We start from the raw sequence: 52832 nt of genomic DNA on the forward strand, positions 1-52832 counted from the left end.
CCGCCATATCTTGCCCGTCGATCAGCAACGCGCCTGTGCTGGGTGTTTCGAAGCCCGCGATGATGCGCAGCAGCGTGGTCTTGCCGCAGCCCGACGGCCCAAGCAGCGAGAAAAACTCGCCCTCGCCGATTTCGGCTTCGATGCCCTTGAGCACTTCGACATCGCCGAAGCTCTTGGTGAGGCCCGAAAGGCTGATGAGTGGTTTCATGTCAGAGGAATCCCCCGGTGTCCTTGGCCCCTGCCCGCTTCAGCCCGCGCCGCCGCATGAGTTCGGCCAGCGTCAGCAGCACGACCGATGCCGCCACCAGAATGGTGCCAAGGGCCATGATGATGGGCAGCTTTTGCGGAAAGCGGAGTTGCGACCAGATGTAAACCGGCAGCGTGGGCTCCGCGCCGGTGAGGAAGAAGGCGATTATGAACTCGTCGAGCGAGATGGTGAAAGAAATCAGCAGCGAGGCGATTATGCCGGGCATGATCAGCGGCAGCGTGACAAGCCGAAAGGTGCTGGCGGGCGTTTCGCCAAGGTCGATTGCGGCCTCTTCCAGCGAGGTGTCGAGCGATTGATAGCTGGCGTTGAGGATGGCCACGGCGAAGGGGGTGCAGATGAGCGTGTGGCCGAGGATCACCGTCCAGCTGGAGAGCGGCGCGCCGAGGATCGAGACGATCACCACCAGCAGCGAGACACCGACGATGATCTCGGGCAGCACCAGTGGCACCATGATCAGCCCCATGATTGTGCCCTTGCCAGGGAAGCGATAGCGCACCCCGGCCCGCGCCGCGCAGAGGCCAAGCAGCGTGGCCAGCACCGAGGAGGTGACGGCGATGATGAGCGAGGTTTTGACCGAGCCTGTCAGCGCCGGCACGCCGGTGAGGCCCTTGAACCACTCAGTGGTGAAGCCCTGCAGCGGGAAGGCGATGACTGAGCTTTCATTGAAGGCGAAGAGCGGCAACAGGAAGATCGGCGCGTAGAGAAACACCAGATAGGCCACTGCATAGAGCCAGAGCCACCCGCCGCGTTTTGCCAGCCAGCCACTCATTTGCCCCCCTTCACCCAGCGCATCGTGGCCAGCACGATACCGAGCGAAATGAGCGAGACAGAGAGCATGGCGATCACCGCCAGCGCGGCCCCCATCGGCGCGTTGTTGAGCTTGAGAAACTGGGTTTGGATCATGTTGGCAATCATCAGCCCGTCCGGCCCGCCAACCAGCCGGGGGGTGACGTAATCTCCGATGGTCGGGATGAAGACGATGAGGATGGCCGCGACCACCCCGGGCATCGCCAGTGGGAGGGTGACACGGGTGAAGGTGCGAAACATCCCTTCGCCAAGATCGCGGGAGGCCTCGAGCAGGGAGCGGTCTATCTTTTCCAGCGCCACGAAGATCGGCAGGATCGCGAAGGGCGCGAAGGCATGGGCCAGTGTGATCACCACGGCGTTGGCGTTGTAGAGGATGAAGGTGAGCGGTTCGTCAATGATCCCAATCCCTTGGAGCGAGGAGTTGAGCACGCCGTTGTATCCGAGGATCACCTTCCAGAGGAACACCCGGATCAGGTAGCTGGTCCAGAACGGGATGGTGATCAGGAAGATCCAGAGCGATTTGCGCTCGGGCCGAACGTAAAAGGACACGAAATAGGCGATGGGGAAGGCCAGCACCACGGTGGCAAGGGTGACGGCCCCCGAGATCAGCAGCGATCGGCCGAGCAGCAGCATGTAGAGCGGCTCGGTGAAGGCCTCGCGGTAGTTCTTGAGAGTGAAGGTCCGGTCGAGCGTCAAAAAATCCTGCGACCAGAACGACAGGAGCAAAACGGCCCCAAGTGGGACGGCCAGGAGCAAAACGGCATATAGCCCGGGCGGGGCCGCCAGCAGCAACCCCTTCTTCGCGTCGCTCAGACCATGGCCTGCGCTCAATCCTTCATCCCCCGAGAGCATTACCGTCGTTCGCATGAGGTTATGCGAAACACAGGCATGCTCAAGGGCTGATTTGCGGCGGTGCAGCAGAGGGTGGGGGAGGAATCAAATGGGGCGTGCTTCCAATGAAACACGCCCCAGGAGATCGTGAATAGATATAGGTCAGGAATGCAGCCCTGTCAAGGGATCGTCATGTGACGCAGCGTCAGGAACATGCTTGGAGTGGGGCCTCCGTTTGTGCTCTGGCTCCCGCTAGGGTGCGAAAGGGTTGTGAGCGCAGTAAATCAATATACCAATGCAGAGCAACGATTTACCCGGGGGTTATACCATGCAGCGCAACACCGCTTTCTCTTTGTTTCTTACTGCGGCGGTCGCCGTGCTGGCTGGCCCGGCGCTGGCGCACACCGGCGAGGGCTTGGCGGGCGGCCTGCTTTCGGGCTTCCTCCATCCGATCCTCGGCTGGGATCACGTTGTGGCCATGGTGGCGGTTGGACTTTGGGGCGCGGTGCTGGGTGCGCCCGCGATGTGGGTTTTACCAGTTGTGTTTCCGCTCGTGATGGCCTTCGGTGGGGCGCTTGGCGTGATGGGTGTGCCGATTCCGGCGATTGAAACCGGCATCGCGCTGTCGGGCGTGGTGCTGGGGCTTTTGGTGGCCTTCTTCGTGAAAGCGCCGCTTTGGGTGGCGGCGGTGATCGTGGGGGCCTTTGCCATCTTCCACGGGCATGCCCATGGCACCGAATTGCCAGAAGCCGCCAACCCGCTGGCCTATGGCGTAGGCTTCGTGGTGGGCACCGGGCTGCTTCATGCCGTTGGCATCGGGCTGGGCCTCTTCACCGGCCATTCCGCGGGCCGGATGGTGGTGCGGGCCGCTGGTGTGGTGATTGCTGCCGTGGGCGGGTTGTTTTTGGCCGGTCTGGCCTGAGCGTGAGGCCTTTTGGAGCTTGCGCTGCCGGTGCGGCGGCCTGCCTTGCCACGCTGATCTTCGCCGCACCTGCGTGGGCGCATGAGTTCACCGCCGGGGCGGATCAATATGCCAGCTTTGTCGAGGGGGCCTCGGTGCCGCTGTCATGGCCCCCTGCCCTCGTATGCCTGATATCCTTGGGCATTCTGGCCGGGATTTGGCACAGGCTGGGCGCGCGGCCTGTCTTTGCGGGCTTGCTGGCGGGCATTGCCGTGGGCGTGGCACTCTCCATACTTCAGCCGGGGTTTGCCGCCCTCGCCCCGCATGTCGCCGGGCTTTGCGTGGCCTTGCTGGCCGCCTCGGGGCTTCGCCCGCACAAGGCGCTTGGCAGTGCGGCGGGGTTTGTTGTGGGCGGGAGCGTGCTGCTGGGCGCGCTGGATGAGCACCCTTTCGGCACGCTGCCGGTTTCGATCTACGCCGGGATCTGCTTTGCCACCCTGCTTATGGCCGTCGCCATCACCGCCCTTGCCAGAATGAGCTTTGACCGCTGGGGCGAGGCCAAGTGGCTCGCGCTCACATGGCGCACCGGCGCGTCGTGGTGCGCCGCGATGCTGCTGCTTGCACTGGCTTTCGAACTGCGACCGCCCGTCTGAGCGCTCAATTGGCCTGCAACGCCATGGCCTCCAGCGCGTAGACGCTGTTGGCGTTCAGCGGCCATGCGGACTCGGCCTTGAACCTGTCAGCAAACTCCCCGATCCAGAAGGCGAGAAAGTCGCAGGTCTTGGCGTTGCCATAGAGACAATCGGCCACGAGATTATCCAACATGGTCTGGCTGAAGCGAATGCGCTTGTCTCCGCGCTCGGCCCGCCAGCACAGATCTGGCTCACCGCTGATGTCGCAGCCGCGCTGAAACAGCCGTTGCCCCTCGGCGTTTTGGTCCTTGGCATATGCGAAGGCCCCACCGTTGCGGCAGCCGAGGGCTGCGCCCGCATCGCAGGCCCGCGCGTAGTAGTGCAGCGCGTCCGGGTCTTCGGGGCGGCGGGCCATGCCGTTTTCCGCCACCAGGATGCAACCCCAGGCCTGGCCTTCGTCACAAGCGGACCGCAGGGCCTCGCCAGCGGCCAAGGCATCGCTGTAGATCACCCGCTTGCCCTCCACCACGAGGCAGGCGATGGCCTCTCCGGCGGTGCAGGCGGTGTCCATCCGGTCCAGCCGGGAGCTGTCAGACACGGCGGAGAGCAAGGTGTTGCAGGTGAAAGCGTCACCCGCCTTGCAGCCCTTTAGGATCAGGGCGAGATCATCGGGTGAAGCCGTAAGCGGTGGGCGGATGGAGGCGTCAAAAGCGCCGCCGAACTGGCGACAACCGATGGCATCGCCCAGCTCGCAGGCACGTCGTTCCAGTGCCAGTTCATCCCCCTTGATCCGGCCACGGTTGACCCACCATGCCAGAAGACGGCAGGCGCTGCCGTCGCCATAGAGCTCGCAACCTCGGGTGAGCGCCTTGGCGGATGCGGCAAAGCCGGGCTCTTTCACAAGCAGCAAGTGAGCCGAAAAGGTGATGCGGCAGGCCTCCGCGCTTTCGCAAGCGTCCGGGTCTCCGGGCACATCGGGCTGGCCGGTGACGCCTGGCGCACCCGCTACGTCCGGCTCAGGCCAGGACACACCGAAAGCCAGAAGCAAAGTCAGGGCCACGCCCCCCACGATCCAGCCCCATCGCATGTGACACACCTTTCAACCCAAGTCGGGCGGAACCTAACCCTCGGCCCAGAAAGAGAAAAGGCCCACCGAATGGCAGGCCCTTTCCAGAAATTCTTGAAACCAGACTCAGCGCTTGGAGAACTGGAAGCTCTTGCGGGCCTTCGGCTTACCGTACTTCTTACGCTCGACGACGCGGCTGTCGCGGGTGAGGAAGCCGGCGGCTTTGAGGGCGCCACGCAGCGAGGGTTCATAAAGCTGCAGGGCCTTGGAGATGCCGTGCTTCACCGCGCCGGCCTGGCCGGTGAGGCCGCCGCCTTTGACGGTGGCCATCACGTCGAACTCGCCTTCAACGCCAGCAACCTGGAAGGGCTGGCGCAGGATGAGTTGCAGCACGGGACGGGCAAAGTACTTGTCCTGGTCCTTGCCGTTGACGATGACCTTGCCGGAGCCCGGCTTGATCCAGACACGGGCGACTGCATCTTTCCGCTTGCCGGTGGCGTAGGCACGGCCCAGCTCGTCGCGCTGGGGCTCGCGGTTGATGATTTCTTCAGCGACGGGGGCCGAACCTTCGGCGACCGTGCCCAGCTCTTCGAGCGAATTCACTTGGTCAGCCATTTATCAGACCCTCGTGTTCTTTTTGTTCATGGATTTTACGTCCAGCACTTCGGGGCTCTGGGCCTCGTGCGGGTGCTCGGCGCCGGCGTAGACACGCAGGTTGGTCATCTGCACGCGGCTCAGCTTGTTGCCGGGCAGCATGCGCTTGACGGCCTGCATCACCACGCGCTCGGGGTACTTGCCCTCGAGGATCTGGCCGGTCGTGCGGGACTTGATGCCGCCCGGGTAGCCAGTGTGCCAGTAGTTCGGCTTTTCACGCTTGTTGCCGGTCAGCTGGATCTTGTCGGCATTGATGATGATCACGTTGTCGCCCATGTCTTGCGACGGGGTGAAGGTGGCTTTGTGCTTGCCGCGGAGGCGGTTGGCGACGATCGAGGCGAGGCGACCCAGAACCACGCCTTCGGCGTCGATCAGGATCCACTTCTTGTCGATGTCTGCCGGGGTGGCAGTAAAGGTTTTCATGTGTCGGTCCTCTTGCGCCGCACGAGCGGGTGCGGCTGTAGCATTCGATTGGGCCGTTCTAAGCATTCGGGGCGGCCAGTCAAGAGGCGCAAGGTGGAATAAATAGAGCTATTTCAGAGTCTTATAATTAAGGTATTATTTTACCCCACATTTGGAGCCGGTTTTGGCGGGATCGCGTAGGTCAGGCTGGCGCGGGCAACCACCGCCGCCTGCCCTTCGGAGCGAATATGGCACTCGCCCACGGCGAGCGAGCGGCCCAGTTTCAGCAGGCGCGTGGTGCAGATCAGGTCGCGCCCGGCTTCGGGTTTGCGCATGAAGTCGATCGCGCAATTGGTTGTGACGGTCAGGGCGACCGGGCCGATGCGCGACAGAACGGCGAAATACATGCCCACATCCGCAAGGCCAAACATGGAAGGCCCCGAGATGGTGCCGCCGGGCCGCAGGTGCTTGTCTTGCGTCAGCAGCCGAACCACCACGCCATCGGCGGTGACCTCCTCCACCGAGAAGTCGCCGATCACCTGTGTAAACTCGGTTTCGACGAAGCGCTCCAGCGCGGCCTTGTCCATTACCGTCTTGTCCAGCATTCCGCTCCCCTTGCGCTTTTCCGGGCTGCGGCCCAGAGTTTCTGCCAATGGGGAGAATGGCAAGATGAGTGAGCCTGTGCTGACCCGGGTTGACCGGGGAAACGTTGCGGAACTGACACTGAACCGGCCGGGCGCGCTCAATGCGCTTTCTGACGGGCTACTTGCGGCGCTGACAGAGGAGATCGCCGCCTTAGGAGAGGATGGCCGCATTCGGGTGGTGATCCTGCGGGGTGCGGGCAAGGTGTTTTGCGCGGGCCATGACTTAAAGGAGATGCAGGCCGGGCGGCAGGCAGAGGACCGTGGCCGGGCGTATTTTGAGGATCTCTTCGCCCGCTGCTCCGCCGTGATGATGGGGCTGCAGGCCCTGCCCCAGCCGGTGATTGCGCAGGTGCATGGCATCGCCACCGCCGCCGGGTGCCAGTTGGTGGCTAGTTGTGACATGGCGGTGTCGGCGGAGGGCACGCGGTTTGGGGTGAATGGCGTCAACATCGGCCTGTTCTGTTCCACCCCCATGGTGGCGCTGTCGCGCAATGTGGCACCGAAGGTGGCCTTTGAGATGCTCACCACAGGCGAGTTCATCGACGCGGCGCGTGCCCGCGAGGTGGGGCTGGTAAACCGCGTGGTGCCCGAAGCCGCGCTTGAGGGCGAGACCCGCAGCCTCGCCGAGACCGTCGCGGGCAAGCTCACCGCCGCCGTGAAGATCGGCAAGCGGGCGTTTTATGACCAACTCCCGATGACAACCGCCGAGGCCTATGCCCATGCCTCAGCGGTGATGGTCGAGAACATACTTTGGCGCGACACCGACGAGGGGATCAAAGCCTTCATCCAGAAGCGCCCGCCCGATTGGCAGGGGTGAGAATGGCGTAAAGGGTTTACGAAGCGTTTGAGCGGGCGGGCTGGACGTGTACCGTCTCGCCAGCAAACTCCCCTGCCCCACGCAAGCCGTGCAGCGCCGTCCCGTGGGGGTGGCGCTCGCAACGGCGGTTCGTGCCACTTTATGGTTGGGTGGTCATCTCACGTCAGGGGTAGGCGCTGACTTGGACGAAGCGCCGCCCCGGGGGACGGGACGGCGCTGCACGGCGCCTTTGGCTTGATTCCGTGCGGGGTCATTGCTCAACCCTTGGCTGGCACCGCCCGCACTCTTGGCGCAATGCCCCGGTCACAGCTTGTAGATCTCCCCGAACTTCTCTTCGAGGTAATCCAGCAGCGGCGCTTCAGACGGCTCGAAGCCGCAGGCGTGGGAGATGGTTTCGCGCGGGGGGCGCAGCCCGCCGTGCTGTTGCAGGTTTTCGCGCAGCCATGTGGTGGCCGGGGTGGCATCACCCGAGGCCAGCGCGGCATCGATGCCCGGCACGGCCTCGCGCAGCGCCTTCATCAGGCAACCGGCGTAGACATTGCCGAGGCTGTAAGTCGGGAAGTAGCCGAAGAGGCCGACGGACCAGTGCACATCTTGCAGGCAGCCGTTGGAGGGCTTGTCGACCGGGTAGCCGAAGTCGCGCTCGAAGCGGGCGTTCCATGCTTCTTCGAGGCCTGCCGCTTCCAGCTTGCCTGCCACGAGGTCGCGCTCAAGGTCGAAGCGCAGGAGGACGTGGAGGTTGTATTGCACCTCGTCGGCCTCGGTGCGGATGTAGCCGGGCTTCACCTTGTTGACGGTGGCATAGAAAGCATCGGCATCAAGACCGAGCGGGCCGAAGGCCTCTTCCATCTGGCTGTGCAGCCAGCCGGTGAAGGCGCAGGAGCGGCCCATTTGGTTTTCATAGATGCGGCTCTGGCTTTCATGCACGCCCATTGAGACCCCCTGCCCCATCGGGGTGAGCAGGTAGTCTTGCGAGATGTTCTGCTCGTAGCAGGCGTGGCCGACCTCGTGGATGGTGGAGTAGAAGCAGTTGAACGGGTCATCCTCGGCGACGCGGGTGGTGATGCGCACGTCGTTGCCGGAGCCGGAGCTGAAGGGATGCACGGCCTTGTCGATCCGGCCACGAGTGAAGTCGTAGCCGAAGGCCTCGGCCAGCTTGTTGGAGAGCGCAAGCTGCGCGGCCTCGGGGTAGCTGCCGGTCAGCTCGGCGGGCTGGTGATCGGAGCCGAGGACGGCCTCGCGCAGGCCGACGAGGCGTGGGCGGAGCGCGCCGAACATCGCCTCAAGGTCAGCGGCCTTGGCGCCGGGCTCATAGTCATCCAGCAGCGCGTCGTAGAGATCGCCGCCATCGGCCAGCGCGGCGGCCTCCTCGCGCTTGAGCTTGAGCACCTCGTCCAGCACGGGAACGAAGGCCGCCACATCTTCGGCGGCGCGGGCCTCGGCCCATTTGCCTTGGGCGATTGAGGTTGTTTTGGCCAGCGCGGCGGCGAGTTTGGAGGGCAGTTTGGTGGTGCGTTCGAAGCTGCGGCGGATCAGGCGGAGGGCCGCCTCACCGGCCGCGTCGGGGGCTTCGGCAGCCGCCAGCCAGTCGCCCAGGCGGGGGTCGATCTTGCGGGCGTGCAGCACACCGGAGAGTGCCGCGATCTCGTCGCCACGCTGCTCGGCGGAGCCGCGGGGCATCATGGTTTCCTGATCCCAGCCAAGGCGGCCCATGACTTGGCCAAGGGCCTCGGTCTCGCGGCTGTGGGCCATGAGGTCTTCAAATGCGGTCATGTCAGAGTCCTTCGCGGAGCGTTCCGGCCTTGGGGTAGCCCGCAAGGAAGCGGGCACGGATGATAACGACCCAAAGCGCGACGCCGAGCGCCTGATGGGTGATGGCGATGTGCCAGGGGGCGGAGTGCATCACGGTGACGATGCCGAGCACCACCTGCCCGAAGAGCAGCACCAGCGCCCAATCAAACGCGCGGCGGGTGGCGGCATAGGCGGAGCGGCGCGACCTGATCCAGGCGAAGATGGCGAAGGCGAAGAGCGCGTAGGCCACCATGCGGTGGATGAATTGCACGGTGCCGTCATTTTCAAAGAGGTTGCGCCAGAGCGGCTCGATCTCCCACATGCCGGGGGGCGTGAAGCCGCCCGCCATCAGCGGCCAGTCGATGTAATTGCGGCCCGCGTCGATGCCCGCCACCAGCGCACCGATGAGGATCTGCAGAAAAGCGAAGTGCATCAGCCCTGTGCCCAGCCCCCAGACCCGGCGCTCACGGGCGCGGCGGGCCTGCATGATCTCGCGCTCGGGGCGCGACAGAAGCAGGATATACCACGCCAGCAGGCCAAGGATGGCGAAGGCGAGGCCGAGATGGGTGGCGAGGCGGTAGGAGGCAACGTCGGTCATCTCGCCGGAAAGGCCGGAGTAGACCATCCACCAGCCGATAGAGCCCTGAATGCCGCCGAGCACGCCGGGGATCAGCAGGCGGAGCTTCCAGCCGGTGGGGATTTGGCCGCGCAGCAGGAACCAGAGGTAGCCGACCGCCCAGACTAGCCCGATCAGGCGGCCAAGCTGGCGGTGCCCCCATTCCCACCAATAGATGGTTTTGAACTCGGCAAGGCTCATCCCCTTGTTTTGCAACTCATACTCGGGGATCGTCTTGTACTTGTCGAAGGCGATGGCCCAATCGGCCTCGTTCAGCGGCGGGATGGCGCCCTTGATCACGTTCCACTCGGTGATCGAAAGGCCGGAGTCGGTGAGCCGGGTGAGGCCGCCGACGATGATCATCACCACCACGAGGGCGAAGAGCAGCATCAGCCAGCCCCGGATGGCAAGGCGTGCGCCGCCCCGGCTGCCCTTGTCGATCAGCCCGGTTTCGCGGGGCGTTGTGCGCGGGGTCTCGCCCTCGCTGACCTCTTCGAAGATGCTGCGTTTTCCGGCCATGGTGGGTCCTATGCTCGGGGCCTCTTTCGCGCTCTCAGGTAGCGCGGGGAGGCCGCGGCCTCAAGAGCCGCCGCCGGACGACTTGCCGCGCAGCAGCTGGCGCAGGGCACCGTGGAGCATTTGCACATCCGGGCGGGTGAGCATGAGACGGGGCCACATGTTGCGCAGGACCAGCTTCATCCCGGCAGCTTTCTCGGCGGGAAAGAAAAACCCGGCCTCCTCCAGCCGTTCCTCCCAGTGATCGCCGAGCTTTTCGACCTCTACCGCAGAGGCGGGCTCGGCGGGGGCCTCGGTGCCGCGCGGAAGCGTGTGGCGGCCATATTCATAAGCCATCAGCAGCACGGCCTGGCCTAGGTTGAGCGAGAAGAACTCGGGGTTCACCGGCACGGTAATGATGGCGCTGGCGCGGGCGACATCCTCGTTTTCCAACCCGGCGCGCTCGGGGCCGAAGAGCACCGCTACCTTCTGGCCAGCAGCGGCGCGGCGGCGGGCGTCAACCATGGCTTCTTCTGGGGTCAGAACCGGCTTGGTGAGGCCCCGCCCCCGGGCCGTGGTGGCATAGACCATGCGGCAATCGGCCACCGCGTCGGCCACGCTTTCATGCAGGTCTGCGCCGTCGAGCACCCGCCCTGCGCCGCTGGCGAGCGCTGCCGCACGCGGGTTTGGCCAACCGTCACGCGGAGAGACGAGGCGCATTCTGTCGAGGCCGAAGTTCCACATTGCGCGGGCTGCCGCGCCGATGTTTTCGCCCATCTGCGGGCGCACGAGCACAAATACCGGGTCTGCCATTTGCTGCGCCTTTCTTGCCTCGCACCACGGCGCGGGTGATACGATGGGACGCAGGGCCAGACAAGCGGTGCTTTGGAAGGGAGCGACAATGGCGTGGGACGAGGAGGTGGCCGAGCGGCTGCGCGAGGGGCTCATGGGCGTGCCGGAGGTGAGCGAGCGCAGGATGTTTGGCGGGATTTGCTTTATGATCCGGGGCAATATGGCCTGCGTCGCCTCGGGGCGCGGCGGTGCGTTCTTTCGGGTGGGCAAGGCACGCGAGGCCGAGGCGCTGGCGCTGCCGGGGACGGCGCGGATGGTGATGGGAGGGGCCGAGAAGCCCGGGTTTGTTCATGTCGACCGGGGCACTCTGGAGGAGGAAGATATTTTCGATGGGCTGATGCGGCTTTGCCTGAGTTTCGTGGAACCGATGCCGGCGAAGTAGCCAAGCCCGCAAAACCCCGATATAGGGCCTGAAACCGAAGATAATGGAGCCGAAAATGGCCGATGCGCCCGATGTGCCGCAGATCTACCTGATCACCCCGCCGACGCTGGAATTGTCGAGCTTTCCCGCCAAGTTGGCCGGAGTTCTTGATGCCGTAGACGTGGCCTGCGTGCGGCTGGCTTTGGCGACGACGGATGAGCGCGAGGTGGCACAGGCGGCCGACAGCCTGCGTGAAGTGGCCCATGCCCGGGATGTGGCGCTGGTGATCGAGGCGCATGTGCAGATGGTCGAGCGACTGGGGCTGGACGGTGTGCACCTGACGGATGGGGCGCGCAGCGTGCGGGCCGCGCGCAAGGCGCTGGGCGAAGATGCCATCGTTGGCGCCTTCTGCGGCGCATCGCGGCATGACGGGATGAGCGCCGGTGAAGCGGGCGCGGATTACGTAAGTTTTGGCCCGGTTTCAATGACTTCGCTGGGAGACGGCACCCAGGCGGAAGACGAGCTTTTTCAGTGGTGGAGCCAGGTGATCGAGGTGCCCGTGGTGGCCGAGGGCGGCCTGAGCGCGGGGCGCGTTGCGGCGCTTGCAAGCATGACGGACTTCTTTGGAATCGGCCCGGAGATCTGGGCCGAGGACGATCCGGCCGCCGCGTTGAAGAGCCTGATGGCCGGCGCGCTCTGATCTGTGCATTTTTGCAGGTTTCCTGCTCAAAAGGGCGTTGACCGCAAATTTATCACAGGCACACCCTATGCACATACGATGCACATCCTGTGCATCCGCGATTTTCGCACAACGCCGATTTCCTAACCCGGCGCACGCATCTGGCTGCCGCCCTGTTCCGGCCCGCCCTCGCCGCCCCTCCTTGCCTGAATTTTCCTAAAGTGATCATTTTTCGACCATCTGGTCAAAAACTTTGCCCTGCGGCCCAAAACGAGCCGGAAAATCGTTGACTTTGAATCGGTGCCTGATGACGTTTTTGTTGACTCAAAGATGTTAGGGGACGCCGTGCAGACCACACTCGCAACACGCTTTACCGGCCTTGATTTCGTCAATCCTTTCGTGCTGGCTTCGGCCCCGCCGACGGAGAGCAAGCAAAAGATCATGCGGGCTTTCGAGGCGGGCTGGGGCGGCGTTGTTACCAAGACCATAGGGTTGCACCCGGTCGAAAACGTTGCCGGACCCAAAACGATCTATCAGCGCACCAGCGAGCAGAAGCCCTATGTCTCGCGGATGAAGCGGCCCGACACGGTATCGCACTCGTCGTGGAACTGGGAACTGATCTCGGACCAGCCGCTGGAGCAATGGCTACCCGATCTTGAAGAGATCAAGACCACCTACCCCGACCGCATGGTGATTGCCTCGATCATGGCCGGATGCGGCAATGAGGAGGAGATGGAAGCCTGGCGCAAGCTGGCCCGCTCGGTGGTTAACGTGGGCTGCGATGCGCTGGAGCTGAACCTCTCCTGCCCGCATATGGACCGCAAGGACATGGGCGCGAACATCGCGAACGACGAGGACATCATCCGCGCCATCCTGAATGCGGTGAAGAGCGCGGTGGATGTGCCCGTTTGGGTCAAGCTGACGCCCGCGACCTCGACCCTCGTGGATGCCGCCGGGGCGGCCTATGAGGCGGGCGCGGCCTCGATCTCGCTGTGCAACACCTTCCCGTCGTTGCCGCTGATGGACCCGGAGACGCTGAAGTTCGAGGTGGAGGTCGATGGCCTTGTCACCTCCGGCGGGCTGGGCGGGCTGGCGATTTTGCATCAGGCGTTGCAGCGGGTTTCGGACATCTCGCGCGCCTATCCCGATCAGTCGATCTCGGGGATCGGCGGGATCAAAGGCTTCCGCGAGGCCTTCAACTTTATCGTCCATGGCGCGGGCAACCTGCAGGTTTGCACGGCGGCGATGGAGGAAAAGGGCAGCGGCGGCGTGGGCGTGAAGCTGATCCAGGAGTTGAAGGACGATTTGAGCGACTACATGGAGCGCATGGGCCATTGCTCGATCGAGGATTTCCGCGGGATCGCGCGGGAGCGGATCGTGGAACACGCGCAGGTGCGCCGGAAAAGCGAAGAATACAACGGCGGCTACGCCCAGTCGGCGTGACCGTTTAAAGGTTAACGGCCCGTCAGCCCTCCGGTGCAGAACGACGCTTTTCCAGCCCTTCACGCACCGCTGCTTCGCAGGCCGCCGCCAGTGCCTTGCGGCTCCCTGCCCCGGCGACCGAGATTGGCGCGTGAAAGACGATCTCGACCGCGCCCTGACGCCGCGCGCCGAGCACGCGAAGCAGGCCGGAGCCGAAGTCCATGTCTCCCCACCAGCCATAGAAGCGCGGGTCTTCTCCCGGCGGCGCTTGGTAGGCGACTGTGACGGGCTGGATGTGCAGGATCTCGGGCATGTCGTGGGTGTAGAAAGCCTGAAACAGCGTGGGCTTGAAGGGCAGCACCCGGAGCCCGTCGGTTGAGGTGCCCTCGGGGAAGAAGAGCAGACGGTGGTTCATCCGCAGCCGCTCTTCGAACACCGCTTGCTGGGCCTTGGCCTCGCGCCGGTCGCGCCGGATGAAGACGGTGCCGGTGGCCCGCGCCAGCCAGCCGATGCCGGGCCAGCCTGCAACCTCGGCTTTGGCGACGTAATAGATGCGCTGGGGCGCGTTGAGGGCGTAGATGTCGAGCCAGCTTGCGTGATTGGCGACGATCGCGCCGCGATGGCGCATGGGGGTGCCGTGGGTGCGGTGCTTCATGCCAAGGCAGAGGAACGCCGCCTTGCAGACGAACTGCGTGATGAAGGGCGTGACCGGGCGGTGGTGGCCGCAGAGCGGACGCTCGACAAGGCGGACCAGCAGGAGCAGCGCGAGGCAGCCGAAGGTGATGAGGCCAAGGGGCAGACCGCGCAGTATGACCCGCGCCCAACCGAGCGGACCGAGACGCGGAGGCGGCAGCGGGGATGCGCCTTGCCAGAGCGGACCCTGGCTGGGGCTTTGCTCGGTGTGGTGCTGGTTCAAGGGGCGCGGTCTTTGCGGTAGATCGCCACTTGGCGCGGGCTGACCTGCGTGGCGTCGAGCACGAGGCAAACATCGGTGGTGTTGAAGGCGTGATCGAGAAAGGCCCCCTGCCCGACCCAGCCGCCGAGACGCAGGTAGGCCTTGATCAGCGCGGGCACGGCGCGCATGGCCTCGGGGCGGTTGAGCTGGGCTTCGGGCAGGATGTTCATGGCGCGGCCATTGGGGGGCAGCACCTCGGGGCGGAGCGCGGCGGGGGCGAGGTGGCTGTGGTGGAGCAGGGAGAGCGGTGCGGCGAGGGCTTGCAGATCGGTGCCGTGGAAGGAGGCGGTGCCAAAGAGCACCTCGATGCCGCGCGCCTCGACGTAATCCCACAGGGCGCCCCAGAGGTGGAACATCGCCATGCCGCCACGATACTCGGGTGCGAGGCAGGAGCGGCCAAGCTCCAGCAGATTGCGGCCGGAGGTTTTGAGCGGGGTGAGGTCGTATTCGCCTTCGGTGTAAAAGCCGCCTGCGGCTTCGGCCCGGGTGCCGGGCAGCAGGCGATAGACGCCTACGACCTTGCCTTCGCCCTTACCCTCGCCACCGCCGTTCCCTTCGCCATCGCCCGCACCTTCGCCCGCGTGGTCGATCAGCAGCAGGTGGTCGCAATGGGCATCGAAGGGGTCGGCCTCTAGACGGGCGTCATGATCAACCATCTCGCCATCGCCACCAAGCTCGGCCACGAAAACCTCGTAGCGCAGGCTTTGGGCGGCGCGCAGGTCGGCCTCGTCAGCCGCCAGTCGCAGCTCGAATTTCGGCGCTTCGGCGTCCATCCTGCGTGCCCTTCGGCCCTCCATTGCCGCCCGTCTCCGGGCTTTTAGGCAGCCCGCCGCGACGGCGCAACCCGGGTGGGCTCTGGCTGGCACGGGGGTCGCATTAATGTCATGTTAACCAAGACCCGCGTAGGTCATCGGTTAAAGACGATTTCCAGGAGGATGCGCTTGCCGTCGATTGTCACTTTGCCTGCGTGCTCGAAATTCACGGTGATGCGCCCGCCGATGTTTGATTGCACCTGTCCCAGCCCCCAATCGGGCTCATCAGGGTGGCGCACCAACATGCCCGGTTCGAGGATTGCGTTGAGATCTGAGGCCATTGGGCTTTCTCCGGAGGGCGACCATGGACGATGACTTCGACCTGGCGGCGCGGTTGGCGTCGCGGATCTGCCACGACCTGATCAGCCCGGTTGGGGCCATCGGCAACGGGGTGGAATTGCTGGCGATGGCAGGGCTGCAAAACAGCCCGGAGCTGGCACTTGTAGATGACAGCGTGAAGAATGCGCAGGGCAGGATCAAGTTTTTCCGCATCGCCTTTGGCCGCGCCGAAGAGGGACAGGCGGTGAGCGAGGCGGAGATACTGGCCACGCTTGCAGAATATCTTGGCGGCGGACGTGTGCAGGTGGATTGGCCGGTGCCCGGAACGGTGGGCCGGGCGGAGCTGCGGGCGATATTTCTGGCGATCAACTGCCTTGAGATCGAGCTGGCCTATGGCGGCGTGATCGAAGTGCGGCCCGGTTGGGAGGTGGTGGCGCGCGCGCCGCGAATGCGCAATGAGGCCGCTGCATGGGAGGCGTTGGAGCGCGGAGATGGCGCGGGGCTGAGCCCGGCACAGCTGCAATTTGCGATGTTGCCCAAGGCGCTGGCGGCCTTGGGGCGCGCGGCTGAGGTTGCGCGGCTTGAGGAGGAGGTTGCGATCCGGTTTTGAGCCGGAGATTGCGCGGCGGGGGATGACCCCCGCGCGCTGTGATACCTTGGGCAAGACCGCCCGTGGGTTACGGCCGCGTGGTGCCGTTGCCGGTGACGAGATATTTGAAGCTGGTCAGCTGGGTTGCCCCCACCGGGCCACGGGCGTGCATCTTGCCGGTGGCGATGCCGATCTCTGCGCCCATGCCAAACTCGCCACCATCCGCGAATTGGGTGGAGGCGTTGTGCATCAGGATGGCGCTATCGACCCGCTGGAAAAAGCGCGTGGCAGCGGCCTCGTCTTCGGTCAGGATCGCCTCGGTGTGCTGCGAGCCGTAGGTGCGGATGTGGGCGATGGCCTCGTCAATGTTATCAACCACTTTCGCGGCGATCTTCATGTCGAGGAACTCCTTGCCGAAATCCTCCTCGGTGGCCGGGCGGGTGCCGTTCAGCCCTTGGGCGTAGACCTCTACCCCGGCCTCCATCAGCGCATCGACAAGTTTCTGACCGAGGTCAGTTTGGCTTGCATGCACCAGCAGACATTCGGCGGAGCCACAGATGCCGGTGCGGCGGGTCTTGGCGTTGAGCACGACCTTCATCGCCTTTTCGGCATCGGCGGCGGCATCGACATAGACGTGGCAGATGCCCTCAAGGTGGGCGAAGACCGGCACGCGGGCCTCGCGCTGAACGAGGCCGACGAGGCCCTTGCCGCCGCGCGGCACGATCACGTCGATATAGGCGGTGGCGCGAAGCATCTCGGCCACGGCCTCGCGGTCGCGGGTGGGCATGAGCTGGATCGCGTCTTCGGGCAACCCGGCCTCGCGCAGCCCGGCTTGCAGGGCGGCGTGGATGGCGCGGGCGCTGTGATAGCTCTCGGAGCCGCCGCGCAGGATCACCGCGTTGCCGGATTTGAGGCAGAGGGCCCCGGCATCGGCGGTGACGTTGGGGCGGCTTTCGTAGATCACGCCGATGACGCCGAGCGGGGTGCGCACGCGGCGGATGTGCAGGCCGGAGGGGCGATCCCACTCGTCGATCACCTCGCCGAGCGGGTCGGGCTGGGCGGCGATGGCGGTGAGCCCGTCGACCATGCCCTGAATGCGGGCCTCGTCGAGCATGAGGCGGTCCATCATCGCATCGGTCAGGCCCTTTTCGCGGCCGTAGTCCAGATCGCGGGCGTTGGCTTCGAGGATCTCGGCTTGCGAGGCCAAAAGCGCGGCACCGGCGGCTTTGAGCGCGGCGTTGCGGGTCTCTGGCGGCGAGAAAGACAGCTCCGCAGCAGCGGCGCGCGCGCGCTCACCCATCTCGGTGACGAGGGCGGGGATGTTGTGGCTAAGGTCTTTCATCGCGTTGGCTCCTTTGGTGAGAGGGATGTAGCGCGATGGGGGGCGCGGCTCAATGGGGTTTGCGGTGCGGGCGGATTGCTGGTCTGGTGGCGGGGCGCATCAGCGGGAGGGACAAGATGGCAGCGGCAGAAGAAGATCAAAGGGTTGGCGTGGCCTTGCTGGGGGCCGGGATGATCGCCAAGAGCCATGTGGCGGCACTTTCGGCGGCGGGGGACAGGCTGCGGCTGGAGGCGGTGGTTTCACGCCATCCGGAGCGGGCGGACTACCTTGGAGCGCTCTATGACGGGCCGGGGCCGAGGTTTATCTCTCAGATTGGCGAGGTCATCGACGACCCGACGATCCAGATGGTGATTGTGGCCACACCGCCGAGCGTGCGGGCCGAGGTAATTGCGCCACTGGCGGAAGCGGGCAAACACATTTTGCTGGAGAAGCCGGTTGGGCGGACGCTGGGCGAAGCCGAGGAGGTTGTGGCGATCTGCGAGCGGGCGGGCGTGGCCCTTGGCGTGGTGTTCCAGCACCGGGTGCGCGCCTCATCGCGGGCGGCGGCGGAGTTGATTGCCAGCGGCGCCCTCGGAGCGCTGGGCGTGGTGGAAATCGCCGTGCCGGCGTGGCGCGAGCAGAGCTACTATGACGAGTTGGGGCGCGGCACCTATGCGCGGGACGGTGGCGGGGTGGTGATAACCAACGCGATCCATTCGATTGACCTTGCACTTAGCCTGACCGGGCCGGTGACGCAGGTGCAGGCGATGATGGCCACATCGAAGCTGCACCGTATGGAAGCCGAAGATTTTGCCGTGGTAGGCCTGCGGTTTGCCAACGGTGCGGTGGGATCGCTGGTGGCCAGCACGGCGATGTTTCCGCAGCGAAGCGAGACGGTTGCGCTGCATTTCGAGCAGGCGTCGTTGCGGATTGGCCGTGACGGGGTGGTGGTGAACTGGCGTGACGGACGTGAGGAGGCGCTGGGGGCCGAGGAGGTGGAAAAGCACGATTGGCACCAGAGGGTGATTGAGGATTTTGCCGCCGCGATCCGCGAACAACGCGCGCCGCTGGTGACAGGGCGCGAGGCCTTGGCGGCGCATCGGCTAATTGAGGCGATTGAGGCCTCTTCTCGTGACGGCAAGTCGGTGGAACTGTCTGGCTGATCTGGGACACGCTTTACCGTTAGCGGGGATCGTGTGTGCGCCCCGCGAGGTTGCTTTTTTGGGCGTTTCTCAGCCCGGCCCCTCTTGTTCTGAAATGGCATCGGCCACGATCTTGTTGACCGTGGCCAGATCCACACCGGCGTGGTCGGCGGCCTGTTGGCTTGAATAGCCGCGTGCATAACACTCCAGCACGCGGGCAGTGACTTCCTTTGCGGGCGGCTGGGCTTGGTTGGTGCTGCTGCTGTGGGCGGACTGGGCCACCGGCTTGTCGTGCGTCATTGAAATCCCCTGCCCTTATGCGTCAATCGCTGCGCTGTTGTTGCATGTTAGGCCATTGAGTGCGGCGGTGCCGCAATGAAAAAGGCCCGCCCATTTCTGGGCGAGCCAATCTTGTCACTGATAACGAGGGATATCGGATCAGTTGAAGCTGTAGACCAGCGACACGCCGAAGGTGTTGTCGGTGTTGTCGTCACCCGGCAGCGGATCGGTGTGATATTCGGTGGCGATGGACGTGCGCAGCGCCAGGGCGTCTGTCATCGAGACGTTCACGCCGAGGTCGTTGTAGATCACGTTGTCGGACTCCGAAAAGATGAAGTCGGTGTCGTTGGTCAGGTAGACCGTTTCGGTGAGCTTGGTCGAGAAGTTGGAGCCGATGGAGGCGGCTTCTTCTTCGATCTCGGTGCCATCAGACAGCTCGGCCCAGCGGTAGCCGGGGCCTGCCGACACATACCAAGTGGAGCGGGCGTTTTCGACGACCTTATAGCCCACACCGAAGCCCGCGAAGGTATCGCGGCGGTAGGAGGCGAAATCGTCTTGGCTGCCTTGGATCTGGCCGTAGGCATACCAGCGGTCGCCGAAGTCACGGGTGTAATCGAGGCCATAGAGCAGGCTTTCGGTGTCTTTCACATCGTTGCTCTCGCCGTAATCGTAGACGATGTTGAACTCGACGCCGTTGGTGCCGTCATACCAGCCGAGGTTGGCACCGAGGCCCACGTCGAAGCTTTCGGTGTTGCCGGATTGGGCGGTAGAGCGGAGCGAAACCGAGCCATCAAAACCGAGCTTGCGGCCGCTGTTGCCGAAGGCGTCGACGTCACGATCGTAATCGTCGGTGATGTCTTCCTGCAGATCTTCGAGACGCTCTTCGGCGGCGTCGCGGTTGTCGAACGTCGTGGTCTGCGCCAGCGCGGCCCCGGCGGAAAAGCTTGCAACGGTGCCGAGCGCGAAGGCGGCGAACGTGGTGGTGTTTTTCATTGTCTCCTAATCCTTCTCAGAGGGTTTGACCGCAACCACGAGGGCTGCGGGACGGCTGGAAAGTAAGAGGGTTGGAGAGAGTTATAAGGACCCGGGGCGGACACGAAATTGTGCTTGGGCACCGCGTTGTATCAATAGCACATCGGCGGAGAGTTGCCGGGTGTTTTTTACTTCATTATCAACGGGTTCCACATGTCGTCGCGTAAGCTCACGGCACATTTCACGGCGACATGATGGGGCAATGTCTTGGCACTATTGAAGGCGAGTGCGGGGCCGCAGGATCTTTCAGCTTCCGGGCAGGAACGGCAGGTCTGTGATGCCGGGATCGAGGCCGATGGAGGTCAGCATGGCGTGGACCTGCCCACGGTGGTGGGTTTGGTGGTTGAAGAGCTGGGTGACGCAGATTGCCATCGGTTTGCGGTAGTCGGCGTTATAGGTAGGCGAGTGCCATGTGAGATCGCCGACGAGATCAAGCTCGCGCAGACTGGCGGCCCAGACCTTGATGCGCCCGTCGAGTTGGAAGCGCGCCGCCTCCCATGCGCCGATGGTGAGGCAGTAGCGGGTGTTTTCTTCCACCGGCACCTCGGGGCCCGGCCCGCCATCGAACCGGCTCATCCACGACGTATCGGCCCAGACCATGTGGTTTAGGGTGGCGAGGATGGAACCGAAGAAGGCACCACGGTCCTTTGTCAGCTCATCGGGCGGGAGGTGGCGCACGCAGCTCATTACCTGCTCGTTCTGCCAGGCGTTGTAGCGGGCCATCATCCGCACCCATTCGACACCGATCATGTTGCGAAATCTCCTCAATTTTGTGCAAGTTTTGCCGGGGCTTGTGCTTGTGTCAATCAACGCGCCCCCGCCCCTGCCCCGCCGAGGCCTTTCCTCGTATTTTCCCTTGTGGGCAAGGCGTGGCGCGGCTAGCGTTTCTATCCGAAAGCCCACCGCCAACCAAAGGACCACCACATCATGGCGCGATATTTCTCTGCTGCTGCGGCGCTACTTCTTTCGACGGCCTTCACTGCTCATGCGGCGGATGAAGAGCTGTTGATCTTCGACTGGTCGGGGTTTGAAGAGCCCGGCTTCTTTGGCGAATACATCGAGAAGTACGGCGACAATCCGAGCTTCACCTTTTTCGGGGAAGAGGAAGAGGCGTTTCAGAAGCTGCGCTCTGGCTTCAAGGCCGATATCGCCCACCCCTGCTCGCAGTCGGTGGACAAGTGGCGGCAGGCCGGGCTGATCGAGCCGTGGGATATCAGCAAGATCCCGCGCTATGAGACTGTGGCGGAGAGCTACAAGACCGACCCGATCTTTACTGATGGTGATGATGTCTACTTCATCCCCGCCGACAATGGCTCGACCGCGATTGCCTTCAACGCCGATGAGCTGAGCGCCGAGGATGTGGGCAGCTTGCAGGTGTTCAAGGATCCGCAATATGCGGGCCGGATTTCGCTGCCCGACAACGTGGATGACATCTATGCGCTCGCCTATCTGGCCACCGGCGTGAGCGACTGGACGAAGGCGACGCAGGAAGATTTTGAAGCCGCCAGCGCATGGCTGCGCGAGGTGCATCCCAATGTGCGGGCCTATTGGGCCGATGGTGCGGAGCTGGCGCAGCTGATGAGCACGGGTGAGGTGCTGTTTTCATGGGCGTGGAGCGAAACGCCCGCCTCGATGCGCGGCGATGGCCACAACATCGGCTTTCAGCGCGAGGCCGAGGGCGGGTCTTCGGTGTGGTTCTGCGGCTATGTGAACCTCGTCGACGGGCCGGGCAGCGAAGACAAGGCGCATGATTTCGTCAACGCGTGGCTCTCCCCCTCTTCGGTGGAATACATCGTGAACGAGTGGGGTTATGGCAACTCCAACACCGAGGAGATGGCCAAGATCTCGAGCGAGACGCTTGACGAGGTGGGCCTTGGCGAGGTCAGCGCCCCGGTTCTGGCGCAGCTGCCGATGGACAACGCGCTGCGCGAGCAGATGATTGCCGAGTTCGAGAAGATCAAGGCCGGGTTCTGACCGCCGCCGGATATTGAATGGGGAAACGGCGGCTTGCGGGCCGCCGTTTTCATTTTGCGGTCAGGGGTGCGGGGCTTCCATCGGCAGGATGCGGCCCCATTTGGTGTCACGCGGGGCACCGGCCACCTCGAACCCCGCCTTGCGGTAGGCGGCGATGGCGCGGGCGTTGTCGGGGTGCGGATCGGTGCAGATGACCGGGGCACCGGCGGCGTAGAGCGTGGCCATGTGCTGGCGGATGAATGCGGGGCCGTGCCCCCGCCCCAGCAGAGCGCGCAGGCCGATGAACTGGTCGATCCCGCGGGCGCCGGGCGGCAGGTGGCGGAAGGGATGATCGGGCCAGCCGTGCACATCATAGTCCTGTATGTAGGCGAAGGGCGTGCCAGATAGGGCAATGATGCGGGGCACAACGCGGGTGCCTTGCAGATCGGCCGCATCGAAGGGGTCATCCTGCCCCCACCAGAGCCGCACCTCGGGCACCGCCAGCCAGCCGCGCAGGAGCGGCAGGTCTGCGAGCGTGGCGCGGCGGAAACTGTAGGCGGCATCTGGCATGAGCGCAGCGTAGCCTGCGCGCCGCGCGCCCGGAAGCAGCATGCCATCTTGAACCTGCGCGGCCTCGCCCCCATAACGTGTAGGTCATGACACAACCCCGGCTTACCCCTTGATCGACACCGCATTCTGGCTGACCGCTGGCGGCATTGCGCTGCTCCTGGTCTGCTCCGCCTTCTTTTCCGGCTCCGAAACGGCGCTGACCGCTGCGTCACGCGGCAAGCTGCGGGCGCGCGCCGACAAGGGCGAGCGCGGCTCTGAGGTTGCGCTTGAGGTGACGGAGGACAACGAGCGGCTGATCGGCGCTGTCCTGTTGGGCAACAACGTGGTCAACATTCTTGCGGCCAGCCTCGCCACCGCGCTTTTCACCCGGCTTTTCGGCGAGGGCGGCGTGGCGCTGGCGACATTGGTGATGACGCTGCTTGTGCTGATTTTCGCCGAGGTGCTGCCCAAGACCTACGCGATATCCAATGCCGAAACCGCCGCCTCCCGCGTGGCCCGACCGATCAGCCTGCTGGTGCGAATACTTGCGCCGGTGGTGCAGACCATTCAGGCGCTGGTTCGGCTCATCCTGCGGCTCTTCGGGGTGCAGACCGACCCCGACAGCCAGCTTTTCAGCGTGCATGAAGAGATCGCCGGGGCGCTGGCGCTGGGCCATTCGGAAGGCGTGGTGCTGAAAGAAGACCGCGACAGGTTGCTGGGCGCGCTCGATCTTGGTGACCGGACGGTGGAAGAGATCATGCTTCACCGCTCGCAGATCGAGATGATCGACGTGGATGCCCCGCCCGACGAGGTGCTGGCGCAGGCGCTGGAGAGCCGCCACACCCGGTTGCCGCTGTATAAGGACGACAAGGAAAACATCGTTGGCGTGATCCACGCAAAAGACCTGCTGCGCGCCATCCACCGGGCTGCGCTTGCCTCGGGCGGTGCACCGGAGGCGCTGAGCAGCCTTGATGTGCTGGATGTGGCGATGGAGCCCTATTTTGTGCCAGAGACCACGACGCTGGATGACCAGATGCGTCAGTTTTTGCGGCGCAACACCCATTTTGCGCTGGTGGTGGACGAATACGGCACGCTGCAGGGGCTGATCACGCTGGAGGATATCCTTGAGGAGATCGTTGGCGAAATCACCGATGAGTTCGACATCGACGAGGACCACCCGCTGCGCAAGACAGATACGGATGACTGGATCGTGGACGGGGCGATGACGATCCGCGATTTGAACCGTGCCAATGACTGGAGCCTGCCCGACGATGAGGCCAACACGGTGGCGGGGCTGGTGATTCATGAGGCTCAGGCGATTCCGACCGTGGGGCAGGTGTTTTCGTTTCACGGCTTCCGGTTCGAGGTGATTGCGCGCAAGGACAATCGCCTGACGCGGCTGAAGATGCGCCCGCTTGCCACGCGGGCGGGCTAGGCCCCGGCTTCGGCAATGGCTGCCGGGGTTTGCTGGTGGCTCATCAGCCGCCATCCGTCGCCATCATCCACATAGGTTGAGGCACAGAGCGCCACGAAGGTTTCGTCTCCCTCTCGCTCGGCATGGGCCTTGTAGGCCAGCACGGCCACCGGGCCCTGATGGGTGAAGCTGCGATCGTGGAAGGTGACAGAGCGCCAGGGCGCGGCGCCGTCGAGCCCTTTCATCGAGGCTTCGGCGTTGAGGATGCCCGCCGGGTAGGGAAAGACGAACACCGCGTCATCACGGGTGACGCTGCGGGCGTAATCACTGCCGCCGGTCCAGTACTGCTCTTCCATTTTCCAGAATTCCGCTTCGGTCATCTTGGGCCTCCTTTGCTTGCTTAACGGGCGGGCTGCCGCCGAGGTTCCGGATGACGGGAACGTGAGGCGGCGCATCGGCGGCATAGTGCTAGCGTTTTGGCGGGATGACGCGGACCTTCGTGAACAGGGAGACACCGACATGAACAAGCCAGAACGCCGGATGACGGCGGAAGACTTTCACCCCAAGCTGCTCGAAATGTACGACGGCTACGTGCACGGCAAGATGAGCAAGCGCGACTTTCTGGCCGGTGCGGGCAAGTATGTGGCTGCTGGTGTGACGGCGGCGGCAGTGCTGGAGAGCCTGCAGCCGAATTATGCGCTGGCCCAGCAGGTGGCGCCGGATGACCCCGACATCGAGGCCGAGTGGGTGGAATATGAAAGCCCCGAGGGGCATGGCACCATCAGGGGCCTGATGGCGAAGCCCGCCGGCGTGGAGGGCAAGCTGCCTGCGGTGTTGGTGATCCACGAGAACCGGGGGCTGAACCCCTATATCGAGGATGTGGTGCGCCGCACCGCCAAGGCCGGGTTTCTGGCGCTGGGCCCAGATGGGCTGACCCCGGCGGGCGGCTATCCGGGCAATGACGACGATGGGCGCACGATGCAGCGCGAGCTCGACGGGGCGAAGTTGATGAACGACTTCTTTGCCGGGTTCGAGCATTTGATGAACCACGAGGGCAGCACCGGCAAGGTGGGCGCGATGGGCTTTTGCTATGGCGGGGGCGTGTGCAATGCGCTGGCGGTCGCCTATCCGGAGATGGGGGCGAGCGTGCCGTTTTATGGCCGGCAGGCGGCGGTGGAGGATGTGCCGAAGATCCAGGCGCCACTGTTGTTGCATTACGGCGAGCTGGACGAGCGGATCAACGCGGGTTGGCCGGAGTATGAGGCGGCGTTGAAGGAGCATGGCAAGACCTATGAGGGGCATATCTATGCCGGGGCGAACCATGGCTTTCATAACGACACGACGCCGCGCTACGACGAGGATGCCGCGACGCTGGCTTGGGAGCGGACCGTGGAGTGGTTTACCAGGTATCTAACGTAGGGAGTAGGCTGACTCCACCCTACGGTATTCCGCGAGTGCGATATCGGTGAGGGAATGGCCCCGCCCGGTGCGCGCCGTAAGGCGCCGGGCAGCGCCGTCCCGCCCCCCGGGGCGGCGCTTGGGTGAGGTCAGTCGCGACCTCTGAGGGAAGACGACTGCTGCGCCATAAAGTGCCATCGCCCACCGGTGGGAGCGCCACCCCGCGGAACGGCGCTGCCCGGCTTGCGGTGCGCGTTGGGCGAGTGGTGGGTTGACACCCACCCTACGGCATGTTCACGGCGCGCATCGGGCAGGGCCACTTTTTAACGGTGTGTCAGAGGCATCGGGAGAAGTCCCGCCCTATCGCCCCGAAAACAGCGTGCCGAAGATGCCCCGCACCAGCGCCTTGCCGGAGCGGGTGCCGAGCTGGCGGGCGAAGCTTTTGGCGAAGGTCTGGCCTACCGTATCGGAGCGCGATGATCGTTTGCGGGTGGGCTTGGAAGTGGAGCGCGAGACGCGGCTGCCTGAGTAGCGGCGGGCGGCCTTGAACTCGCGTTCGGCCATCTCGGCCTCTTCCTCTTGCTCCTCGGCCGCTTCGGCCTCTTTGGCTGCCGCCTCGGCCCGTTTAGCGAGCATCTCATAGGCGCTTTCGCGGTCTACGGCGGTGTCATATTTGCCGGCCACGGGGGAGGCGTCGATGACCCCACCACGCTCGGCGGTGGAGATCGGGCCGAGTTGCGAGCTGGGCGGACGGATCAGCGTGCGCTCGACCACGCCGGGGGCGCCCTTGCGGATGAGGAAAGAGGTGACGGCCTCGCCAGTGCCGACCTCGCGGATGGCGTCTTCGGTGGAGAAGCGGGGGTTGTCGCGGTAGGTTTCGGCGGCCTGCTTCAGCTCGCGGCGGTCTTTGGCAGTGAAGGCGCGCAGGGCGTGCTGCACCCGGTTGCCGAGTTGCCCGAGGATATCCTCGGGCACATCCGCCGGGTTCTGGGTGCAGAAGTAGACGCCGACGCCCTTGGAGCGAATGAGCCGCGCCACCTGCTCGACCTTGTCGACCAGCGCCTTGGGGGCATCGTCGAACAGCAGGTGCGCCTCATCGAAGAAGAACACCAGCTTGGGCTTGTCGGGGTCGCCGACCTCGGGGAGCATCTCGAAGAGTTCGGAGAGCATCCAGAGCAGGAAGGTGGCGTAGAGCCGGGGTGCGCCCATCAGCTTGTCGGCGGCGAGGATGTTGATGCGGCCCCTGCCCTGCTCATCGGTCAGGAAGAGATCATCGAGCGAGAGCGCGGGCTCGCCGAAGAATTGCGTGGCGCCCTGATTTTCGAGAACCAAAAGGCGGCGCTGGATGGCACCGATGGAGGCGGTGGAGACATTGCCGTAGCGCAGGGAAAGCTCGCTCCGGTTTTCACCGACCCAGACGAGGAGTGATTGCAGATCCTTGAGGTCAAGCAGCGGCAGCCCCTGTTCGTCGGCCACGCGAAAGGCGATGTTGAGAATCCCTTCCTGCGCTTCGGAGAGTTCCAGCAGGCGGGACAGCAAGAGCGGGCCCATTTCTGCAACGGTGGTGCGCACCGGGTGGCCCTGCTCGCCGTACATGTCCCAGAAGGTGACGGGAAAGGCGGCGTAGCTGTAATCGGTGAAGCCGATCTTGGCGGCGCGCTCCATGAAGGGAGCATGCAGCTTGCCCTCGGGAGAGCCCGATTTGGCGAGGCCGGAGAGATCGCCTTTGACGTCCGAGAGGAAGACCGGAACGCCATTGGCCGAGAAGCTTTCGGCAAGGATTTGTAGCGTGACCGTCTTGCCGGTGCCGGTGGCCCCGGCGATGAGCCCGTGGCGATTGGCGTAGTTCAGCAAGAGTGCCTGAGGATCGGCGTAGTTTTCGCCACCGCCGCCCACGAAAATGCTGTCGCTCATATAGCCCTCCAGATCGGTTTCGGACCCAACATAAAGTATTAACCTTTCTCTGCCAGTGTTCATCTTGTTCGGGCCTAAGTCCTCTTGGCCCGGATTGACTTCCTCCCTGTCAGACTGGCCGCGTCACCTTGGTGGCGCGGCTTTTTTCTTAGCGTGTTCAAATTCTTGAGGGGTGTTCTTTTACCTGTTGACGGCTGCGGCAAGTTGCCATAGCGTCCGGTCATCAAGTCGGCCAGTCCGGCAGGGAGAACCTAAAATAGCGACTGTAAACAGTCGTTCGGGCCGATCAACGGACCCGCACAAAAGGGCCTCTCGGGGCCCTTTTTCAGTGGTCGGGCCCGGCTTCGCCGTGCGCCTCGCGGGCGTGTTCACAGCCCCGTCAGCGGCTCCGCTTTTCTCCCTGACATCCCCTGCGCCCTGTGCTAGACGGCCCCACGAAATTCAGAATGCGAGAAGGTTGTTGAGGACCATGCAGAACCTGACGAAAGCCAGTTTTCTGGCGCTAATGATCGCCGCCACGCCCCTCTGGGCACAGGACGCCGCGACCGAAGAAGCTCCCGCTGAGGAAACCACCACCGAAGCACCCGCAGAGGGCGCAGCCGAGGCGGCCGAAGAGGCAGCCACCGGTGAGGCAGAAGAAGCCACCAGCGAAGCGCCGGCTCCCGGCTCTGACCTGAACATGGGCACCCCCGAGGGCGAGGAAGCCGCCGCCGCACAGCCCGGCGCGCCCTACACCAAGGAAACCCACGGCGACTGGCAGCTGCGCTGCGCCAAACCCGCCGAAGACCAGCCCGAGCAGTGCCAGCTTTACCAACTGCTGAACGACGAGCAGGGCAATTCGGTGGCCGAGATCAACCTCTTTGCCCTCCCCGCAGGGGGCCAAGCCGTGGCCGGTGCCAATATCGTCACCCCGCTGGAAACCCTGCTGACCGAGCAGATCACCCTTTCGGTGGATGGCGGTCAGGGCCGTCGCTACCCCTACACCTTCTGCACCCGGATTGGCTGCGTGTCGCGGATTGGCATGAGCCAGGCGGATGTGAACGGCTTCAAGGCCGGCAGCGCGGCCACGCTGACGCTGGTGCCCGCCGGGGCCCCGGACGAGCGGGTGCGCCTGAAGGTTTCGCTCTCCGGCTTCACTGCCGGGTTCAACGCGCTGGCCGCGCTGAACAACTGAACTGAGAGGCCATAAGAGGCCCAAGTAGCGCCGCCCTTCGGGGCGGCGTTTTGCGTTGGAAAAGGGCTTGCCCTCAAGGGCACTTGAGGGCGCAGGATGGGTGAAACCTTCGCTGCCGGAGAGCCCGCGATGACAGACAGCCCCCACATCACCCCGATCCTGCGGGTTGCCCGACCGACCGATGACATCGCAGCGGTGCTACAGTTGTACCGTGACGGGCTGGGGCTTGAAGTGCTGGCCCAGTTTACCGATCACGCCAGGTTTGACGGCGTGATGCTGGGCCATCAGGGCTTTCCCTATCATCTGGAGTTCACCCGATAAGCCGGGCATCCCGCCGGGCGGGCCCCGGGGCAGGACAACCTGCTTGTCTTCTACCTGCCGGATGGCGCCGCGTGGCGGAAGGCCTGTTCCCGGATGGAAGCGGCGGGCTACGCGCCGGTGGTGGCGTTCAACCCCTATTGGGACCGGCAGGGCCGCAGCTACGAGGATGCCGATGGCTATCGCGTAGTTTTGCAGAATGCCGGGTGGGAAACCTAGCCTAGCCCGCGTCGGCCTGCAGAATCCGCAAGACGGCGGGCGCGAAAAGTGGGCGCATGGCCTGTGCCAGTGCCGGGGTCAGCGGCACCCAGCGATAGGCGAAGATGAGGCCGTCTTCGGCGGGGCTGCCTTCGGCCACGTGATCCCAAGTGTCGGGCAGGCCGGGCGGCGCTTCGAAGGTGAAGAGGTGCCAGAGCTGGGGGGCGGTATAGCCCTCCTCCCATGGGCGGGGCCACGTGCCGATCGCCCTGGGCGCGGCGAGGCGCAGGCCGGATTCTTCATGCAACTCGCGGATGGCTGCGGTGGAAGGGTCTTCGCCGGGCTCGATGGTGCCTTTTGGGAGTTGGTCGCCGGTGAGCGGATGGCGGAAGATCAGCAGCTCGCGTGTGCCGGGCGGGCCGCGCAGGACGGCGGAGAGGGCCTTGGGGATGGGCACTGTCATTGCGCGAGTCTGGCGCGCGTGTCGTGGTTTGCAAGGGTCGGAGTGGGGGTTTCACACCCCCACACCCCCGTGGAGATATTTGCGGCAAGAAAATGCACAGGGGCGCATTTGAATCAAACTGTTCTGATTGGGCCGCGCTGGTGCTCGCCTGTTCGGCGGGAGGCCCATGTTCTGCAGTGTTTCTGGGGCGTTTCAGGGCGCTTTGCGCAGGGCGAGCACGGCGTTGAGGCCACCGAAGGCGAAAGCGTTGGAGAGCACGGTTTTGACCTTGGCGTCGCGGGCCTCGTTGGGCACCACGTCGAGCGCACATTCCGGGTCTGGCTCCTGATAGCCGATGGTGGGGGCGATCACCCCGTCGCGCAGCGCCATGATGCAGGCCAGAAGCTCCACCGCGCCGGTGCCGCCGATCAGGTGCCCGTGCATCGATTTGGTGGAGGAGATCATCAGCTTGTCGGCGTGGGAGCCGAAAACATCGGCCACAACGGCGCATTCTGTTTTGTCATTGGCTGCTGTGCCGGTGCCGTGGGCGTTGATGTAGCCCACCTCCTCGGGGTTGATCTTCCCATCCCGCAGAGCGCCACGCACCGCCCGCGCCGCGCCCTGTTTGGAGGGCATGACGATGTCGGCGGCGTCCGATGACATGGCGAAGCCGACCACCTCGGCGATGATCTCGGCGCCGCGGGCCTTGGCGTGTTCGAACTCTTCAAAGACGAAGACCGCCGCGCCCTCGCCCTGCACCATGCCGTTGCGGTTGGCCGAGAACGGGCGGCAGGCGTCTTTGCTCATCACCCGCAGCCCCTCCCAAGCCTTCACCCCGCCAAAGGAGAGCATGGCCTCGGCCCCGCCGGTGACCATTGCGCGGGAGGCGCCGGAGCGGACCATTTGGAAGGCCTGCCCCATGGCGTGGTTGGAGGAGGCGCAGGCGGTGGAGACGGAATAGCTCGCGCCTTTGAGGTTGTATTCCATGCTGACATGGGAGGCGGCGGCGTTGTTCATCAGCTTGGGGACGACGAAGGGGTGCACGCGGTTTTTGCCGTCTTCATAGACGGTGCGGTAGTTTTCGTCCCATGTGTTCACCCCGCCGCCGGCGGTGCCGAAGATGGCCCCGGCCTCGTCGGCCAGCAACCCGTGAAACTCCAGCCCCGCCTGCCCGAGCGCCTCCTTGGCGGCGAGCATGGTGAACTGGGTGAAACGATCATAGAGCGCGATTTGCTGGCGGTTGAAGTGCGCTTCGGGATCGAAGTTGCGCACCTGCCCGCCGATCTGCACCGAGAGGCGCTCGACGTCACGGATGTTGATGGGGGCGATGCCGCATTTGCCCTCGGCCATTGCGGCGAAGGTTTCGGGCACGGTCTTGCCCAGGGCATTGATCGTGCCCATGCCGGTGATGACAACGCGTTTCATTGGCCTGCCTTGCAGATGCGCCCGTTCAGGCCGCCTGTTCCTTGACCAGCCCCTGCACCGCCGAAACGATGGCCGCGACCGAGGAAATATCAAAATCGCTCTCGGAAGGCTCGTTGGCGTTGAAGGGCACTTGGATGTCGAAGGCCTCTTCGATGGCGAAGATGCTTTCGACCAGCCCGAGGCTGTCGATTCCGAGGCTTTCGAGGGTGCTGTCCATCTTCACATCGGATGTGTCGAGCACGGCCTGCTCTGCGATGATCTCGATGACCTTGTCTTTCACTGCGTCCGACATACCGCCCACCTGTCTGTTACGCTCCGTTGTTCATTTATGTGTTCGGGTCTTGTTTGGAAAGGTTCTTTCTCAGTTCTGTAACGTCTCTATGAAGCTTTGGCAGACGGCGCAGGCCCTTGTAGGCTTCGATGCTGGCTTTCATCTCCATGGCCGGATTGCCGAGCATCACGCGGCCCTTGGGCTGGTTGGTGCGCAGGAGGGTGCCCGCCGCGGCGATGACATCATCGCCGATGTCGAGGTGGTCGGTGACGCCCGCTTGGCCGCCGAGAACAACACGGTCGCCCAGACGGGTGGAGCCGGCGATGCCGACCTGCCCGCAGAGCAGGCAATCGCGCCCGGTGCGCACGTTGTGGCCGACCTGCACGAGGTTGTCGATCTTGGTGCCGGTGCCGATTTCGGTGGGGTGGATGGTGCCTTGGTCGATGCAGGAGTTTGCGCCGAGTTCCACGTCATCGCCGATGATCACGCCGCCTAGGGAGTGGATGCGGGCATAGGCTTGCTGGCGGGCCTCGCCCCGCTCGCCCAGCGTGCTGCGGACGGCCTCGACTGCCCCGGCCTCGGGGGTGACGAAGGAAAAGCCATCGCCGCCGACGACCGCGCCGGGCTGGGCGATGAAACGATCACCGACGGTGACGGAATGGCCGATGCGAGTGCCTTCGCGCAGCAGGCAGTCTGCGCCGATTTGTGCGCCCTCGGCGATGGAGACATGGGCGGCGATGCGGGCGTTGGGGCCGATCACGGCCCCTGCCCCGATCACCGCGAGCGGGCCGATCGCCGCGCCTTCACCGATTTGGGCGCTTTCGTCGATCACCGCAGACGGGTGGATGCCGGGGGCGATGCGAGGCCCCGCGTCGAGCATGGCGGTGAGCCCGGCCATGGCGTAGCGCGGGCGGGGCGCGAAGATGACCGCGGTCAGGTTCATCGCCTGCCAATCGGCCCCCTCCCAGACCATCGCCGCCTTTGCGGCCCCCTGCCCCAGCCCGGCGGCGAACTTCGGGTCCATCGCAAGGGCCAGAGCATCGGCCCCAGCGCGCGCGGGCTCGGCGGCATGGGTAACGGTAAATGCACCATCGCCCTCGAAGCGGGCTCCGAGGGCGATGGCGATGTCTTCTATGCGGAGTGAGGTCACGCGATCAGCTTTCGACCCCGCGCAGCTTTACCCCCATGTCGGCAAGGGCATTCCAGATCCGGGCGTCGCGGCCGTAGATGTCATTGCGGTAGTTCATCTGGCCTTTCGGCTGGGTGAAGGCTGTGCGGTAGATCAGGTGCACGGGCACTTGGGCCTCAAGTTTGACAAGGCTTTCCGCCCCGGTGCGCAGGCGCGAGTGGAAGGCGCCCTTTGGGTCATCTGTTTGAACGGCGAGCAGCGCGTAGGCGAAATCGAAGGGATCTGCCAGCCGGATGCAGCCGTGGGAAAAGGCACGGACATCACGCTTGAACAGGCTCTTGGAGGGCGTGTCGTGCAGGTAGATGTTGTGCTTGTTGGGGAACATGAATTTTACCAGACCGAGCGCGTTGCTGCGCGACGGCGGCTGCTTGATGGCAAAAGGGAAGTTGCGGGCGTTGTAGGCGCGGAAGTTGACAGCGCCACGCGGCACCACGCGGCCCCGGCGGTCGATCACGCGGAGGTGGCCGACGGCATGCGGATTGCGTTGCAGCAGCGGCAGATATTCTTTGGTGGCGATGGAGCGCGGCACGTTCCACGTGGGGTTGATGACCATGTGCTCCATCACGTCGGAGAACTCGGGCGTGCGGCGATCGGAGACGTTCTTGCCCACAACGGAGCGGGTTTCGAAGGTGACCTTGCCGTCGTCGATGATCTGGGCCTTGAAGTTGGGGATATTCACCAGCACGTGGCGCTTGCCGCGCGGGCGGTTGAGCCAGCGCTCGCGCTCCATGGCAACGATCACCGATTGCAGGCGTTTGACCGGCGAGACGTTGATTGCAGAGATCGTGCCCGGCCCGGCCACCCCATCGGGGTTGAGGCCATGGTCGATCTGGAAGGTCTGGACGGCGCGGGTGATGGCGGTGTCATAGCTTTGGCTTGCCGAGCGGGTCATGTAGCCCATGGCGATGAGCCGGTTGCGCAGTTGCACCACGGCGGGCCCCTGCTGGCCGGGCTCCAGCGCCTTGGCCTGCACCTCGGGGCCCCAACCGCCACGCGCGACTGTCTTTTCCAGCTCCAGCTTGCCGCGCATGAGGCGCACATATTCGGGCGTGCGGGGCATGAGGGCGCGGAAGAACTGGGTGGGCTCGGACTTGGCGAAGGCGGCGAGCAGCGCGTCGGGTGCGCGGCGGGGAATGTCGCGGACAATGCCGCTATCTATCTTGCGGGGCTCGGTGGCGCCGGTTTGCAGATCCCGCGAGAATTGCACCAGCATCTGCGCGGCGAGAACCTCGACGCGGCCAAGATCGCGCACCGAGCGGGCGGACCCGAAGGCGGCGCGCAGCTCTGCGGGCTCGTAGCGGGTGGAGGGCAGCCCATGGTCATCGGCCATCTCCAGCGCCCGCAGCAGCGCCGCACGGCGTGCACCGTCGGCCTCGCCGGTGAAGAGCGGGGCGTAATTACGGGCACGGTAGAAGGCGGCAACACCCTCGTTGCGCGCAGCAGCCTCGGCCACAGCCTGCTTGAAGGCGGTGACCTCGAAAGAAGAGGTTTCGGTGGCCTGAGCGGGCTGCGGAAGGGCGGTTAGGGCGGCGCATCCAATGAAAAGGGCGGTAAGGCCGGCGTGCGCGGGGCGCAACGTCTTGCGAAGGGTCATATCGTCCTCGGGACTAAGCGTGTGTTCAGCAATATCGTTACCTTGAGATTGCCGATGCTTCCATGAATGTCGATTCACATTTGAGTCGTCTGCGGGGCAGTTTGGCAGGACTGCAACAGGGGTGGGAGAAAAATACCGTTTCGAATCAGCAGATTGGGGCCAAAAGATGGCGCATTCGGCTGTTGCGCCAAAGTCGCGCCGCCCGGCGGACTTTTTGCGGGCACAAGCAACGACATTTTAAGCAATTTCCTGCTTATTCGGGCCCGAAATCGTGGCGCGACAGAATTGCGTCTTGGCCGGAGAATCGCTTTGTGGCATAAAAATCCTGCATCTGGGGATGAGATGACAACGCGGTCAGCCGAAAAGGCGACCAGGGGCACGGGGACAGGCATGACGACCGAGACAGGATCTTCCAAAATCTCGCGGCGCGGGCTGCTTGGGGCATTTGCTGCCACAGCCGTTGTTGCTGCACCAACGTATTCCAAGGCCGCTGGGTTCCTTCGGGGCGCGGGCGATATTCGCCGCCTCAAGATGTACAACGGCCGCACCGGCGAAAGCATGGATGCGATCTACTGGATCGAAGGCGACTACATTCGCGACTCGATCAAGGAAGTGAACTACTTCATGCGGGACTGGCGCCGCGACGAGGTGAAGGCGATTGATACGCGCACCCTCGACATCATCGCCGCCGCTCACAACCTGCTGGACGTTCGCGAACCCTACATGCTGCTCTCGGGCTACCGCTCGCCGGCGACCAACCGGATGCTGCGCTCCCGCTCCTCCGGCGTGGCCAAGAACTCGCTGCACCTCAAGGGCCAGGCCGCTGACCTGCGGCTGAACTCCCGGTCGGTGAATCAGGTGGCGCGTGCCGCCGCAGCCTGCCGCGCGGGCGGTGTTGGCAAATACCACGGCTCGAACTTCGTGCATATGGATTGCGGCGTGGTGCGCACTTGGGGCGGCTAAGGCCCCTGCCCTTGCAACTCCCTGAAAACACGCCCGGTTTCGACCGGGCGTTTTCATTTTGAGCATAGCTTTGCCCCGGTGCGTTGCTCTTGCTTCGGGTGGCCCTAGATTGCGGGCGACGCAACAGAAGGCCAGCTGATGACCCCCTTTTCCGTGCTTGATCTCGCGCCGGTGCCCAAAGGCGCCACAACCGCCGAGGCGCTCGCCAACACCGTTTCCCTCGCACGCCACGCCGAGGCCTTGGGCTACCGGCGCTACTGGCTGGCGGAGCATCACAACATGGTGGGCATCGCCAGCGCGGCAACGGCGGTGCTGATTGGCCATGTGGCGGGCGCAACCCAGAGCATTCGGGTTGGCGCGGGCGGCATCATGCTGCCCAACCACGCACCGCTGATGGTGGCGGAGGCCTTTGGCACGCTGGCGACGCTTTACCCCGATCGGATTGACCTTGGCCTTGGCCGCGCCCCGGGCACCGATATGGCCACCGCCCGCGCCCTGCGCCGCGGCCTTTCGGGGGGCGATGAGTTTCCGCAGGATGTGGTGGATCTGATCGGCTTTCTTGGCGAGGCCGAAGAGGGCCAGAAGGTGCGGGCCGTGCCGGGTGCGGGCACGCAGGTGCCGGTGTGGATGCTGGGCTCTTCGCTGTTCGGCGCGCAACTGGCCGCACACCTTGGCCTGCCCTATGCCTTTGCCTCACATTTTGCCCCCGGCGCACTGGATGACGCCCTCGCCACCTACCGGCGCAACTATCGCCCATCGCAGGCACACCCTGAGCCGTATTTCATGTTGGCGATCAACGTCTTTGCCGCCGAAACTGATGCGGAGGGGGCGCGGCTGCGCAGCTCGATGCAGCAGGCATTCCTCAACCTGCGCAGGGGCACACCGGGATACTTGCCACCGCCCGTGGAGGACATCGCCGCAATCGCCAGCCCGGCAGAACTGGCGATGGTGGAGGAGGCGCTGAAGGTGAGCGCTGTGGGCAGCAAGGCAAGCGTTGCCGCCAAGCTGGACGCGTTGATTGCCCGCTACGCGCCCGATGAGGTGATTTTGACCGGGCAGATCCACGATCACGCCGCCCGGCTGCGCAGCTTTGAAATTGCCGCCGAGGTGCTTGCGGGCTGAGCTGATGTTGCGCCAATGCCCGGGGCCTGCGCGAATACACCCCGCGCGGCCCCGCCCCGCCTTGGCCCCCTGCCCTGCGCTCGTGTAGGCTGGCCCGAAGACCCGCGGCACCACGCGTGGCGAGAGTAGCCAGGAGCAGCGACATCATGCGCGTCACCTCGATCACCCCGATGAAAAACGAAGGGCCATACATTGTTGAATGGGTGGCGCACAATCGTGCGATCGGCATCAACGACATGATGGTCTTTACCAACGACTGCACCGACGGGACCGACCATATTTTGGACCGGCTGGACGAGATGGGCCTGCTTCGACACATGCCCAATCCCTCGGTGCGGATGAAGAATCCGCGCCACCACATCGAGCTGATCCGCTATGTCAACGAGATGGGGCGCCTGCGCCGGTCGGACTGGGTGACAAACCTCGATGCGGACGAGTTTCTGCGCATCAAAACCGGCAAGGGCCGCGTGGAAGACCTGGCCAACGCGCTGCCGAGCGCCGATGCGATCACGCTGTCGCTGCATACCTTTGGCTGCGGCTGGGTTGACGAGATTGCGCCCGAGGGGAAGCTGGTGACAGAGACCTTTCGCTATCGCGGCGCAAGCGAGACGAACCGGAGCCCGGTGAAATATCTCGCGACCGGAGGCTTTGGGTGGAAGGAGTTCCACAACAACGCCCCGGTTATTGCCGAGGAAGACCTTGATCGGGTCACTTGGGTGAACGGCGATGGTGAATCGCTGCCCCGCGAGAGGATTGCCTCGCCGTTCAAGGCGCTTTCGCCAATGCTGGCGGGGTTTGGCCTTGCGGATGTGGCGCATTACACGATCCGCTCCTATCAGGGCTTTCTGGTGCAGCGCGACCGGGGCAATGCCAACCCCATCAAGGGGGCGCCGCCGGTGGGGTTGGATCTGGAAAACGCGATGCGCTACTGGAACAAGTTCAACCGCAATGATGTGATGGACGACAGCTTCACCCAGCTGCCCGGCCTGCGCGATGCGGTGAGCGAATTGCTGAAGGATCCCGAACTGCGCAGCCTCCACGAGGCCGCGCTCTCGTGGCACCGCAATCGCGCCAAGGCCCTGCTGGAGCGGCCCGATTACCGCGAGCTTATGAGCCGCATCAGAGAAACCCCAAGCGAAGCGCAACGCCCGGTCGCCTGAGGGCGCGGTTTACTTTGGCAGGTGTGTGGGAGATCTGGCGGACCCAAGAGGATTCGAACCTCTGGCCTCTGCCTTCGGAGGGCAGCGCTCTATCCAGCTGAGCTATGGGTCCGCGTGGGGGTTCGTATAGCTGGCCCGTCCTGCTGCCGCAATCGGGAATTTCAGGGGCGGCTGGCCTGCGTGAGCATGGTCATCTTCGGGATCAGCGGGGCCACCGTGACGGCCTTGAAGCCTGCTTCGCCCAGTTGGTTTGCGAGGGTGCCCGCGTCGAGCGAGCGGGCCTCGGGGGTGAAGGCGGTGTGCTGGAGTTGCCAGAGCGCAGCGAGTTTGGGGCCTGTGCGGTTGGCCTCGACGATGAAGTCGTGGATCAGGTAACGCCCGCCGGGGGCGAGGTGGTCAAAGGCACGGGAGATGAGGCCGGCGTGGGCCTCTGCCGGGACGCCTGAGAACAGGTAGGACATCAGGACGAGGTCATTTTCGCGCGGCCAGATATCTTCGCGGCCATCGCCTTCGACATAGGTAATGCGGTCTGACAGCCCGGCCTCGGCGACATAGGCCTTGCCGAGCGCAGCGACATTGGGAAAGTCGACGATGGTGGCCGTTAGCTCAGGGTTGGCACGGCAGAGCGTGATGGCAAAGGCGCCGGTGCCGCCGCCGACATCGAGCAGGTGCCGCGCGCCGGAGAGATCGAGCATTTCGGCCATTTGTCGCGCCGGGCCGAGCGAGCCTGCGTGCTGGCTCTCGGAGTAGAGCCGCGCCTCCTCCGGATCGGAGAACCATTGGGCGTAGGAGGCGGTGGCCTCTTTCGGGAGGGTGCCGGTGAGCGCCTGTTCGATCTGGTCCATCAGCGGATACATCTGCTGGGCGACCTGACGGTGCAGATAGTCGGAGAAGTCGTATTTGGCGCCGCGAACTAGAAAGCTCTCGGCGGCGGGGGAATTGGCGAAGCGGCCATTGGCAACCGTCACCAGCCCCAGCCCGGCGAGCGCGGTCAGCAGGGTTTCTGCGCGCGGGGGATCGAGGGCTGTGGCGCTGGCGAGTTCGGCGGCGGTCTTGGGGCCGGTGGCGAGGTGGCTGAACACATCCTCACCTATGGCCGCGAAGAGCGCCTTTGAGCCCATGAAGCCGAAGGCAATTTCGGAGATTTCGTCGGCTTGGGTCAGCGCCATTGGGGCCTCTTGTCTTGCTGCAATGCGGCAAGACTAGCAGGTGATGGCCTGAATACGACCCCGAATGTCGCAATCAGGCGAAAAGCTCGTGGCAGAGTTCGAGCGCGGAGACCAGCCGATCCACCTCTTCTTCGGTGTTGTAGAGCCCGAAGGAGGCACGGCAGGTGGCGGAGACGCCCATATGCTCCATCAGCGGCTGGGCGCAGTGGTGGCCCGCGCGCACGGCCACGCCGCGTTTGTCGAGCACGGTGGAGATATCATGCGCGTGGCCTGCGCCTTCGAGGGTGAAGGAGAAGATGGCGCCCTTGCCCGGCGCATCGCCCTGCACGGTCAACCAGTTGAGGCCGAGGAGCTTTTCACGCGCGTAGTCGCGCAGGGTGGCTTCGTGGGCGGCGATGTTTTCCATCCCGAGATCCATCATGTAATCGAGCGCGGCACCCATGCCGATGGTGCTGACGATGCCCGGCGTGCCGGCCTCGAACTTCATCGGCGGGTCAGTGTAGGTGACCACGTCGCGGCCCACGTCGCGGATCATGTCGCCGCCGCCCATGAAGGGGCGCATCTCGGCCATGCGCTCGGAACGGATGTGGATGGCGCCGGAGCCGGAGGGGCCATAGAGCTTGTGGCCGGTGATGGCATAGAAGTCGGCGCCGATCTCCTCGACGTTGACGGGCATGTGCACCGCCGCTTGGGAGCCGTCGATGAGGGTGGCGACGCCCTTTTCGCGGGCCGCCTTCGCGATGGCGGCGACATCCACGACGGTGCCCAGAACGTTGGACATGTGGGTCACGGCGACGAGCTTGGTGCGGGGGCCGATGGCGTTTATCACCTTTTGCGCCGGGAGCGAGCCGTCGGCCTCGGGCTCGACCCATTTCAGCACCACGCCCTGCCGTTCGCGCAGGAAGTGCCAAGGCACGATGTTGGCGTGATGCTCCATGACCGAGAGCACGATTTCATCGCCCGCTTCAAAACGGGGAGCGGCCCAGCCGTAGCTGACGAGGTTGATGCCCTCGGTGGTGCCGGTGGTGAAAACGATCTCTTCTTCGCGCTTGGCGCCGAGGAAGCGGGCCACCTTGCCGCGCACGGCCTCATACTTGTCGGTCGCCAGATTGGAGAGGAAGTGCAAGCCACGGTGTACGTTGGCATATTCCATCTCGTAGCCGCGGGTGACGGCCTCGATAACCGCGCGGGGCTTTTGCGCCGAAGCGCCGTTATCAAGGTAGCTCAGGGGCTTGCCGTTGACCTCGCGGGCGAGGATTGGAAAGTCGGCGCGGATTGTGGAGACGTCATACATTGGTCGGGAGTCCGGGAAGGGTGACGCCTGCGGCGGCGAGAATGATGGAAAGGATGATGGAGAGGCCGAAGATGGCCCCGAGACCGGTGAGGAGGATGCCCAGAAACACCAGCGGCGGCTTGGTGAAGCCGTGCAGCGCGGTGGTGAAGCTGGTGAGCAGGTAGAAGAAGGCGAAGATGTTGAACAGCAGCACACCGGCGGCAAGGGCCGGTATGATGAACATCAGCAGGATTTCGATGGCCTGAAGGACAACAAGCGCGAATTGCAGCAGCGCCATCAGCAGGATTGCATCTTCGAGCCGCCCGGTGCCCCCGAAGGCCCGGCCGACCCAGTGGATACCGAAGACCATGAGCACCAGCAGGCAGCCCTGAATGGCTCCGAGGAGGATCGGGTTGAGGGCGAGTGCCGGGCCAAGCGCGCCCTCTGGCACCTCTACGGGGCCGAGCATGAGGCCGAGGATCTGGGCGAAGATCAGTTCGATCACCAGCACCAGTGCGAAGACCTGCCAGGCGACCGGAGAGGACAGCTGGAGCGCCTTCACGGTTTCCATTGCCTCGCGCGGGCGGCGGGCGGAAAGCTCAAGCAGTTTCAGCAGGCTGGGCGCATTTGTCATGCTGTGGCTCCGTTTGCGGCTGCGCCGAATTCGGCCTCGGTGAGGCAGAGCGCCCAATGGGCGAAGAAGCCGATGACGACAAGCGCTCCCACCAGCGTGGCCTCCGGCCCCTCGCCGATGAAGCCCCGGGTGAGCCCGTAGAGCAGCATCAGCGGCGAGACGACGAGCACCGTCCAGAACAGGGCCAGCCGCGCGCCGTAGCCGGTGCCTCGCCCGCCGAAGGGTTTGAGCACGAGATGGGACAGCGCCGCGAGGGCATAGAACACGATGGGCATGATGAAGAGCCAGGCCAGCAGGGTGCCACCGATGAGCATTTGCAGGGGCTGCTCGGCCTCTTCTCCCAGCCGCTGGGCAAGCTCGGCATCACGCGCGAGGCGCGGCCATTGCGCCACGAAGATCACGAGGCAGCCAGCCATGAGCAGCATCAGCGCCCGGTCTTCACGCTGACCGGCGGCAAGCATCCGGCGCAGCGTGGCGCGCGGGGCGCGCCAGCTGGCCAGAATATTGGTGGTGACGGCCATCGCCCCTGCCCTCTCAGCCGCGGTGCCGTTCGAGCCAGGCCGCGAGGCGCTCGGTCAGCTCTTCGGCGAGATCCTTGTTCTCGATCTCTTCGATGGCCTCGGCGACGAAGGCCAGCACCAGCAGGTTCTCGGCTTCGCTGCGGGGGATGCCGCGGGAGAGGAAGTAGAACAGCGAATCCTCGTCGATCGCGCCGGTGGTGGAGCCGTGGGAGCAGGCAACATCATCGGCGTAGATCTCCAGCTCCGGCTTGGCGAGGAACTGGCTGTCGTCATCCAGCAGAAGCGACTGGCTGATCTGATAGCCGTCAGTCTTTTGGGCGCCTTCCTTGACGAGGATCTTGCCCTGAAACACGCCGACCGCGCCGTTGCGAAGCACCTTTTTGAAAACCTGCCGGCTTTCGCAGTTTACCGCATCATGGGTGATGAACACCGTGTCATCATGGTGGAAGGCGCCATCACCAAGGCAGGCCCCGGCGATGTGGGCGGTGGCATTGTCGCCGGTGAATTCGATGACCGCCTCGTTGCGCGTGAGCACGCCATTCACCGTGAGGGTGAAGCTCTTGAAGGTGCTCTCTTCCCCGAGACGGGCGAAGATGTGGCTGGCCGCGCGGCGCTCGTGATCGCGCCCCTGAGCGCGGATGTGGTGGAAGGTGCCTCTATCGGCCACGTCGACCTCCATCACCTTGTTGAACCGGGCTGCGGCGGGGCCGTTTTCCAGCAGGGTCAGCTCTGCGCCTTTTTCCACCTTGATGACGTGATGCAGGATCGCGTCGGAGGCGGTTTGCTGGTGCAGGTAGGTGATGTGGACCGGCTTTTTCACCACGTCGGTTGCGCGGATCAGGATGCCATCGGTGGCCAGCGCGGTGTTGAGCGCGGCGAGCGGGCGGGCCACGGGGTTTTGGCCACGGGCCTCCAGCGCACCATAGAGCCCTTGGGCCCAGTGGATATCGGCACCTTCGGCCTCGGAAAGCCTTGCGATTTCAATCCCCTCGCCTTCGAGGCTGTCGGAGGCATCGGCATCAAACACACCATCGACGAAGGTGAGGTGCAGCCTGTCGACATCGCCGAAGATCAGGGTTTCCTGCGGATCGAAAGTGGCGGCCTCGACCGGCTCGGGCTGGCTGAGCGTGGTCGGGTTGGTGAACTTCCAATACTCATCGCGCCGATGCGGCAGGCCGAGGTCGATGAGGCGGCTCAGAGCCTCTTGGCGCGGTGCGGCGGACCAGCCGGCGGCGGCGGGCATGGGCGTAGCGGCCAGACGGGCCTCTGCCTGTGCCCGGCGATCGGCGGCCATGATGTCTTTTCGGGATTGCACTGCCATCAGGCCATCTCCGCCAGAATGTCGGCGTAACCGTTGTTTTCGACCTCAAGCGCCAGCTCGGGGCCGCCGGTTTTAACGATACGGCCATCGGCCATGATGTGCACCACATCGGGTTTGATGTGATCCAGCAGGCGCTGGTAGTGGGTGATGACGAGGAAGCTGCGGCCCTCGGAGCGCAGTGCGTTCACGCCTTCGGCCACCAGTTTCATGGCGTCGACATCAAGGCCGGAGTCGGTTTCGTCCAAGATGCACATCTTGGGAGCCAGCATGGCCATTTGCAGGATTTCGTTGCGCTTTTTCTCGCCGCCGGAGAAGCCCATGTTGACCGGGCGCTTCAACATGTCGGCGTCGATCTGGAGGGATTTGGCCTGCGCGCGCACCTCCTTGAGGAAATCGGTTGCGCTCATCTCTTCTTCGCCACGCGCCTTCCGCTGCGCGTTCACGGCGGTGCGCAGGAAGGTCATGTTGCTGACGCCCGGAATTTCGACCGGGTATTGGAAGGCGAGGAACAGACCCTCGGCGGCGCGCTCTTCGGTTTCGAGTTCCAGAAGGTTGGCGCCTTCCATGATCGCGCTGCCTTCGGTGACTTCATAGCCTTCACGGCCTGCGAGCACGTAGGAGAGCGTGGATTTGCCAGAGCCGTTGGGGCCCATGATGGCGTGCACCTTGCCGGTTTCGACGGTGAGGTCGACACCCTTGAGGATCTGCTTGTCCTCTTCTTCAAGTTTGACGTGGAGGTTTTTGATTTCCAACATTTTCTTACCTTTTCATATGCGGATGCCCGGCCGCCCCAAGGGGCGCCGGGTGTGTGTGAGTGCCGGCTTGTGAGCCGGTGCGAATTTGGGAAGGCCGTTGCCAGCCGGGCCGGGCGCTGCGGTTACACCGGCAGCCGCTGCAGCAGGTGCCCGTAGAGCACCATGTTTGGGTCGGTCGTGGTGACCACCGCATTCACCCAGGCCGGGCCGAAGACCTGCATGAAGAGATCGGGCGCGCGATGCACTGCCATATGCATCGTCATTGCCCCGGCGGAGACGCCGAGGGCGGACACGATGACCTGCGGAATCGAGCGCATCGACACGATTTGGGCCAGAACGAAACTGAGGACCAGCGCCAGAACCGCATCTATCAGCAGCGTTTCTGTCAGCACATTGCCCCCCTCGGGCAGACCGCTGACCGCAAGGCGGGCATAGCGGGCGATGCTCATGGCGATCAGACCGATACCGAAGGCCATGGGCAGCGAAACCGTGTGAAAGAACCGCGCGATCGGCCCGTGACGCCCCTTGCGGATCTGTGCCTGCACGGGCGTGTGCACGACCCCATCGGGCGCCCACTGCTTGCCCTTGTTGATCCGGTTTATCCGGTTCTGGAAGGTTTCGGTGTTTGCCACGACCCCTGGGTGCCTCGATGTTCAACTCTTGCGTTAACGAACTGTTTACCAATCGATTGGGGCGGGATTTTGGTTTGGACGTCACGTAACGAGGACGAGGCGACCCTATGAGCGACACATTTCGGCCCTCTTGCCCCAATTTCGAGACGCGGGCCACCGCCGGATTTGCCGCCAGCACGGCTCCGCCCGCGGCATCCCGGGGGATGCGCGCCGATGCCAGCGGGTCGAGCCGCAAGCGGGGGCTGTTGGAGGCGGAGGGGAGCATGGGGTTGCCTTGTTTATGAGAGGGTGACAGCGGTGCCGGAGGCCGAGACCATCAGCATGTTGTTGATGACCTCGTAGTCGAGATCGACGCCGACCACCGCAGTTGCGCCAAGCTCGGCGGCGCGCTCTTCCATCTCGCGCAGGGCGGTCATCCGGGCCTTGCCGAGCTCCTGCTCATAGGCCGCCGAACGCCCGCCGACGATGTCGCGGATGCCAGCGAAGAGATCGCGGAAGATATTGGCCCCAAGGATGGCCTCGCCGGTGACGATGCCCTTGTAGCCGGTGATGGACTTGCCCTCGACGGAGGGGGTGGTGGTGGTGATCATTTACATCTCCTTGGCTCAGGGGAGGTCATGCCGGTGCGCCTCATCCATCTTCTGTCACAAGGCGCTCAAAGTCCGTCCCACCCATCTGTTCTGCGAAGACCCGGAAGAACGCGAGGGTTTTGTCCTCTGCCCCATTCATCAGAAACTTCACGATTTTCGCGAAGGGAAAGACCATCACATCGGTTTCGTCATGATAGATGGCGCCCGTCAGCTGGGCGTCTACATCACCGCCTGCCGCCAAGACACCGTCTTTGTCCCTCTCCATGATTTCATGCGGGAGAAGCCAGCGGCAGCCAGCGATGTTTTCTATGAAACATTGCCCGACATAGCTGCCGGCATAGGCGATGAGGTTGCGCAGTTGGCGCAGGCTTTCGTCGTCGGTCTTATCCGCACACTTCAGATGGACCTTCAGAAGATAGGAATCGAGATGCGCCAGCGCGTCTTCGTCCCACCCCAGTATGATTTCCTCGTCCAAGGTGTCGGCGAGAGGCACGTCTGGGCGCGGCAGGTCATGCATGGGGCCCGCCATGAATATGGCGGCCCAATCTAGGTAGGCGTCGGCAGAGTCGGCCACAAACATGTTCTCCGCCGCCACGATGGACGGATGCACCGCGACAGGCGGCAAACCGCGCCATCTACGGATAAAACGGGACAGAAAACTGGACATCATGCAGGCCTCAAACTACCCCACCGACCCTTCCAGCGAGATCGCGACAAGCTGCTGAGCTTCCATGGCGAATTCCATCGGCAGGGCTTGAAGCACCTCCTTGCAGAAGCCGTTGACCACGAGGGCGACGGCCTCCTCTTCGTCCATGCCGCGCTGGCGGCAATAGAAGAGCTGGTCGTCGTCCACCTTCGATGTGGTGGCCTCGTGCTCAACGCGGCTGCTGTTATTTTTGACCTCGATGTAGGGCACGGTGTGGGCGCCGCAGTCGGAGCCGATAAGGAGGCTGTCGCACTGGGTATAGTTGCGGCTCTCCTTGGCCTTGGGGTGCATCGAAACGAGGCCGCGATAGGTGTTCTGGGCCTTCCCCGCCGAGATGCCCTTGGAGACGATCCGGCTGCGGGTGTTCTTGCCGAGGTGGACCATCTTGGTGCCGGTATCGGCCTGCTGGTAGTTGTTGGTGATGGCGATGGAGTAGAACTCGCCCTGGCTTTCATCGCCGCGCAGGATGCAGCTGGGGTACTTCCACGTCACCGAGGAGCCGGTTTCGACCTGGGTCCACATCACCTTGGCGCGGTCGCCGCGACAGTCGGCGCGCTTGGTGACGAAGTTGTAGATGCCGCCCTTGCCGTTCTCGTCGCCGGGGAACCAGTTTTGTACGGTGGAATACTTCACCTCGGCGTCGTCCATCACCACGATCTCAACCACGGCGGCGTGCAGCTGCGAGGTGTCGCGCTGGGGCGCGGTGCAGCCTTCTAGGTAGCTGACGTAGGCGTTGCTGTCGCAGATGATGAGCGTGCGCTCGAACTGGCCGGTGTTTTCGGCGTTGATGCGGAAGTAGGTGGAAAGCTCCATCGGGCAGCGCACGCCGGGGGGGACGTAGACGAAGGAACCGTCGGAGAACACGGCGCTGTTGAGGCAGGCGTAGAAGTTATCGCCCTGCGGCACGACGCTGCCCAGATACTTTTTGACCAGCTCCGGGTGCTCTTTGATGGCCTCGGAGATGGAGCAGAAGATCACGCCCTTGCTGGCGAGTTCGGCCTTGAAGGTGGTGCCCACGCTGACGCTATCGAACACCGCATCGACGGCGACCTTGCGGCCCTCTGCCGGCGCCTCATCGGCCCCCTCGACGCCCGCCAGAATCATCTGTTCTTTCAGTGGGATACCGAGCTTTTCGTAGGTGGCCAGCAGCGCCGGATCGACCTCGTCGAGCGACTTGGGCTTTTCCTTCATCGAGGCAGGTTTGGCGTAGTAATACTGGTTTTGGAAGTTGATCTCGGGGTAGTCGACCATGGCCCAGTCGGGCTCTTCCATTTGCAGCCAGCGGCGGTAGGCCTGCAGCCGCCAATCGGTCATCCACTCGGGCTCGCCGTTGTTGGCGGAGATCAGGCGGACGATCTCCTCGTTCAGCCCCATCGGGGCGAAATCCATCTCGATGTCAGTGTTCCAGCCGTATTTATAGGCCCCCATGGCCTTCACGGCTTCCACGGTTTCGGCGTCCACGCCTTCTTTCACGTCAAGATCGTTCATCGTCTTTCCTTTCAACGGCTTGGGGTGCGTTCTTCACGCAACCCGCGCCTGGTGTTTTCTGTGTGCGGCGGCCCAGCTTTCGGCAAAGCGGGCGATATCTTCTTCAGTGGTGTCCGGCCCCAGCGAGACCCGGATGGCGGAGCGGGCAATGGCCTCATCGAACCCCATCGCGCGGAGCACCCGGCTTTCCTTCACCTTGCCCGAGGAGCAGGCGGAGCCGGCGGAGATGGCAAAACCGGCGAGGTCCATCGACATCACCTGGGTTTCGCCCTTCCAGCCCGGCAGGGCGAAACAGGCAGTGTTGGGCAGGCGCCCCGGGCCGTCACTGGCCTCTTGCCCTACGAATATGGCTTCCGGTGCGGCCTCTTCCACCATCGCTTCCAATTTGTCGCGGACCTGCGCGACGCGCGCCCAATCGCCCGCCTCAAGCCGCTTTTGCGCCGCTTCAACCGCAGCCCCGAAGCCCGCGATTCCAATCACGTTTTCGGTGCCGGAGCGGCGGCCCATTTCCTGCCCGCCCCCCTTGAGCAGCGGTGCAATGTCGAGCCCTTCACGGACGATCAGAGCGCCCACGCCCTTGGGGCCGCCCAGCTTGTGGGCCGAGAGGATCGCCAGATCGGCGCCCGACCATCCGAAGGCGAAGGGGATGCGGCCCACGGCCTGGGTTACGTCGAGCAGCAGCAACTCGCAGGGGCGCTCCTGTGGCACTTCCGAGATCACCCCGGTTTCGCTGTTGGCCAGCCCCATTGCGTAGACCCGGCCCTCGGGCGCGTTGTGGGCCCAGAGCGCATCATGGGCGGTGGGCTCCACCACCGCGCCACCGGCCAAAACCTGTGCGGCCTCGGTCGCGCCACCGGTAAAAACAACCTCCTGCGGCTTACAGCCAACGCCCGCCGCCACCTGTGCGCGCGCCCGCTCGACCGCAGCCTTGGCGGCCCGGCCTTCGGCGTGGACGGAAGAGGGGTTGCCCGCAATCTCCATGGCCTGAAGCATCGCGGCGCGGGCCTCCGGCAGAAGCGGGGCGGTGGCGTTGTAATCGAGGTAGGTTCGGCTCATGCCACGAGCCCCCGGCTTTTCACCGCGGCAGTATAATCGGCCAACAGACGCTCGGCGGCCTCCAGCGGCAAGGAGAGCCGACTGGCCGCAACCACGCCTTCGGGGCGTTCATGCCCCAATACGCGCATTACCGTCAGCAGCACTGCGCCGCTCAACTCGACCTGTGCAGGATTGGACCCGGTCATCGCATTGTAGAGCCGCCCGAACAGCCCGGACGACCGCCGCCGCGCGTTCACCCCCTCGGCCACCCGGCGGTGGAGGTATTGCAGCGACAAGCCCTCATCCATGCCGACGGTGTCAGCGGTGTCAGAAAAACGCCGCACGAAGGGCGCAGCCCCGGTTACCAACGGGGTGGCCACATTAGCGGTGAACTTGCCTTGGCGGGGCACAGAACTCACGCTTCGGCCTCCGCCTGTTCCTCATCGACCACCAGAAAGAAATCGGGCACGGCCGGGCATGTGGCCATGGGCTTTTGGATCACCGACTCAAGCGTGGCCTGGTGCAGGTAAACGTAGACATGGGCCGAGAGCCCCTCCCACAGCCGGTTCACGAGGCTTTGCGCCTTGGAGCCCGAAACGGCGCCCTTGGCCCCTGCCCCGGTGTGCAACGCGCTGACGGTTTCATCCACCGCTTCCAGCACCTCGGACACGCGGATCTCTGCCGGTTTAAGCGCGAGGCGATAGCCGCCGCCCGGCCCGCGCACGCTTTCGACCAGCCCGGCTTGGCGGAGCTTGACGAAAAGCTGCTCTAGATAGGAGAGCGAGATGTTCTGCCGTTTGGAGATTTCGGCGAGCGAGACCAGCCCGCCCCCTTCCGGCCCGGCCTGCGCCATGGCCAGATCTGCGAGCGCAACCATCGCATAGCGTCCTTTGGTCGAAAGCTTCAAAGTTCCGATCCTTTTGGCTGAGGGCCACTGAAAGGCCAAATTGCATTGACGAGGAAGGCTTTGGCAATTACCTCCATCGCACCCGTCCGGGTGGGTTCGCGCCGATTTAGAATAATTCTAGATTGAGCCCGCGAAAGCGTCAACCGCCCCCGGGCATAAAAGAGGACAAAAAAGGTCAGGTATGCCCGAAGTGATTTTCCCCGGCCCGGAGGGTCGGCTCGAAGGCCGGTATCATCCACAGCCGGTAAAAGATGCCCCCATCGCCATCATCCTGCACCCACATCCGCAGTTTGGCGGGACGATGAACAACCGGGTCGTCTACAACCTGCATTACACCTTCCACAAGATGGGCTTCACAGTGCTGCGCTTCAACTTTCGCGGTGTGGGGCGCTCTCAGGGGGAGTATGATCAGGGGATTGGCGAGCTTTCCGATGCCGCCTCGGCGCTGGATTACCTGCAGTCGATGAACACCAACGCCAAGCATTGCTGGGTTGCAGGCTTTTCCTTTGGCGCGTGGATCGGCATGCAGCTGCTGATGCGGCGGCCCGAAATCACCGGGTTCATCAGCGTCAGCCCGCCTGCCAATATGTATGACTTCTCGTTCCTTGCGCCCTGCCCCAGCTCGGGCCTGATCCTGAACGGCACCGCCGACCGCGTGGCGCCGCCTAAGGACACCCATACGCTGGTCGAAAAGCTGCACGAGCAGAAGGGCATCACCATCACCCACACCGAGATTGAGGGTGCCGGGCACTTCTTTGAAGACCCGTATATGGATGAGATGCTGGGCGAGGTTGACGGCTATGTGCGTCGTCGCCTGACAGAGACCAGCCGCTGAAGCAACCGAATGTCAGGTGGGCCGCGTGCCCGCCTGAATATCACGCTCAAGCGCGTGGCGCGCGCCGGAGCGGAAGGTTGCGAGCGCGAGGCAGAGCGCAGCGAGGGTGAGGCCGTAGGTGAGTTGCGCCGGCAAGGTCTGAAGCAAGGGCACTGGCGCGGCTTCCCCGAAGAGCCCGGTGAAGAGCATGGGCTGCCAGATCGCCAGCGCGAAGAGCACAGCGGCCATGACCCCCAGATGCCCCAGAAGCGCGAGGCCTGCCGGGCCCTGCCCGATGCGGCCTGCATAGGTTTGCCCGGCGACATATCCGGCCACGCCTGCGGCCATCAGCCCGGCAGCGGGCAGGCCCTGATCCATCGTGCGCAGAAGGATGATCTCGGCCACTCCGAGGCTGAGAGAGATGGCAGCGCAACATAGCGCGAAACAGGCCGCGACGACCACATGGGCATTCATTTTGCGCACTCCTCCCGATGCGACCAGAGAGAGCCCTTGCCGCTTGTACTGTACGAACAGCGGCACTTTAGCCTCAGAAATGCGACCGAACTCTGGCAGGGCCGTGCCGGGGGCAGGACCATCCCCGCCGCCGCCCAAAGTGACGCAGCGTCACTACTTTTTGCACCCGGAATGGGCGGTTGCCATGCCGGCGCGAGGGGCGTGGTGCAGGGGTTGCACTTGGCGGCGCTTTCCAAGCAAATACGGCCATCACAAACAGCCGGGAGAGCAGCCATGGGCGTTTTGGAAGACCTTGCAGACAATCTGGCGAAAGACACCATCGCCCACGCGGCCAAGCTGGGCGACGAGGACGAGGTTATTCGGGCCGTAGCCAAGAAACTGGGCACCTCCTCGACCACGATGGAAGAGACATTCATGACCTCGATCCGGGTGCGCCTTGCAGAGCGGCGGGCGCGGCAGTTTTTGGATGAGCAGATCAAGCAGGGATTTCTGGCCAAGGACACCGGGCCGCAGCTTTTGGATGATGGCCATTGAGCGCTGATCTTGACCGGCAGGCGGCCTTTCTGACCGAGGCGTGCAAGCTGCGCTCGGTCGAGCGGGCCTCGAAGCTGGCGGATGGGACGCGCTACGAGAACTCCGGCGAGCACAGCTGGCATCTTGCGCTGGCGGCGCTGGTGCTGGAGCGTGAAGCGCCGGAGGGGGTGCAGATTGACCGGGTGATCCGGATGGCACTGATCCATGACCTTGTGGAGATCGACGCGGGTGATGCGCCGATCTTTGAGGCCGGTCTGGACCAGGAGGCGATTGAGGCGGCAGAGCGCAAGGCGGCGGACCGGGTCTTCGGGATGCTGCCGGGCGATCAGGGCGCGGAGCTGCGCGCGCTTTGGGACGAGTTTGAAGCCGCAGAAACGCCGGATGCGCGGTTTGCCAAGGCGCTCGACCGATTTCAGCCTCCGCTGCTCAACCTCGCCAATGGCGGGGCCAGCTGGACGCCATACGGTGTGGATTATGCCCGCGTGGAGGCCCGGTTGCGGCCGACGATGGAGCGTGGGGCGCCCTCTCTATGGGCGTGGATCGGGCCGAAGGTGCGGGCTTTCTTCGAGCGCGAAGAGAGCTAAGCGCGGCGCAGGCAGGCTCCGGCGCCAATACCTTCAGATAGCGCCGATCGACATGTTCTGGGCCATGCCCCAGAGCGCGGTGACGAAAATCGACAACACGCCGATCACTTGGGTGATGAAGCGTTGCCGGTGCATCCTGTCATAGAGGCCCTCGCCATCGGCGGCGCGAATCCCGCGGGCGCAGCGCACGCCAAGGCCCAGCACGAGGCTCATGGGCGCAGCCATCAGGAACACCGCTTGGCTGAACTCCGACGCATACCAGAAGCCGATGATGGCCAGTGAGGACAGGGTGAAAAAGGTGATGGCGATCAGCCAGAGCCCGGCCTGATCTGCGATGTAGAGAATGCGGTTTACGTTGACGCGGACCATGTCATGCAGATCAGCCTCGGCATCGCCGCCATTGCGCTTGGCCCTCTGCACCAGATCCCACGGCACGCCGAGGACGAAATGCGAGGAGGTGGACCACATCACCGCCAGCGCAATCCAATACCACAGGTTGGAAAACGACCGCATGTCGATCAGCTCGAATACGGTTTCGTACCAGTCCAGCACCTGTTTCTGCCCCTTCGGCCTGTTGTGACCTGTTGTCGAAGTTGGCGCAATCTAGCCAGCTTTGCCGGGAATGGAAGCCTTGTCGCGGCGCAAAATCCATGGCACCCGCTTGTGTGGCTGAAAAACGAGGCAATCCCATGCGTCCTACCGTCGCCCCCTACCCTGCTGCACGTCTGCGGCGCACCCGAACGAGCCCTGCCATGCGGGGATTGGTGCGCGAAACTGCAGTGACCGTCGATGATCTGATCTGGCCGGTGTTCCTGCGCGATGGCGAGGGCGAGCGCACTGCGGTGCCCTCGATGCCGGGCGTGGAGCGGCTGACGGTGGATCTGGTGGCCGAGGCGGCGCAGGAGGCTGCGAGCCTTGGTATTCCGGCGATCTGCCTCTTTCCCTACACCGGCGCGGAGGCGCGGACGGAAGACTGCGCCATGGCGTGGGATCCCGAGAACCTGACCAACCGGGCGATCCGCGCAATCAAGGCGGCTGCGCCCGAGGTTGCGGTGATGACCGACATCGCGCTCGACCCCTACAACATCAACGGCCATGACGGCTTTGTGGTGGAGGGCGAGATCGTCAACGATGATACTGTGGAGGCGCTGGTGAAGATGGCGCTGGCGCAGGCCGAGGCTGGGGCCGACATTCTGGGCCCGTCAGACATGATGGATGGCCGGATCGGCGCGATCCGTTCGGCGCTGGAGAAGGCCGGGTACAGCAAGGTCTCTATCCTCAGCTACGCGGCAAAATATGCCTCTGCCTTCTACGGGCCGTTCCGCGATGCGGTGGGGGCCTCGGCAGCGCTCACGGGCGACAAGAATACCTACCAGATGGACCCGGCCAACAGTGACGAGGCCCTGCGGCTGGTGCAGCGCGACCTCGCCGAAGGGGCCGATATGGTGATGGTCAAGCCCGGCCTGCCCTATCTCGACATCATCCACCGCGTCCGTGAGACATTCGGCGCGCCCACGTTCGCCTATCAGGTGAGCGGTGAATACGCGATGATCGAGGCGGCGGCGGCGAACGGTTGGATCGACGGCGAGAAGGTGATGGTGGAGAGCCTGATGGCCTTCAAACGCGCAGGGTGCATGGGGGTGCTGACCTATTTCGCGCCTCGGATGGCAAGGCGGCTGAAGGCGGGGTGAGTCTGCGACACGTTCGCGCTATGGTTGAGCTATTCGCGACCAAGCACTGGAGTTGGGGTTTTGTGGTATCGAGTGAAGAGACTTGCCCGATGGAAGGGCGGAAGCGGTCAAACCTTGCTTTCCTTGGCCTCTGTCGTTGTCGCGGTGATCGCACTGGGTGTATCTTGGAACACTGCTACCAAACAAACTTACAGAGATCGCATTGATGCGCGCATCGCAAACTGCGCCACCGTCGCTGGGCTATACGCCTCGCAGAGTTGGGCGTACCAAAGCGGTGAAAAGGTTCCCGACAAAGACCTGCAGGAGTACTCTTCGAAAGCAATAAAGATTGGCCGCGCCGCTCAGCTCTGCCGGAACAAACATGACTCCGTCTCAAGACTTCGCGATTGTATTGACACTCTGGTGGATGGCGAAGAAGCGCACAAAGTTACTGACAGAGGCACCGATGGAAAAGACTATCTCAACCTCGTTTGCTGACGCTGAGGCGAATGTAACCGCAAAACAAACCGGATGAAGCGCAGCGCGGCCAAAATCCGCCCATATCACCTCAACTTGTGGTGACAAGCCTGTCTGACGCCCCTATAGATAGACAAAACCGGCGAAAACAGCCGGGTGAGGCTTAAGGACAGGCGGATACCATGAGCAAATTCCCCAATCGACGTGTATTTCTTGCAGGGCTTGGTGCGACCACCGCGCTTTCGGCCTGCGGCAATGGCGTGGGCACCAACAATGGCGCGAAGATCGACGCGCGGGTGAACAGCACGCGGAACTACCTGTTCTCGCGCTACCCCGGCACGGCCGAACTCGAGCAGAAGGCGGCGGGCGTGCTCTATATGCCGCTGGTCACCAAGGCGGGCTTTGGCGTGGGTGGCAGCTACGGGCGCGGGGCGCTGCGGATCGATAATGTGACGGTCGATTACTACAACGCGATTCAGGCCAACTTCGGCTTGCAGATCGGGGCACAGCAATATGC

General features: G+C 64.1%; 63 protein-coding genes and 1 tRNA gene (2 of these 64 only partly in view). 23 read left to right on the forward strand and 41 right to left on the reverse strand.

The window, feature by feature from the left end; genetic code table 11:
- The 3 genes in view from ACXAG6_RS13800 to ACXAG6_RS13810 are tightly spaced (at most 1 nt apart) and all read right to left on the reverse strand, a layout consistent with a single transcriptional unit that may run on beyond the window.
- On the reverse strand, positions 1 to 208 hold the 5' end (the start) of the coding sequence (locus ACXAG6_RS13800; protein ID WP_475338294.1) for an ABC transporter ATP-binding protein. It extends 881 nt beyond the left edge of the window; only the first 208 of its 1089 coding nucleotides appear in the window; it begins with the start codon at positions 206 to 208; its stop codon lies beyond the left edge, outside the window.
- Between the two features lies 1 nt (position 209).
- A complete protein-coding gene (locus ACXAG6_RS13805) occupies positions 210 to 1037 on the reverse strand; it encodes an ABC transporter permease (protein WP_475338295.1) in 828 nt (275 codons plus the stop codon).
- On the reverse strand, positions 1034 to 1942 hold the full coding sequence (locus ACXAG6_RS13810) for an ABC transporter permease (protein ID WP_475338297.1): 909 nt from the start codon (positions 1940 to 1942) through the stop codon (positions 1034 to 1036). Before ACXAG6_RS13810 ends, ACXAG6_RS13805 begins: the two co-directional genes overlap by 4 nt.
- 292 nt (positions 1943 to 2234) lie before the next feature.
- Here ACXAG6_RS13810 and ACXAG6_RS13815 point away from each other — a divergent pair, with 292 nt between their 5' ends.
- Together ACXAG6_RS13815 and ACXAG6_RS13820 are read left to right on the forward strand one after the other, a co-directional pair.
- On the forward strand, positions 2235 to 2828 hold the full coding sequence (locus ACXAG6_RS13815) for a HupE/UreJ family protein (protein WP_475338298.1): 594 nt from the start codon (positions 2235 to 2237) through the stop codon (positions 2826 to 2828).
- A 2-nt stretch (positions 2829 to 2830) separates the two neighbouring features.
- Positions 2831 to 3460: a hypothetical protein gene (locus ACXAG6_RS13820; RefSeq protein ID WP_475338300.1), complete on the forward strand. Its 630-nt coding sequence runs from the start codon at positions 2831 to 2833 to the stop codon at positions 3458 to 3460.
- Between the two features lie 4 nt (positions 3461 to 3464).
- Here the strand turns inward: ACXAG6_RS13820 and ACXAG6_RS13825 are convergent, their stop codons facing one another.
- From ACXAG6_RS13825 to ACXAG6_RS13840, 4 genes are all read right to left on the reverse strand, one after another.
- Positions 3465 to 4526 carry a hypothetical protein gene (locus ACXAG6_RS13825; RefSeq protein ID WP_475338301.1) on the reverse strand — a complete coding sequence of 354 codons (1062 nt, stop codon included), beginning with the start codon at positions 4524 to 4526 and terminating at the stop codon, positions 3465 to 3467.
- Positions 4527 to 4631: 105 nt separating this feature from the next.
- Positions 4632 to 5120 carry a 30S ribosomal protein S9 gene (gene rpsI / locus ACXAG6_RS13830; protein ID WP_475338302.1) on the reverse strand — a complete coding sequence of 163 codons (489 nt, stop codon included), beginning with the start codon at positions 5118 to 5120 and terminating at the stop codon, positions 4632 to 4634.
- Positions 5121 to 5123: 3 nt separating this feature from the next.
- Positions 5124 to 5582 (reverse strand): 50S ribosomal protein L13, encoded by a 459-nt coding sequence (gene rplM, locus ACXAG6_RS13835; protein WP_140014135.1) that lies wholly within the window; start codon positions 5580 to 5582, stop codon positions 5124 to 5126.
- A 140-nt stretch (positions 5583 to 5722) separates the two neighbouring features.
- Positions 5723 to 6166 (reverse strand): PaaI family thioesterase, encoded by a 444-nt coding sequence (locus ACXAG6_RS13840; RefSeq protein ID WP_475338303.1) that lies wholly within the window; start codon positions 6164 to 6166, stop codon positions 5723 to 5725.
- Positions 6167 to 6230: 64 nt separating this feature from the next.
- Between ACXAG6_RS13840 and ACXAG6_RS13845 the strand changes: the two genes are divergently transcribed.
- Positions 6231 to 7022, forward strand: a complete 792-nt coding sequence (locus ACXAG6_RS13845) for an enoyl-CoA hydratase (protein WP_475338304.1) — start codon at positions 6231 to 6233, stop codon at positions 7020 to 7022.
- A 303-nt stretch (positions 7023 to 7325) separates the two neighbouring features.
- Here ACXAG6_RS13845 and ACXAG6_RS13850 read toward each other — a convergent pair whose 3' ends face one another.
- Genes ACXAG6_RS13850 through ACXAG6_RS13860 form a run of 3 tightly spaced genes read right to left on the reverse strand, consistent with a single transcriptional unit; the run spans position 7326 to position 10737 of the window.
- Complete coding sequence (locus ACXAG6_RS13850; protein WP_475338305.1) at positions 7326 to 8795, reverse strand: carboxypeptidase M32; 1470 nt, start codon at positions 8793 to 8795, stop codon at positions 7326 to 7328.
- 1 nt (position 8796) lies between these two features.
- On the reverse strand, positions 8797 to 9948 hold the full coding sequence (ctaA, locus tag ACXAG6_RS13855) for a heme A synthase (RefSeq protein ID WP_475338307.1): 1152 nt from the start codon (positions 9946 to 9948) through the stop codon (positions 8797 to 8799).
- A 60-nt stretch (positions 9949 to 10008) separates the two neighbouring features.
- Complete coding sequence (locus tag ACXAG6_RS13860) at positions 10009 to 10737, reverse strand: RNA methyltransferase (protein ID WP_475338308.1); 729 nt, start codon at positions 10735 to 10737, stop codon at positions 10009 to 10011.
- Positions 10738 to 10825: 88 nt separating this feature from the next.
- Between ACXAG6_RS13860 and ACXAG6_RS13865 the strand changes: the two genes are divergently transcribed.
- The 3 genes from ACXAG6_RS13865 to ACXAG6_RS13875 all read left to right on the forward strand — a co-directional run bounded on the left by ACXAG6_RS13865 (position 10826) and on the right by ACXAG6_RS13875 (position 13259).
- Entirely contained in the window at positions 10826 to 11158 is a 333-nt protein-coding gene (locus ACXAG6_RS13865) for a TfoX/Sxy family protein (RefSeq protein WP_475338309.1), read from the forward strand.
- Positions 11159 to 11213: 55 nt separating this feature from the next.
- Positions 11214 to 11837 carry a thiamine phosphate synthase gene (locus tag ACXAG6_RS13870; RefSeq protein WP_475338311.1) on the forward strand — a complete coding sequence of 208 codons (624 nt, stop codon included), beginning with the start codon at positions 11214 to 11216 and terminating at the stop codon, positions 11835 to 11837.
- Positions 11838 to 12161: 324 nt separating this feature from the next.
- Positions 12162 to 13259, forward strand: coding sequence for a tRNA-dihydrouridine synthase (locus ACXAG6_RS13875; protein WP_475338312.1), 1098 nt, complete (start codon positions 12162 to 12164; stop codon positions 13257 to 13259).
- A 22-nt stretch (positions 13260 to 13281) separates the two neighbouring features.
- On the opposite strand, the gene olsA is transcribed toward ACXAG6_RS13875, so the two are convergent.
- The 3 genes from olsA to ACXAG6_RS13890 form a co-directional block, all read right to left on the reverse strand.
- Positions 13282 to 14154, reverse strand: coding sequence for a lyso-ornithine lipid O-acyltransferase (olsA, locus tag ACXAG6_RS13880; protein ID WP_475338313.1), 873 nt, complete (start codon positions 14152 to 14154; stop codon positions 13282 to 13284).
- Positions 14151 to 14966 carry an L-ornithine N(alpha)-acyltransferase gene (gene olsB / locus ACXAG6_RS13885; protein ID WP_475338315.1) on the reverse strand — a complete coding sequence of 272 codons (816 nt, stop codon included), beginning with the start codon at positions 14964 to 14966 and terminating at the stop codon, positions 14151 to 14153. The genes olsA and olsB overlap by 4 nt, the downstream gene beginning before the upstream one ends.
- A gap of 134 nt (positions 14967 to 15100) precedes the next feature.
- Positions 15101 to 15286 carry a DUF3553 domain-containing protein gene (locus ACXAG6_RS13890; RefSeq protein WP_140014127.1) on the reverse strand — a complete coding sequence of 62 codons (186 nt, stop codon included), beginning with the start codon at positions 15284 to 15286 and terminating at the stop codon, positions 15101 to 15103.
- Between the two features lie 23 nt (positions 15287 to 15309).
- On the opposite strand from ACXAG6_RS13890, the gene ACXAG6_RS13895 reads away from it, so the two are divergent.
- Positions 15310 to 15894, forward strand: coding sequence for a histidine phosphotransferase family protein (locus ACXAG6_RS13895; RefSeq protein ID WP_475338316.1), 585 nt, complete (start codon positions 15310 to 15312; stop codon positions 15892 to 15894).
- A 67-nt stretch (positions 15895 to 15961) separates the two neighbouring features.
- Here the strand turns inward: ACXAG6_RS13895 and ACXAG6_RS13900 are convergent, their stop codons facing one another.
- On the reverse strand, positions 15962 to 17215 hold the full coding sequence (locus tag ACXAG6_RS13900) for a glutamate-5-semialdehyde dehydrogenase (RefSeq protein ID WP_475338317.1): 1254 nt from the start codon (positions 17213 to 17215) through the stop codon (positions 15962 to 15964).
- Between the two features lie 116 nt (positions 17216 to 17331).
- On the opposite strand from ACXAG6_RS13900, the gene ACXAG6_RS13905 reads away from it, so the two are divergent.
- Positions 17332 to 18357, forward strand: a complete 1026-nt coding sequence (locus tag ACXAG6_RS13905; protein WP_475338319.1) for a Gfo/Idh/MocA family protein — start codon at positions 17332 to 17334, stop codon at positions 18355 to 18357.
- Between the two features lie 69 nt (positions 18358 to 18426).
- On the opposite strand, the gene ACXAG6_RS13910 is transcribed toward ACXAG6_RS13905, so the two are convergent.
- The 3 genes from ACXAG6_RS13910 to ACXAG6_RS13920 form a co-directional block, all read right to left on the reverse strand.
- A complete protein-coding gene (locus ACXAG6_RS13910; RefSeq protein ID WP_475338320.1) occupies positions 18427 to 18636 on the reverse strand; it encodes a hypothetical protein in 210 nt (69 codons plus the stop codon).
- Positions 18637 to 18774: 138 nt separating this feature from the next.
- Positions 18775 to 19608: a DUF481 domain-containing protein gene (locus ACXAG6_RS13915; protein ID WP_475338321.1), complete on the reverse strand. Its 834-nt coding sequence runs from the start codon at positions 19606 to 19608 to the stop codon at positions 18775 to 18777.
- A gap of 285 nt (positions 19609 to 19893) precedes the next feature.
- Positions 19894 to 20397, reverse strand: coding sequence for a DinB family protein (locus tag ACXAG6_RS13920; protein ID WP_475338323.1), 504 nt, complete (start codon positions 20395 to 20397; stop codon positions 19894 to 19896).
- Positions 20398 to 20574: 177 nt separating this feature from the next.
- Between ACXAG6_RS13920 and ACXAG6_RS13925 the strand changes: the two genes are divergently transcribed.
- Positions 20575 to 21621: an extracellular solute-binding protein gene (locus ACXAG6_RS13925; RefSeq protein WP_475338325.1), complete on the forward strand. Its 1047-nt coding sequence runs from the start codon at positions 20575 to 20577 to the stop codon at positions 21619 to 21621.
- A gap of 60 nt (positions 21622 to 21681) precedes the next feature.
- Here ACXAG6_RS13925 and ACXAG6_RS13930 read toward each other — a convergent pair whose 3' ends face one another.
- Positions 21682 to 22212: a GNAT family N-acetyltransferase gene (locus ACXAG6_RS13930; RefSeq protein WP_475338326.1), complete on the reverse strand. Its 531-nt coding sequence runs from the start codon at positions 22210 to 22212 to the stop codon at positions 21682 to 21684.
- A gap of 67 nt (positions 22213 to 22279) precedes the next feature.
- Between ACXAG6_RS13930 and ACXAG6_RS13935 the strand changes: the two genes are divergently transcribed.
- Positions 22280 to 23584, forward strand: coding sequence for an HlyC/CorC family transporter (locus ACXAG6_RS13935; protein ID WP_475338327.1), 1305 nt, complete (start codon positions 22280 to 22282; stop codon positions 23582 to 23584).
- Here ACXAG6_RS13935 and ACXAG6_RS13940 read toward each other — a convergent pair.
- Positions 23581 to 23943 (reverse strand): DUF4440 domain-containing protein, encoded by a 363-nt coding sequence (locus tag ACXAG6_RS13940; protein ID WP_475338329.1) that lies wholly within the window; start codon positions 23941 to 23943, stop codon positions 23581 to 23583. The genes ACXAG6_RS13935 and ACXAG6_RS13940 overlap by 4 nt on opposite strands.
- Before the next feature lie 139 nt (positions 23944 to 24082).
- On the opposite strand from ACXAG6_RS13940, the gene yghX reads away from it, so the two are divergent.
- Positions 24083 to 24982, forward strand: a complete 900-nt coding sequence (gene yghX, locus ACXAG6_RS13945) for a YghX family hydrolase (protein WP_475338330.1) — start codon at positions 24083 to 24085, stop codon at positions 24980 to 24982.
- Positions 24983 to 25321: 339 nt separating this feature from the next.
- Here the strand turns inward: yghX and ACXAG6_RS13950 are convergent, their stop codons facing one another.
- A complete protein-coding gene (locus ACXAG6_RS13950) occupies positions 25322 to 26875 on the reverse strand; it encodes a helicase HerA-like domain-containing protein (RefSeq protein ID WP_475338332.1) in 1554 nt (517 codons plus the stop codon).
- Between the two features lie 469 nt (positions 26876 to 27344).
- Here ACXAG6_RS13950 and ACXAG6_RS13955 point away from each other — a divergent pair, with 469 nt between their 5' ends.
- The 3 genes from ACXAG6_RS13955 (at position 27345) to ACXAG6_RS13965 (ending at position 28586) form a co-directional block, all read left to right on the forward strand.
- Entirely contained in the window at positions 27345 to 28049 is a 705-nt protein-coding gene (locus ACXAG6_RS13955; RefSeq protein WP_475338333.1) for an invasion associated locus B family protein, read from the forward strand.
- Between the two features lie 96 nt (positions 28050 to 28145).
- Positions 28146 to 28370: a VOC family protein gene (locus ACXAG6_RS13960; protein ID WP_475338334.1), complete on the forward strand. Its 225-nt coding sequence runs from the start codon at positions 28146 to 28148 to the stop codon at positions 28368 to 28370.
- 39 nt (positions 28371 to 28409) lie between these two features.
- Positions 28410 to 28586: a glyoxalase gene (locus ACXAG6_RS13965; RefSeq protein ID WP_475339068.1), complete on the forward strand. Its 177-nt coding sequence runs from the start codon at positions 28410 to 28412 to the stop codon at positions 28584 to 28586.
- Position 28587: 1 nt separating this feature from the next.
- On the opposite strand, the gene ACXAG6_RS13970 is transcribed toward ACXAG6_RS13965, so the two are convergent.
- The 5 genes from ACXAG6_RS13970 to ACXAG6_RS13990 form a co-directional block, all read right to left on the reverse strand.
- The gene (locus ACXAG6_RS13970; RefSeq protein ID WP_475338336.1) at positions 28588 to 29028 is read right to left on the reverse strand and encodes an NUDIX domain-containing protein; all 441 of its coding nucleotides are present in this window, start codon (positions 29026 to 29028) and stop codon (positions 28588 to 28590) included.
- Between the two features lie 192 nt (positions 29029 to 29220).
- Positions 29221 to 30432 (reverse strand): beta-ketoacyl-[acyl-carrier-protein] synthase family protein, encoded by a 1212-nt coding sequence (locus ACXAG6_RS13975; RefSeq protein ID WP_475338337.1) that lies wholly within the window; start codon positions 30430 to 30432, stop codon positions 29221 to 29223.
- A 25-nt stretch (positions 30433 to 30457) separates the two neighbouring features.
- Positions 30458 to 30724: an acyl carrier protein gene (locus tag ACXAG6_RS13980; RefSeq protein ID WP_140014110.1), complete on the reverse strand. Its 267-nt coding sequence runs from the start codon at positions 30722 to 30724 to the stop codon at positions 30458 to 30460.
- A gap of 34 nt (positions 30725 to 30758) precedes the next feature.
- The gene (lpxD, locus tag ACXAG6_RS13985) at positions 30759 to 31853 is read right to left on the reverse strand and encodes a UDP-3-O-(3-hydroxymyristoyl)glucosamine N-acyltransferase (RefSeq protein ID WP_475338338.1); all 1095 of its coding nucleotides are present in this window, start codon (positions 31851 to 31853) and stop codon (positions 30759 to 30761) included.
- A gap of 4 nt (positions 31854 to 31857) precedes the next feature.
- Positions 31858 to 33486 (reverse strand): L,D-transpeptidase family protein, encoded by a 1629-nt coding sequence (locus ACXAG6_RS13990; RefSeq protein WP_475338340.1) that lies wholly within the window; start codon positions 33484 to 33486, stop codon positions 31858 to 31860.
- 390 nt (positions 33487 to 33876) lie between these two features.
- Here ACXAG6_RS13990 and mepK point away from each other — a divergent pair, with 390 nt between their 5' ends.
- The 3 genes from mepK to ACXAG6_RS14005 all read left to right on the forward strand — a co-directional run bounded on the left by mepK (position 33877) and on the right by ACXAG6_RS14005 (position 36731).
- Entirely contained in the window at positions 33877 to 34449 is a 573-nt protein-coding gene (gene mepK / locus ACXAG6_RS13995; protein WP_140014108.1) for a peptidoglycan L,D-endopeptidase MepK, read from the forward strand.
- Positions 34450 to 34587: 138 nt separating this feature from the next.
- Positions 34588 to 35571: an LLM class flavin-dependent oxidoreductase gene (locus ACXAG6_RS14000; RefSeq protein ID WP_475338341.1), complete on the forward strand. Its 984-nt coding sequence runs from the start codon at positions 34588 to 34590 to the stop codon at positions 35569 to 35571.
- 146 nt (positions 35572 to 35717) lie between these two features.
- Positions 35718 to 36731 (forward strand): glycosyltransferase family 2 protein, encoded by a 1014-nt coding sequence (locus ACXAG6_RS14005; protein WP_475338343.1) that lies wholly within the window; start codon positions 35718 to 35720, stop codon positions 36729 to 36731.
- Positions 36732 to 36766: 35 nt separating this feature from the next.
- Here ACXAG6_RS14005 and ACXAG6_RS14010 read toward each other — a convergent pair.
- From ACXAG6_RS14010 to iscR, 14 genes are all read right to left on the reverse strand, one after another.
- Positions 36767 to 36843: transfer RNA gene (locus ACXAG6_RS14010), tRNA-Arg, on the reverse strand.
- A gap of 49 nt (positions 36844 to 36892) precedes the next feature.
- Positions 36893 to 37900 (reverse strand): methyltransferase, encoded by a 1008-nt coding sequence (locus tag ACXAG6_RS14015; RefSeq protein WP_475338345.1) that lies wholly within the window; start codon positions 37898 to 37900, stop codon positions 36893 to 36895.
- Positions 37901 to 37973: 73 nt separating this feature from the next.
- Entirely contained in the window at positions 37974 to 39194 is a 1221-nt protein-coding gene (locus ACXAG6_RS14020; protein WP_475338346.1) for a cysteine desulfurase, read from the reverse strand.
- Positions 39187 to 39807, reverse strand: coding sequence for a Yip1 family protein (locus ACXAG6_RS14025; RefSeq protein WP_475338348.1), 621 nt, complete (start codon positions 39805 to 39807; stop codon positions 39187 to 39189). Before ACXAG6_RS14025 ends, ACXAG6_RS14020 begins: the two co-directional genes overlap by 8 nt.
- A complete protein-coding gene (locus ACXAG6_RS14030; RefSeq protein ID WP_475338349.1) occupies positions 39804 to 40328 on the reverse strand; it encodes a YIP1 family protein in 525 nt (174 codons plus the stop codon). The genes ACXAG6_RS14025 and ACXAG6_RS14030 overlap by 4 nt, the downstream gene beginning before the upstream one ends.
- 13 nt (positions 40329 to 40341) lie before the next feature.
- On the reverse strand, positions 40342 to 41649 hold the full coding sequence (gene sufD, locus ACXAG6_RS14035; RefSeq protein ID WP_475338350.1) for a Fe-S cluster assembly protein SufD: 1308 nt from the start codon (positions 41647 to 41649) through the stop codon (positions 40342 to 40344).
- Positions 41649 to 42404 carry a Fe-S cluster assembly ATPase SufC gene (gene sufC / locus ACXAG6_RS14040; protein WP_475338351.1) on the reverse strand — a complete coding sequence of 252 codons (756 nt, stop codon included), beginning with the start codon at positions 42402 to 42404 and terminating at the stop codon, positions 41649 to 41651. Before sufC ends, sufD begins: the two co-directional genes overlap by 1 nt.
- 122 nt (positions 42405 to 42526) lie before the next feature.
- On the reverse strand, positions 42527 to 43036 hold the full coding sequence (locus ACXAG6_RS14045; RefSeq protein WP_475338352.1) for a hypothetical protein: 510 nt from the start codon (positions 43034 to 43036) through the stop codon (positions 42527 to 42529).
- Positions 43037 to 43314: 278 nt separating this feature from the next.
- Positions 43315 to 43626, reverse strand: a complete 312-nt coding sequence (locus ACXAG6_RS14050; protein ID WP_140014099.1) for a heavy metal-binding domain-containing protein — start codon at positions 43624 to 43626, stop codon at positions 43315 to 43317.
- 40 nt (positions 43627 to 43666) lie between these two features.
- Positions 43667 to 44293, reverse strand: coding sequence for a hypothetical protein (locus ACXAG6_RS14055; RefSeq protein WP_475338353.1), 627 nt, complete (start codon positions 44291 to 44293; stop codon positions 43667 to 43669).
- A 15-nt stretch (positions 44294 to 44308) separates the two neighbouring features.
- Positions 44309 to 45820: a Fe-S cluster assembly protein SufB gene (sufB, locus tag ACXAG6_RS14060; protein WP_475338355.1), complete on the reverse strand. Its 1512-nt coding sequence runs from the start codon at positions 45818 to 45820 to the stop codon at positions 44309 to 44311.
- A gap of 33 nt (positions 45821 to 45853) precedes the next feature.
- Positions 45854 to 46876 (reverse strand): cysteine desulfurase family protein, encoded by a 1023-nt coding sequence (locus tag ACXAG6_RS14065; protein WP_475338356.1) that lies wholly within the window; start codon positions 46874 to 46876, stop codon positions 45854 to 45856.
- Positions 46873 to 47274, reverse strand: coding sequence for a hypothetical protein (locus ACXAG6_RS14070; protein WP_475338357.1), 402 nt, complete (start codon positions 47272 to 47274; stop codon positions 46873 to 46875). The genes ACXAG6_RS14065 and ACXAG6_RS14070 overlap by 4 nt, the downstream gene beginning before the upstream one ends.
- Entirely contained in the window at positions 47271 to 47762 is a 492-nt protein-coding gene (gene iscR, locus ACXAG6_RS14075; RefSeq protein WP_475338358.1) for a Fe-S cluster assembly transcriptional regulator IscR, read from the reverse strand. The genes ACXAG6_RS14070 and iscR overlap by 4 nt, the downstream gene beginning before the upstream one ends.
- A gap of 181 nt (positions 47763 to 47943) precedes the next feature.
- Here iscR and ACXAG6_RS14080 point away from each other — a divergent pair, with 181 nt between their 5' ends.
- The gene (locus ACXAG6_RS14080) at positions 47944 to 48597 is read left to right on the forward strand and encodes an alpha/beta hydrolase (protein ID WP_475338359.1); all 654 of its coding nucleotides are present in this window, start codon (positions 47944 to 47946) and stop codon (positions 48595 to 48597) included.
- A 12-nt stretch (positions 48598 to 48609) separates the two neighbouring features.
- Here ACXAG6_RS14080 and ACXAG6_RS14085 read toward each other — a convergent pair whose 3' ends face one another.
- A complete protein-coding gene (locus ACXAG6_RS14085; RefSeq protein WP_475338360.1) occupies positions 48610 to 49050 on the reverse strand; it encodes a hypothetical protein in 441 nt (146 codons plus the stop codon).
- 273 nt (positions 49051 to 49323) lie between these two features.
- Here ACXAG6_RS14085 and ACXAG6_RS14090 point away from each other — a divergent pair, with 273 nt between their 5' ends.
- Both ACXAG6_RS14090 and ACXAG6_RS14095 read left to right on the forward strand, forming a co-directional pair.
- The gene (locus tag ACXAG6_RS14090; RefSeq protein WP_475338362.1) at positions 49324 to 49584 is read left to right on the forward strand and encodes a hypothetical protein; all 261 of its coding nucleotides are present in this window, start codon (positions 49324 to 49326) and stop codon (positions 49582 to 49584) included.
- Positions 49581 to 50168, forward strand: coding sequence for an HD domain-containing protein (locus ACXAG6_RS14095; RefSeq protein ID WP_475338363.1), 588 nt, complete (start codon positions 49581 to 49583; stop codon positions 50166 to 50168). Before ACXAG6_RS14090 ends, ACXAG6_RS14095 begins: the two co-directional genes overlap by 4 nt.
- Positions 50169 to 50201: 33 nt before the next feature.
- Here the strand turns inward: ACXAG6_RS14095 and ACXAG6_RS14100 are convergent, their stop codons facing one another.
- Positions 50202 to 50720, reverse strand: coding sequence for a component of SufBCD complex (locus ACXAG6_RS14100; protein ID WP_371707685.1), 519 nt, complete (start codon positions 50718 to 50720; stop codon positions 50202 to 50204).
- A gap of 137 nt (positions 50721 to 50857) precedes the next feature.
- Between ACXAG6_RS14100 and hemB the strand changes: the two genes are divergently transcribed.
- From hemB to ACXAG6_RS14115, 3 genes are all read left to right on the forward strand, one after another.
- Positions 50858 to 51859 (forward strand): porphobilinogen synthase, encoded by a 1002-nt coding sequence (hemB, locus tag ACXAG6_RS14105; RefSeq protein WP_475338365.1) that lies wholly within the window; start codon positions 50858 to 50860, stop codon positions 51857 to 51859.
- Positions 51860 to 51931: 72 nt separating this feature from the next.
- Entirely contained in the window at positions 51932 to 52336 is a 405-nt protein-coding gene (locus tag ACXAG6_RS14110) for a hypothetical protein (protein ID WP_475338367.1), read from the forward strand.
- Between the two features lie 161 nt (positions 52337 to 52497).
- A protein-coding gene (locus tag ACXAG6_RS14115) for a lipid-binding SYLF domain-containing protein (protein WP_140014089.1) crosses the window boundary here: on the forward strand, positions 52498 to 52832 show its 5' portion. 226 nt of this gene lie beyond the right edge of the window; the window shows 335 of its 561 coding nt (coding positions 1-335); it begins with the start codon at positions 52498 to 52500; the stop codon falls past the right edge of the window.

It is taken from the genome of Vannielia sp. ABF1_015, assembly GCF_056160745.1.

Excerpts from the sequence above, each read along its gene's own strand:
- ACXAG6_RS14085 (WP_475338360.1), bottom strand. The coding sequence starts at position 49,050 with ATGAATGCCCATGTGGTCGTCGCGGCCTGTTTCGCGCTATGTTGCGCT.
- ACXAG6_RS13955 (WP_475338333.1), top strand. The coding sequence starts at position 27,345 with ATGCAGAACCTGACGAAAGCCAGTTTTCTGGCGCTAATGATCGCCGCC.
- sufD (WP_475338350.1), bottom strand. The coding sequence starts at position 41,649 with ATGGCAGTGCAATCCCGAAAAGACATCATGGCCGCCGATCGCCGGGCA.
- ACXAG6_RS14055 (WP_475338353.1), bottom strand. The coding sequence starts at position 44,293 with ATGTCCAGTTTTCTGTCCCGTTTTATCCGTAGATGGCGCGGTTTGCCG.
- sufC (WP_475338351.1), bottom strand. The coding sequence starts at position 42,404 with ATGTTGGAAATCAAAAACCTCCACGTCAAACTTGAAGAAGAGGACAAG.
- ACXAG6_RS13930 (WP_475338326.1), bottom strand. The coding sequence starts at position 22,212 with ATGCTGCTTCCGGGCGCGCGGCGCGCAGGCTACGCTGCGCTCATGCCA.
- yghX (WP_475338330.1), top strand. The coding sequence starts at position 24,083 with ATGAACAAGCCAGAACGCCGGATGACGGCGGAAGACTTTCACCCCAAG.
- ACXAG6_RS13825 (WP_475338301.1), bottom strand. The coding sequence starts at position 4,526 with ATGCGATGGGGCTGGATCGTGGGGGGCGTGGCCCTGACTTTGCTTCTG.
- olsB (WP_475338315.1), bottom strand. The coding sequence starts at position 14,966 with ATGGACGCCGAAGCGCCGAAATTCGAGCTGCGACTGGCGGCTGACGAG.
- ACXAG6_RS13840 (WP_475338303.1), bottom strand. The coding sequence starts at position 6,166 with ATGCTGGACAAGACGGTAATGGACAAGGCCGCGCTGGAGCGCTTCGTC.
- ACXAG6_RS13990 (WP_475338340.1), bottom strand. The coding sequence starts at position 33,486 with ATGACCCTTCGCAAGACGTTGCGCCCCGCGCACGCCGGCCTTACCGCC.
- ACXAG6_RS13940 (WP_475338329.1), bottom strand. The coding sequence starts at position 23,943 with ATGACCGAAGCGGAATTCTGGAAAATGGAAGAGCAGTACTGGACCGGC.
- ACXAG6_RS14030 (WP_475338349.1), bottom strand. The coding sequence starts at position 40,328 with ATGGCCGTCACCACCAATATTCTGGCCAGCTGGCGCGCCCCGCGCGCC.
- ACXAG6_RS13870 (WP_475338311.1), top strand. The coding sequence starts at position 11,214 with ATGGCCGATGCGCCCGATGTGCCGCAGATCTACCTGATCACCCCGCCG.
- ACXAG6_RS13890 (WP_140014127.1), bottom strand. The coding sequence starts at position 15,286 with ATGGCCTCAGATCTCAACGCAATCCTCGAACCGGGCATGTTGGTGCGC.
- ACXAG6_RS13850 (WP_475338305.1), bottom strand. The coding sequence starts at position 8,795 with ATGACCGCATTTGAAGACCTCATGGCCCACAGCCGCGAGACCGAGGCC.
- ACXAG6_RS14065 (WP_475338356.1), bottom strand. The coding sequence starts at position 46,876 with ATGAGCCGAACCTACCTCGATTACAACGCCACCGCCCCGCTTCTGCCG.
- ACXAG6_RS14050 (WP_140014099.1), bottom strand. The coding sequence starts at position 43,626 with ATGATCACCACCACCACCCCCTCCGTCGAGGGCAAGTCCATCACCGGC.
- rpsI (WP_475338302.1), bottom strand. The coding sequence starts at position 5,120 with ATGGCTGACCAAGTGAATTCGCTCGAAGAGCTGGGCACGGTCGCCGAA.
- ACXAG6_RS13815 (WP_475338298.1), top strand. The coding sequence starts at position 2,235 with ATGCAGCGCAACACCGCTTTCTCTTTGTTTCTTACTGCGGCGGTCGCC.
- ACXAG6_RS14015 (WP_475338345.1), bottom strand. The coding sequence starts at position 37,900 with ATGGCGCTGACCCAAGCCGACGAAATCTCCGAAATTGCCTTCGGCTTC.
- ACXAG6_RS13860 (WP_475338308.1), bottom strand. The coding sequence starts at position 10,737 with ATGGCAGACCCGGTATTTGTGCTCGTGCGCCCGCAGATGGGCGAAAAC.
- ACXAG6_RS13905 (WP_475338319.1), top strand. The coding sequence starts at position 17,332 with ATGGCAGCGGCAGAAGAAGATCAAAGGGTTGGCGTGGCCTTGCTGGGG.
- ACXAG6_RS13865 (WP_475338309.1), top strand. The coding sequence starts at position 10,826 with ATGGCGTGGGACGAGGAGGTGGCCGAGCGGCTGCGCGAGGGGCTCATG.
- ACXAG6_RS14005 (WP_475338343.1), top strand. The coding sequence starts at position 35,718 with ATGCGCGTCACCTCGATCACCCCGATGAAAAACGAAGGGCCATACATT.
- ACXAG6_RS13895 (WP_475338316.1), top strand. The coding sequence starts at position 15,310 with ATGGACGATGACTTCGACCTGGCGGCGCGGTTGGCGTCGCGGATCTGC.
- hemB (WP_475338365.1), top strand. The coding sequence starts at position 50,858 with ATGCGTCCTACCGTCGCCCCCTACCCTGCTGCACGTCTGCGGCGCACC.
- ACXAG6_RS14025 (WP_475338348.1), bottom strand. The coding sequence starts at position 39,807 with ATGACAAATGCGCCCAGCCTGCTGAAACTGCTTGAGCTTTCCGCCCGC.
- ACXAG6_RS13910 (WP_475338320.1), bottom strand. The coding sequence starts at position 18,636 with ATGACGCACGACAAGCCGGTGGCCCAGTCCGCCCACAGCAGCAGCACC.
- ACXAG6_RS13950 (WP_475338332.1), bottom strand. The coding sequence starts at position 26,875 with ATGAGCGACAGCATTTTCGTGGGCGGCGGTGGCGAAAACTACGCCGAT.
- ACXAG6_RS13805 (WP_475338295.1), bottom strand. The coding sequence starts at position 1,037 with ATGAGTGGCTGGCTGGCAAAACGCGGCGGGTGGCTCTGGCTCTATGCA.
- ACXAG6_RS13845 (WP_475338304.1), top strand. The coding sequence starts at position 6,231 with ATGAGTGAGCCTGTGCTGACCCGGGTTGACCGGGGAAACGTTGCGGAA.
- ACXAG6_RS13915 (WP_475338321.1), bottom strand. The coding sequence starts at position 19,608 with ATGAAAAACACCACCACGTTCGCCGCCTTCGCGCTCGGCACCGTTGCA.
- sufB (WP_475338355.1), bottom strand. The coding sequence starts at position 45,820 with ATGAACGATCTTGACGTGAAAGAAGGCGTGGACGCCGAAACCGTGGAA.
- ACXAG6_RS13900 (WP_475338317.1), bottom strand. The coding sequence starts at position 17,215 with ATGAAAGACCTTAGCCACAACATCCCCGCCCTCGTCACCGAGATGGGT.
- ACXAG6_RS13980 (WP_140014110.1), bottom strand. The coding sequence starts at position 30,724 with ATGTCGGACGCAGTGAAAGACAAGGTCATCGAGATCATCGCAGAGCAG.
- ctaA (WP_475338307.1), bottom strand. The coding sequence starts at position 9,948 with ATGGCCGGAAAACGCAGCATCTTCGAAGAGGTCAGCGAGGGCGAGACC.
- ACXAG6_RS13810 (WP_475338297.1), bottom strand. The coding sequence starts at position 1,942 with ATGCGAACGACGGTAATGCTCTCGGGGGATGAAGGATTGAGCGCAGGC.
- ACXAG6_RS14020 (WP_475338346.1), bottom strand. The coding sequence starts at position 39,194 with ATGTATGACGTCTCCACAATCCGCGCCGACTTTCCAATCCTCGCCCGC.
- ACXAG6_RS13970 (WP_475338336.1), bottom strand. The coding sequence starts at position 29,028 with ATGACAGTGCCCATCCCCAAGGCCCTCTCCGCCGTCCTGCGCGGCCCG.
- ACXAG6_RS13975 (WP_475338337.1), bottom strand. The coding sequence starts at position 30,432 with ATGAAACGCGTTGTCATCACCGGCATGGGCACGATCAATGCCCTGGGC.
- ACXAG6_RS13925 (WP_475338325.1), top strand. The coding sequence starts at position 20,575 with ATGGCGCGATATTTCTCTGCTGCTGCGGCGCTACTTCTTTCGACGGCC.
- mepK (WP_140014108.1), top strand. The coding sequence starts at position 33,877 with ATGACGACCGAGACAGGATCTTCCAAAATCTCGCGGCGCGGGCTGCTT.
- ACXAG6_RS14090 (WP_475338362.1), top strand. The coding sequence starts at position 49,324 with ATGGGCGTTTTGGAAGACCTTGCAGACAATCTGGCGAAAGACACCATC.
- rplM (WP_140014135.1), bottom strand. The coding sequence starts at position 5,582 with ATGAAAACCTTTACTGCCACCCCGGCAGACATCGACAAGAAGTGGATC.
- ACXAG6_RS13920 (WP_475338323.1), bottom strand. The coding sequence starts at position 20,397 with ATGATCGGTGTCGAATGGGTGCGGATGATGGCCCGCTACAACGCCTGG.
- ACXAG6_RS14000 (WP_475338341.1), top strand. The coding sequence starts at position 34,588 with ATGACCCCCTTTTCCGTGCTTGATCTCGCGCCGGTGCCCAAAGGCGCC.
- ACXAG6_RS14080 (WP_475338359.1), top strand. The coding sequence starts at position 47,944 with ATGCCCGAAGTGATTTTCCCCGGCCCGGAGGGTCGGCTCGAAGGCCGG.
- ACXAG6_RS13960 (WP_475338334.1), top strand. The coding sequence starts at position 28,146 with ATGGGTGAAACCTTCGCTGCCGGAGAGCCCGCGATGACAGACAGCCCC.